At 68.5% G+C, this 54,673-nt stretch carries 59 protein-coding genes and 8 pseudogenes (1 of these 67 cut by a window edge); 39 read left to right on the top strand and 28 right to left on the bottom strand.

The window, feature by feature from the left end; all coding sequences use genetic code 11:
• Together AC5P1B_RS31715 and AC5P1B_RS31710 are read left to right on the top strand one after the other, a co-directional pair.
• Positions 1-285: the 3' portion of a VOC family protein gene (locus tag AC5P1B_RS31715; protein ID WP_493891440.1), read on the top strand. 57 nt of this gene lie to the left of the window's left edge; 285 of the gene's 342 nt are visible here — the last part of the coding sequence; its start codon lies off the left edge, out of view; its stop codon occupies positions 283-285.
• A 35-nt stretch (positions 286-320) separates the two neighbouring features.
• A complete protein-coding gene (locus tag AC5P1B_RS31710; RefSeq protein ID WP_493891439.1) occupies positions 321-863 on the top strand; it encodes an SRPBCC family protein in 543 nt (180 codons plus the stop codon).
• Between the two features lie 306 nt (positions 864-1,169).
• Here the strand turns inward: AC5P1B_RS31710 and AC5P1B_RS31705 are convergent, their stop codons facing one another.
• Positions 1,170-1,301, bottom strand: coding sequence for a hypothetical protein (locus AC5P1B_RS31705; protein ID WP_493891438.1), 132 nt, complete (start codon positions 1,299-1,301; stop codon positions 1,170-1,172).
• Between the two features lie 402 nt (positions 1,302-1,703).
• Positions 1,704-2,258 carry a CGNR zinc finger domain-containing protein gene (locus AC5P1B_RS31700; RefSeq protein ID WP_493891437.1) on the bottom strand — a complete coding sequence of 185 codons (555 nt, stop codon included), beginning with the start codon at positions 2,256-2,258 and terminating at the stop codon, positions 1,704-1,706.
• Between the two features lie 103 nt (positions 2,259-2,361).
• Between AC5P1B_RS31700 and AC5P1B_RS31695 the strand changes: the two genes are divergently transcribed.
• On the top strand, positions 2,362-3,534 hold the full coding sequence (locus AC5P1B_RS31695; protein WP_493891436.1) for an epoxide hydrolase family protein: 1,173 nt from the start codon (positions 2,362-2,364) through the stop codon (positions 3,532-3,534).
• 252 nt (positions 3,535-3,786) lie between these two features.
• On the opposite strand, the gene AC5P1B_RS31690 is transcribed toward AC5P1B_RS31695, so the two are convergent.
• A complete protein-coding gene (locus AC5P1B_RS31690; protein WP_493891454.1) occupies positions 3,787-4,218 on the bottom strand; it encodes a CBS domain-containing protein in 432 nt (143 codons plus the stop codon).
• A 214-nt stretch (positions 4,219-4,432) separates the two neighbouring features.
• Here AC5P1B_RS31690 and AC5P1B_RS31685 point away from each other — a divergent pair, with 214 nt between their 5' ends.
• The gene (locus AC5P1B_RS31685; RefSeq protein ID WP_493891435.1) at positions 4,433-4,609 is read left to right on the top strand and encodes a hypothetical protein; all 177 of its coding nucleotides are present in this window, start codon (positions 4,433-4,435) and stop codon (positions 4,607-4,609) included.
• 33 nt (positions 4,610-4,642) lie between these two features.
• On the opposite strand, the gene AC5P1B_RS31680 is transcribed toward AC5P1B_RS31685, so the two are convergent.
• Positions 4,643-5,053 carry a hypothetical protein gene (locus AC5P1B_RS31680; RefSeq protein WP_493891434.1) on the bottom strand — a complete coding sequence of 137 codons (411 nt, stop codon included), beginning with the start codon at positions 5,051-5,053 and terminating at the stop codon, positions 4,643-4,645.
• Positions 5,054-5,261: 208 nt separating this feature from the next.
• Between AC5P1B_RS31680 and AC5P1B_RS31675 the strand changes: the two genes are divergently transcribed.
• Both AC5P1B_RS31675 and AC5P1B_RS31670 read left to right on the top strand, forming a co-directional pair.
• On the top strand, positions 5,262-5,405 hold the full coding sequence (locus tag AC5P1B_RS31675; RefSeq protein WP_493891433.1) for a hypothetical protein: 144 nt from the start codon (positions 5,262-5,264) through the stop codon (positions 5,403-5,405).
• A gap of 105 nt (positions 5,406-5,510) precedes the next feature.
• On the top strand, positions 5,511-9,254 hold the full coding sequence (locus AC5P1B_RS31670) for an nSTAND1 domain-containing NTPase (protein ID WP_493891432.1): 3,744 nt from the start codon (positions 5,511-5,513) through the stop codon (positions 9,252-9,254).
• 524 nt (positions 9,255-9,778) lie between these two features.
• Here the strand turns inward: AC5P1B_RS31670 and AC5P1B_RS31665 are convergent.
• Positions 9,779-10,636, bottom strand: coding sequence for an MBL fold metallo-hydrolase (locus tag AC5P1B_RS31665; protein ID WP_493891431.1), 858 nt, complete (start codon positions 10,634-10,636; stop codon positions 9,779-9,781).
• Between the two features lie 136 nt (positions 10,637-10,772).
• Here AC5P1B_RS31665 and AC5P1B_RS31660 point away from each other — a divergent pair, with 136 nt between their 5' ends.
• Together AC5P1B_RS31660 and AC5P1B_RS31655 are read left to right on the top strand one after the other, a co-directional pair.
• Entirely contained in the window at positions 10,773-10,919 is a 147-nt protein-coding gene (locus AC5P1B_RS31660; protein ID WP_493891430.1) for a hypothetical protein, read from the top strand.
• Positions 10,871-11,035: pseudogene (locus AC5P1B_RS31655) on the top strand (hypothetical protein); the annotation flags it as partial. The gene AC5P1B_RS31660 and the pseudogene AC5P1B_RS31655, both read left to right, overlap by 49 nt.
• Positions 11,036-11,418: 383 nt before the next feature.
• Here the strand turns inward: AC5P1B_RS31655 and def are convergent.
• Positions 11,419-12,033: a peptide deformylase gene (def, locus tag AC5P1B_RS31650; RefSeq protein WP_493891453.1), complete on the bottom strand. Its 615-nt coding sequence runs from the start codon at positions 12,031-12,033 to the stop codon at positions 11,419-11,421.
• A 145-nt stretch (positions 12,034-12,178) separates the two neighbouring features.
• Here def and AC5P1B_RS31645 point away from each other — a divergent pair, with 145 nt between their 5' ends.
• Together AC5P1B_RS31645 and AC5P1B_RS31640 are read left to right on the top strand one after the other, a co-directional pair.
• On the top strand, positions 12,179-12,796 hold the full coding sequence (locus tag AC5P1B_RS31645; protein ID WP_493891429.1) for an ArsR/SmtB family transcription factor: 618 nt from the start codon (positions 12,179-12,181) through the stop codon (positions 12,794-12,796).
• A 159-nt stretch (positions 12,797-12,955) separates the two neighbouring features.
• The gene (locus AC5P1B_RS31640; protein WP_493891428.1) at positions 12,956-13,087 is read left to right on the top strand and encodes a hypothetical protein; all 132 of its coding nucleotides are present in this window, start codon (positions 12,956-12,958) and stop codon (positions 13,085-13,087) included.
• 21 nt (positions 13,088-13,108) lie between these two features.
• Here AC5P1B_RS31640 and AC5P1B_RS31635 read toward each other — a convergent pair whose 3' ends face one another.
• From AC5P1B_RS31635 to AC5P1B_RS31625, 3 genes are all read right to left on the bottom strand, one after another.
• On the bottom strand, positions 13,109-13,783 hold the full coding sequence (locus AC5P1B_RS31635) for a HalD/BesD family halogenase (protein WP_493891427.1): 675 nt from the start codon (positions 13,781-13,783) through the stop codon (positions 13,109-13,111).
• Positions 13,784-14,014: 231 nt separating this feature from the next.
• Positions 14,015-14,371 (bottom strand): hypothetical protein, encoded by a 357-nt coding sequence (locus tag AC5P1B_RS31630; protein WP_493891426.1) that lies wholly within the window; start codon positions 14,369-14,371, stop codon positions 14,015-14,017.
• A 700-nt stretch (positions 14,372-15,071) separates the two neighbouring features.
• Positions 15,072-15,887 (bottom strand): alpha/beta fold hydrolase, encoded by an 816-nt coding sequence (locus AC5P1B_RS31625; protein ID WP_493891425.1) that lies wholly within the window; start codon positions 15,885-15,887, stop codon positions 15,072-15,074.
• Positions 15,888-16,070: 183 nt separating this feature from the next.
• On the opposite strand from AC5P1B_RS31625, the gene AC5P1B_RS31620 reads away from it, so the two are divergent.
• From AC5P1B_RS31620 to AC5P1B_RS31605, 4 genes are all read left to right on the top strand, one after another.
• Entirely contained in the window at positions 16,071-16,670 is a 600-nt protein-coding gene (locus tag AC5P1B_RS31620) for an isochorismatase family protein (protein WP_493891424.1), read from the top strand.
• Between the two features lie 10 nt (positions 16,671-16,680).
• Positions 16,681-17,592, top strand: coding sequence for a GlxA family transcriptional regulator (locus AC5P1B_RS31615; protein WP_493891423.1), 912 nt, complete (start codon positions 16,681-16,683; stop codon positions 17,590-17,592).
• A 119-nt stretch (positions 17,593-17,711) separates the two neighbouring features.
• Positions 17,712-18,353, top strand: a complete 642-nt coding sequence (locus tag AC5P1B_RS31610; RefSeq protein ID WP_493891422.1) for a gamma carbonic anhydrase family protein — start codon at positions 17,712-17,714, stop codon at positions 18,351-18,353.
• Between the two features lie 196 nt (positions 18,354-18,549).
• Positions 18,550-18,978: a hypothetical protein gene (locus AC5P1B_RS31605; RefSeq protein WP_493891421.1), complete on the top strand. Its 429-nt coding sequence runs from the start codon at positions 18,550-18,552 to the stop codon at positions 18,976-18,978.
• Positions 18,979-19,142: 164 nt separating this feature from the next.
• On the opposite strand, the gene AC5P1B_RS31600 is transcribed toward AC5P1B_RS31605, so the two are convergent.
• A complete protein-coding gene (locus AC5P1B_RS31600; RefSeq protein ID WP_493891420.1) occupies positions 19,143-19,871 on the bottom strand; it encodes a dienelactone hydrolase family protein in 729 nt (242 codons plus the stop codon).
• A 338-nt stretch (positions 19,872-20,209) separates the two neighbouring features.
• Here AC5P1B_RS31600 and AC5P1B_RS31595 point away from each other — a divergent pair, with 338 nt between their 5' ends.
• Entirely contained in the window at positions 20,210-20,446 is a 237-nt protein-coding gene (locus tag AC5P1B_RS31595) for a hypothetical protein (protein WP_493891419.1), read from the top strand.
• Positions 20,447-20,741: 295 nt separating this feature from the next.
• Here the strand turns inward: AC5P1B_RS31595 and AC5P1B_RS31590 are convergent.
• The 3 genes and pseudogenes from AC5P1B_RS31590 to AC5P1B_RS31580 form a co-directional block, all read right to left on the bottom strand.
• Positions 20,742-20,903: pseudogene (locus AC5P1B_RS31590) on the bottom strand (transposase); the annotation flags it as partial.
• 540 nt (positions 20,904-21,443) lie between these two features.
• Positions 21,444-21,884, bottom strand: a complete 441-nt coding sequence (locus AC5P1B_RS31585) for a helix-turn-helix domain-containing protein (RefSeq protein ID WP_493891418.1) — start codon at positions 21,882-21,884, stop codon at positions 21,444-21,446.
• Positions 21,881-23,317 (bottom strand): MFS transporter, encoded by a 1,437-nt coding sequence (locus AC5P1B_RS31580; protein WP_493891417.1) that lies wholly within the window; start codon positions 23,315-23,317, stop codon positions 21,881-21,883. Before AC5P1B_RS31580 ends, AC5P1B_RS31585 begins: the two co-directional genes overlap by 4 nt.
• 110 nt (positions 23,318-23,427) lie before the next feature.
• Between AC5P1B_RS31580 and AC5P1B_RS31575 the strand changes: the two genes are divergently transcribed.
• Positions 23,428-24,429, top strand: coding sequence for an Lrp/AsnC family transcriptional regulator (locus AC5P1B_RS31575; protein ID WP_493891416.1), 1,002 nt, complete (start codon positions 23,428-23,430; stop codon positions 24,427-24,429).
• A 339-nt stretch (positions 24,430-24,768) separates the two neighbouring features.
• Entirely contained in the window at positions 24,769-25,413 is a 645-nt protein-coding gene (locus AC5P1B_RS31570; protein ID WP_493891415.1) for a LysE family translocator, read from the top strand.
• Between the two features lie 59 nt (positions 25,414-25,472).
• On the opposite strand, the pseudogene tpg reads toward AC5P1B_RS31570, so the two are convergent.
• The 3 genes and pseudogenes from tpg to AC5P1B_RS31555 form a co-directional block, all read right to left on the bottom strand.
• Positions 25,473-25,797: pseudogene (tpg, locus tag AC5P1B_RS31565) on the bottom strand (telomere-protecting terminal protein Tpg); the annotation flags it as partial.
• A gap of 91 nt (positions 25,798-25,888) precedes the next feature.
• Entirely contained in the window at positions 25,889-26,017 is a 129-nt protein-coding gene (locus AC5P1B_RS31560; protein ID WP_493891414.1) for a hypothetical protein, read from the bottom strand.
• Between the two features lie 4 nt (positions 26,018-26,021).
• A pseudogene (locus AC5P1B_RS31555) lies at positions 26,022-26,460 on the bottom strand (telomere-associated protein Tap); the annotation flags it as partial.
• A 198-nt stretch (positions 26,461-26,658) separates the two neighbouring features.
• Between AC5P1B_RS31555 and AC5P1B_RS31550 the strand changes: the two are divergent.
• Positions 26,659-27,336, top strand: a complete 678-nt coding sequence (locus AC5P1B_RS31550) for a tryptophan 2,3-dioxygenase family protein (protein ID WP_493891413.1) — start codon at positions 26,659-26,661, stop codon at positions 27,334-27,336.
• 9 nt (positions 27,337-27,345) lie between these two features.
• On the opposite strand, the gene AC5P1B_RS31545 is transcribed toward AC5P1B_RS31550, so the two are convergent.
• Together AC5P1B_RS31545 and AC5P1B_RS31540 are read right to left on the bottom strand one after the other, a co-directional pair.
• Entirely contained in the window at positions 27,346-28,557 is a 1,212-nt protein-coding gene (locus AC5P1B_RS31545; RefSeq protein WP_493891412.1) for an ABC transporter substrate-binding protein, read from the bottom strand.
• Between the two features lie 557 nt (positions 28,558-29,114).
• Entirely contained in the window at positions 29,115-29,237 is a 123-nt protein-coding gene (locus AC5P1B_RS31540) for a hypothetical protein (RefSeq protein WP_493891411.1), read from the bottom strand.
• Positions 29,238-29,610: 373 nt separating this feature from the next.
• Between AC5P1B_RS31540 and AC5P1B_RS31535 the strand changes: the two genes are divergently transcribed.
• Positions 29,611-29,748, top strand: a complete 138-nt coding sequence (locus tag AC5P1B_RS31535) for a hypothetical protein (protein ID WP_493891410.1) — start codon at positions 29,611-29,613, stop codon at positions 29,746-29,748.
• A gap of 143 nt (positions 29,749-29,891) precedes the next feature.
• Here AC5P1B_RS31535 and AC5P1B_RS31530 read toward each other — a convergent pair whose 3' ends face one another.
• Together AC5P1B_RS31530 and AC5P1B_RS31525 are read right to left on the bottom strand one after the other, a co-directional pair.
• On the bottom strand, positions 29,892-30,263 hold the full coding sequence (locus AC5P1B_RS31530; protein ID WP_493891409.1) for a toxin Doc: 372 nt from the start codon (positions 30,261-30,263) through the stop codon (positions 29,892-29,894).
• A 1-nt stretch (position 30,264) separates the two neighbouring features.
• Positions 30,265-30,522 (bottom strand): YlcI/YnfO family protein, encoded by a 258-nt coding sequence (locus tag AC5P1B_RS31525; RefSeq protein WP_493891408.1) that lies wholly within the window; start codon positions 30,520-30,522, stop codon positions 30,265-30,267.
• Positions 30,523-30,737: 215 nt separating this feature from the next.
• Here AC5P1B_RS31525 and AC5P1B_RS31520 point away from each other — a divergent pair.
• Positions 30,738-31,554, top strand: a pseudogene (locus AC5P1B_RS31520) (Tn3 family transposase); the annotation flags it as partial.
• 166 nt (positions 31,555-31,720) lie between these two features.
• Here AC5P1B_RS31520 and AC5P1B_RS31515 read toward each other — a convergent pair.
• The 4 genes from AC5P1B_RS31515 to AC5P1B_RS31500 all read right to left on the bottom strand — a co-directional run bounded on the left by AC5P1B_RS31515 (position 31,721) and on the right by AC5P1B_RS31500 (position 35,433).
• Positions 31,721-32,755 carry an NADP-dependent oxidoreductase gene (locus AC5P1B_RS31515; protein ID WP_493891407.1) on the bottom strand — a complete coding sequence of 345 codons (1,035 nt, stop codon included), beginning with the start codon at positions 32,753-32,755 and terminating at the stop codon, positions 31,721-31,723.
• Between the two features lie 52 nt (positions 32,756-32,807).
• Positions 32,808-32,966 (bottom strand): hypothetical protein, encoded by a 159-nt coding sequence (locus AC5P1B_RS31510; RefSeq protein ID WP_493891406.1) that lies wholly within the window; start codon positions 32,964-32,966, stop codon positions 32,808-32,810.
• A 280-nt stretch (positions 32,967-33,246) separates the two neighbouring features.
• Positions 33,247-34,143: an RNA polymerase sigma-70 factor gene (locus AC5P1B_RS31505; protein ID WP_493891405.1), complete on the bottom strand. Its 897-nt coding sequence runs from the start codon at positions 34,141-34,143 to the stop codon at positions 33,247-33,249.
• 81 nt (positions 34,144-34,224) lie between these two features.
• On the bottom strand, positions 34,225-35,433 hold the full coding sequence (locus tag AC5P1B_RS31500) for an NAD(P)/FAD-dependent oxidoreductase (protein ID WP_493891404.1): 1,209 nt from the start codon (positions 35,431-35,433) through the stop codon (positions 34,225-34,227).
• A gap of 499 nt (positions 35,434-35,932) precedes the next feature.
• Between AC5P1B_RS31500 and AC5P1B_RS31495 the strand changes: the two genes are divergently transcribed.
• The 14 genes and pseudogenes from AC5P1B_RS31495 to AC5P1B_RS31430 all read left to right on the top strand — a co-directional run bounded on the left by AC5P1B_RS31495 (position 35,933) and on the right by AC5P1B_RS31430 (position 46,205).
• Positions 35,933-36,475, top strand: coding sequence for a recombinase family protein (locus tag AC5P1B_RS31495; protein WP_493891452.1), 543 nt, complete (start codon positions 35,933-35,935; stop codon positions 36,473-36,475).
• A 583-nt stretch (positions 36,476-37,058) separates the two neighbouring features.
• Positions 37,059-37,820, top strand: coding sequence for a MerR family transcriptional regulator (locus tag AC5P1B_RS31490; protein WP_493891403.1), 762 nt, complete (start codon positions 37,059-37,061; stop codon positions 37,818-37,820).
• Positions 37,821-38,059: 239 nt separating this feature from the next.
• Positions 38,060-39,075: pseudogene (locus AC5P1B_RS31485) on the top strand (IS630 family transposase); the annotation flags it as partial.
• A 672-nt stretch (positions 39,076-39,747) separates the two neighbouring features.
• A pseudogene (locus AC5P1B_RS31480) lies at positions 39,748-40,059 on the top strand (tyrosine-type recombinase/integrase); the annotation flags it as partial.
• Positions 40,019-40,513 carry a site-specific integrase gene (locus AC5P1B_RS31475; RefSeq protein WP_493891402.1) on the top strand — a complete coding sequence of 165 codons (495 nt, stop codon included), beginning with the start codon at positions 40,019-40,021 and terminating at the stop codon, positions 40,511-40,513. The pseudogene AC5P1B_RS31480 and the gene AC5P1B_RS31475, both read left to right, overlap by 41 nt.
• Positions 40,514-40,599: 86 nt before the next feature.
• Complete coding sequence (locus AC5P1B_RS31470) at positions 40,600-41,124, top strand: tyrosine-type recombinase/integrase (protein ID WP_493891401.1); 525 nt, start codon at positions 40,600-40,602, stop codon at positions 41,122-41,124.
• The gene (locus AC5P1B_RS31465; RefSeq protein ID WP_493891400.1) at positions 41,121-41,948 is read left to right on the top strand and encodes a hypothetical protein; all 828 of its coding nucleotides are present in this window, start codon (positions 41,121-41,123) and stop codon (positions 41,946-41,948) included. The genes AC5P1B_RS31470 and AC5P1B_RS31465 overlap by 4 nt, the downstream gene beginning before the upstream one ends.
• Positions 41,902-42,666, top strand: coding sequence for a tyrosine-type recombinase/integrase (locus AC5P1B_RS31460; RefSeq protein WP_493891399.1), 765 nt, complete (start codon positions 41,902-41,904; stop codon positions 42,664-42,666). The genes AC5P1B_RS31465 and AC5P1B_RS31460 overlap by 47 nt, the downstream gene beginning before the upstream one ends.
• Positions 42,656-43,093: a DUF6262 family protein gene (locus AC5P1B_RS31455; protein WP_493891398.1), complete on the top strand. Its 438-nt coding sequence runs from the start codon at positions 42,656-42,658 to the stop codon at positions 43,091-43,093. Before AC5P1B_RS31460 ends, AC5P1B_RS31455 begins: the two co-directional genes overlap by 11 nt.
• A gap of 190 nt (positions 43,094-43,283) precedes the next feature.
• Positions 43,284-43,778, top strand: coding sequence for a hypothetical protein (locus AC5P1B_RS31450; protein ID WP_493891397.1), 495 nt, complete (start codon positions 43,284-43,286; stop codon positions 43,776-43,778).
• 341 nt (positions 43,779-44,119) lie between these two features.
• Positions 44,120-44,455: a helix-turn-helix domain-containing protein gene (locus AC5P1B_RS31445; RefSeq protein WP_493891396.1), complete on the top strand. Its 336-nt coding sequence runs from the start codon at positions 44,120-44,122 to the stop codon at positions 44,453-44,455.
• Positions 44,452-45,312 carry a hypothetical protein gene (locus tag AC5P1B_RS31440; protein WP_493891395.1) on the top strand — a complete coding sequence of 287 codons (861 nt, stop codon included), beginning with the start codon at positions 44,452-44,454 and terminating at the stop codon, positions 45,310-45,312. Before AC5P1B_RS31445 ends, AC5P1B_RS31440 begins: the two co-directional genes overlap by 4 nt.
• Positions 45,313-45,408: 96 nt before the next feature.
• Positions 45,409-45,993 (top strand): site-specific integrase, encoded by a 585-nt coding sequence (locus AC5P1B_RS31435; protein ID WP_493891394.1) that lies wholly within the window; start codon positions 45,409-45,411, stop codon positions 45,991-45,993.
• Positions 45,990-46,205 (top strand): hypothetical protein, encoded by a 216-nt coding sequence (locus tag AC5P1B_RS31430; protein ID WP_493891393.1) that lies wholly within the window; start codon positions 45,990-45,992, stop codon positions 46,203-46,205. Before AC5P1B_RS31435 ends, AC5P1B_RS31430 begins: the two co-directional genes overlap by 4 nt.
• 629 nt (positions 46,206-46,834) lie before the next feature.
• Here AC5P1B_RS31430 and AC5P1B_RS31425 read toward each other — a convergent pair.
• Positions 46,835-47,266: a hypothetical protein gene (locus AC5P1B_RS31425; RefSeq protein ID WP_493891392.1), complete on the bottom strand. Its 432-nt coding sequence runs from the start codon at positions 47,264-47,266 to the stop codon at positions 46,835-46,837.
• 469 nt (positions 47,267-47,735) lie between these two features.
• On the opposite strand from AC5P1B_RS31425, the gene AC5P1B_RS31420 reads away from it, so the two are divergent.
• A protein-coding gene (locus AC5P1B_RS31420) for an IS5 family transposase (RefSeq protein WP_493891391.1) occupies positions 47,736-48,582 on the top strand; the annotation gives its coding sequence in 2 pieces (ribosomal slippage) (positions 47,736-48,209 and positions 48,211-48,582; 846 coding nt in all).
• Positions 48,583-48,728: 146 nt separating this feature from the next.
• Here AC5P1B_RS31420 and AC5P1B_RS31415 read toward each other — a convergent pair.
• Positions 48,729-49,283, bottom strand: coding sequence for a hypothetical protein (locus AC5P1B_RS31415; RefSeq protein WP_493891390.1), 555 nt, complete (start codon positions 49,281-49,283; stop codon positions 48,729-48,731).
• 1,844 nt (positions 49,284-51,127) lie between these two features.
• Here AC5P1B_RS31415 and AC5P1B_RS31410 point away from each other — a divergent pair.
• From AC5P1B_RS31410 to AC5P1B_RS31400, 3 genes are all read left to right on the top strand, one after another.
• Positions 51,128-51,940 carry a helix-turn-helix domain-containing protein gene (locus tag AC5P1B_RS31410; RefSeq protein WP_493891389.1) on the top strand — a complete coding sequence of 271 codons (813 nt, stop codon included), beginning with the start codon at positions 51,128-51,130 and terminating at the stop codon, positions 51,938-51,940.
• A 37-nt stretch (positions 51,941-51,977) separates the two neighbouring features.
• Positions 51,978-52,598, top strand: coding sequence for a LysE family transporter (locus AC5P1B_RS31405; protein ID WP_493891388.1), 621 nt, complete (start codon positions 51,978-51,980; stop codon positions 52,596-52,598).
• A gap of 451 nt (positions 52,599-53,049) precedes the next feature.
• Entirely contained in the window at positions 53,050-53,466 is a 417-nt protein-coding gene (locus AC5P1B_RS31400; RefSeq protein ID WP_493891387.1) for an SRPBCC family protein, read from the top strand.
• A gap of 145 nt (positions 53,467-53,611) precedes the next feature.
• On the opposite strand, the pseudogene AC5P1B_RS31395 reads toward AC5P1B_RS31400, so the two are convergent.
• A pseudogene (locus tag AC5P1B_RS31395) lies at positions 53,612-53,825 on the bottom strand (hypothetical protein); the annotation flags it as partial.
• A gap of 104 nt (positions 53,826-53,929) precedes the next feature.
• Between AC5P1B_RS31395 and AC5P1B_RS31390 the strand changes: the two are divergent.
• Positions 53,930-54,292, top strand: coding sequence for a hypothetical protein (locus tag AC5P1B_RS31390; RefSeq protein ID WP_493891386.1), 363 nt, complete (start codon positions 53,930-53,932; stop codon positions 54,290-54,292).
• 165 nt (positions 54,293-54,457) lie between these two features.
• Here AC5P1B_RS31390 and AC5P1B_RS31385 read toward each other — a convergent pair.
• On the bottom strand, positions 54,458-54,673 hold a 216-nt coding region (locus AC5P1B_RS31385), incomplete at its 5' end, for a VOC family protein (protein WP_493891385.1).

The raw sequence follows: 54,673 nt of genomic DNA, 5'->3' as shown, positions 1-54,673 counted from the left end.
GCTTTCTGGCAGGCGGTGACCGGGTACGAGCTCGCAACGTCCGATGACGCCACCATCTACCTGCAGGACCCGGCCAAGAGCGCGGTGGGGCTGTCCCTGCAGCAGGTGTCCGAGCCGCGCGTGGGCAAGAACCGGCTGCATCTGGACCTGCCGACCGACGATCTTGCCGGCCAGGTCGACCGGATCAGCGAACTCGGCGCGACCGTGGTGCAGCGATTCGACGAGGACGGCTGGGTAGTGCTGGCCGACACCGACGGCAACCAGTTCTGCGTGGTCTCCGCATAACCGCCACACCGACGAGAAACAGGGAGAAATCAGCGATGGCCTCAGTGATCAGAGAAGTCTCCATCGAGGCTCCGGCGGAGCGCTGCTGGGAGTTGCTCGGCGATTTCGCCGCCGGTCCACAGCGCTTCGCGCCCGGTTACGTCACCGGCAGTCGCCTCACCGAGCCCGGCGAGCGACTTGTCACCTTCGCCACAGGCGACGTGGTACGAGAACGACTCATCGCTATCGACAACCAAGCCCGCCGAATCGTCTGGGCCTGGACCGGCGACGCCGTCCAGCCCCTCCACAACAACTCCTCCATGCAGGTCTTCGCGCACGGCCCCGACCGCAGCCGACTGGTATGGACACACGACGTGCTGCCGGACGAACTCGTCACCGGCCTCACCGCCGCGATGGACGGCGGCCTCCCGATCATCAAACAAACCCTGGAGGCTCACGCCAACCAGCCGCTCGGCCAGGTCGTGGCGGGACCAGCACCAGCCAGGCAGGAGCCGGCAGCCGCTCGGACACGGCTGGTGAAGCCGTCAGTGCCTGTGCCTTGGGAAGGCACGCCAAGGTCGACGTCAGCGACAGCCTGACGCCACCGACAAGGGACCGACAAGGGCGAGCGCCTGGCCCACCCCCGTCGACTACCTGTGGCGCGATGCACGAGCAGCGGACCGGGCCCCGTATCGGAGGGCGCCGCGGTCGCCCCCGACGCATTCGACGCGCTGGTGGGCAGGGCACCGCCCCCAGACCGCAACCCATGCAGTGAGCCCGAGACGGCGCAGAGGACCCCGGCGATCAAGCTGCCGTGGGTCCTTTGCTGTCCAACCTTCGTTCCGCAGGCCACTGGCGGATTACTTGCCGGTTGGTTCACCGCTGGTGAACAACACCTCTACCGGTCAGAGCTTGGTGGTCTGCACGAGGCCGAGCGAGCGCAGTCCTTCGGCCTGACACAGACGCGGGGCCCGGACGCCCCCGCGGCCGAACGTCCCCAGCAGGTCGTAGGACCGGACCGGGTTGCGTACCGGCACGAGGCGTCTCACACAACAGCAAGCAGTTCCGGGTCGCCGACGAGCCGAACTACCCCTCCCGGGGGCTCCACAACTGCTCGCGGCGCACGCTGCCGCGTCCCGCAGCACGTCGGCGGGCGTTCGGCGCCTCTCCGCTTCATGTCGGGGTCTTTCGGGTGGGCGGTGTAGGAAGAACTTCCATCCTGGAAGACCTCCACACCTACCTGACAACACCCCCGACTGCGAAGAGCCGATGAACGCCGCCGATCAGTGCACGTAGACGTACTGATTGAGGACGTTGATCGAAGGCGACGGATGGCTCTTAGTAGTGCCGTTGGTGTGGACCCAACGCGACAGATGCGTCGCAGGCGTGGGGCCCACTTGGAAGTACGGAGGTAACGATCACTCCGCCGGTCTGGGGTGTTAGCGCTGGTTGGCACGGAAGCGCGCCTTCTTCTGACGATTCCCGCACGTGTTCATGTCACACCATTTGCGGGTGCGACTTTGGCTGGTGTCGAAGAAGGCGGCTTGGCAGGTTGGTGATGCACACAAGGCCAATCTTCCGTCTCGTTCGCCTGCGATGATGCTGATCGCGTCGGCGGCGATCACGCTGAGGGCATCTTCCACACAGGAAGCCGAGCTGAGCCGCCATCGCCGCTTACCCTCGGGCGTCAGGACAGCCGCGGCCCGACCCTGAGCGCTGCAGTCATTGATGACCTGGACGGCAGACGCAGGGAGAGCGTCCTGGGTCGCGCCCGCTGTCGCGGCGGCGTGAATCGACTCCCTCAGTTCCCGAGCGTGGTCGAGCTGGGCAGTGGTGCAGGACGCCACGGCGAGCCCGTTCACTGCCAGCCAGTCGACGAGTCGGTGCGGCGTGGGAATGCGCTCCACAGCGTTGCCATGACGCTCCGACAGAGTCCCCGTGAAGCTGGTCGCCAGCACGTTACCGAGGCGGAAGTCAGGGAACCGAGCACGCATGGAACCACCTTAGCGGGTTGCAGCGCGGCGCAGAGAACTGCTAGAACCGCCTTAGCCGGTTCGCAATAGATCGTAGCCGGTTCCGCGATGGCCTGGAGGTCTCATGCCCCGTCCAACCAGCGACGTGCAAGCATTTGAAGCCCACGCAACTGACGCCGACCTCGACGATCTGCGCGCGCGACTGGCCGCGGCGCGGCTACCTGAGGCTGAGACGGTCCATCGCACCGCGCCCGACCCTCGCCGATGGGAACAGGGCGTTCCTCTCGCCGACCTCGTCGATGTCGTGAACTACTGGCGCACCGGGTACAACTGGCGGTCGTTCGAAGCGCGCCTTGACCGGATCGGCCAGTTCCGCACGACCATTGATGATCTGGGAATCCACTTCCTGCACCGCCGATCCGCGCGCGCAGATGCCACTCCTCTGATCGTGACGCACGGCTGGCCAGGCAGCATTGCCGAGTTCATCGATGTCGTAGACGAACTGGCAGATCCGGAAGATGCAGACGCGCCAGCGTTCCACGTCGTGGTCCCGTCGCTACCAGGCTTTGGTTACAGCGACAAGCCGGCCACCACCGGGTGGGGAACCGAAAAGATCGCGGCCGCATGGGTGGAACTGATGGGAAGGCTCGGCTACAGCGAGTTCGCAGCCCACGGCGGCGACTGGGGAGGGAATATCACCACGGTCCTCGGCGGCAGGTTCCCGGCGCACGTTCTCGGCATCCACACAACATTCGCGGAGGCGCCGCCCGGGTTGACAACGGACGGGCTGACGGCGGCCGAGCGCAAATGGACCGAGGAAACCCGCGATTTCTGGCGCCACCGCGCGGCGTACGCGAAGCAGCAGGCGACCCGACCGCAGACCATCGGCTACTCGCTCGTCGACTCACCGGTCGGGCTTCTTGCCTGGATTCTTGACAAGTTCGCCGAGTGGTCAGACACCGAAGACAGCCCGTTCGAGACGATTTCCATAGACAGAATTCTTGACGACGTCACCCTGTATTGGCTGACGCGGACCGGCGCATCGGCGGCCCGCATCTACTACGAAAGCCACAACTCGCTGGACCCCGAACTTCGGGTCGACGTCCCGTCAGCAATCAGTATGTATCCCCGCGATATCGAGAAGTGTCCGCGCCCCTGGGCACAGGAGCGGTACCGTCAGATCGTCCGATGGAGGTCTCCAGAAAACGGGGGACATTTCCCGTCGCTGGAGGTTCCCGAGTATTTCGTCAAAGATCTACAAGAGGGCCTCGCGGCAGTGCTGGCCGCTAACCGGTGAACGCGGCTGGGCGCCGGCACTCGATCACCGCCTGATCCGGCCCAAGGCGTTGCCGGACGGCTTCCAGACCGAGTCCATCGCGACGGCAGAAGGTGGTCAGCCAGGCCACTCGGCAGCATGGCCGGCCTTGACCGCCCCGCCCGGCGAACCATGCGGTCCGCCGGGCCTTTGCCGCGACCCTCGTCCACCTCACCGGCGAGCCCACCGCCCCGTAGGCACCCGTCACCGTGCCAACGCGGCGCCGGGTACCGGTCAGCCGCGCCTGGCGGGCAGGGCGTAGACGGTCTCCACAAATTCGGCGATCTGGTCGTCGGGCAGATGCTGGGCCAGGTCCGCTTCGCTGATCACGCCGACCAGCCGCTTGTTCTCGATCACGGGCAGACGCTTGATGTGGTGGCTCTCCATCTCGTGGAGCACCCCACTGACGTCGGCGCTGGCGTCGATCCAGCGCGGTGTGCCCTCACAGAGATCGGCGCACCGCGTCTGTGCCGGGTCGTGCCCCTGGGCGACACACTTCACCACGATGTCGCGGTCGGTGATGATGCCGCACAGCCGTTCGTTTTCGTCGGCGACCGGCAACGCACCGACGTCCAGCTCTCGCATCAGCTGGGCGGCGCGGTCCAGCGTCTCCTCACGAGAGATCCACTGGGCGCCGGGGTGCATGATGTCCTTGGCCGTCGTCATGGTCACCTCCTGGATGGGCGCGCGAACACCCGCCGGGTCACGGGCCCCCACCGGGGGCCCGTCGAGTAGTTCCATGGTCGCCCCCTCGCCGCATCGATGCCATTCGTGGCGGCTTCTTCGGGGAGGGACCGAACACGCTTCGTGATCTTCGTCCGGCCTCTGGGGTCACGCGGCGGGTTACCCGAGCCTGCTGCGGCAGCGCCCCGTCCTGGTCTTGCAGCTCGTGGTGCACTGCCACAGTTCCCTGGTCTTACTGGTGCCTCTCGTCTGCGTCTCTGGCCCCGTCCCCGACGACGACGTGCTCCGCGGTGCCGGGGCCGCGGCGGGAGACCAGGCGACGGGGTCGGCGAGCCGCGCCCAGCAGGGCCTCGCCAACGGGCCCGGCACCTAGGTGCCGGGCCCGCCCCCCATGGTTACCAGGCAGTCAGCAGCGGCCACTGGAGCGGCCGTTGGTGACCTTCACCAGACGGCCCGGCCATTCCCACTTCCCAGTCTTCGACGCGCCCGCACGCACCGTCTTGCACCGGTCCGGGCCCCGCGCGATTTCCAGATGGTAGGTGAAGCGGCTGTTGCACTTGTTGCGGAGCTTCACCTTGTACTCGTACTTCTTGCCGTGACGGGCGCACTTGGGGACTGCGTGGCGCCCTCGCTTCTTCCAGGGGATACTCCTGCGCACCTCGCCCTGGGCAGAGGCCTCCTGTCGGGCGGCAGGCGCCACAGTGGGTACTGCATCGGGCTCGGAGTGTCCTTGGCCCTGGGCGATGGCGGGCACGGTGCCAATACCCATCACCAAGGCCGCGGTACTCGCAACGGCGGCTCGGCGCATCGTCATCAAGATGTTCCCCTCTCCTTTTGCAGCCTGAGCCCCCGTACCGCAGGTGCGAACCCCCGTACCGCAGGTGCGAAACCGGGGCGCAGGCTCGAACGCATCCAATGGAAAGAACCTGCGAATACACCGGACCGTGCTCAGTCCGGCGCACTCGCGTCATGCCGGTGAGGTTTTTCACTGGCGGTAAGGCTGCACGGTCGCGAAGCTGGTCAATGTGAGCAAGCGTGCTGGGCGCATGTTGTTCTCCTTGCTGCTCGACGTCTGTGTCGGTGCGGCGGATTCCGCCCGGTTGCTGGGTGCGGGAGCCGCCGATGTCACCGAGTTCACCTGCCGAGAAGTTGATTCGCACCCCATGTGAGCTGTATTAATCAATCGGCCGAGACGCAGCGGTCGAGCCAGTGAGGCGTTGCTGCCCTGATGAGCTCGCCTCTAGGGTGTCGGTGATCGAAAAGGGGGCAGGGGCGTGGGACGTCCGGAGAATCCGATCGATCCGCAAGACGGTCCGTTACAGCGCTTCGCGTGCGAGTTACGCAAACTCCGTGACGAGGCCGGGGCACCGGCCTACCGGACCATGGCCCGGCTCGTGGAGTACTCGGCGGCGACGCTGTCGCAAGCGGCGGCGGGAGAACGCCTGCCGACGCTGCCGGTCGTCCTGGCCTACGTACGGGCCTGCGGCCAAGACCCACCGAAGCCGGAGTGGGAACAGCGCTGGCGCCAAGCCGCCGAAGAGGAGGCCGCCCAGCCGCGCGAGGATGACGCCGACGCCGCGCCGTACCGGGGACTGGCCCGGTACGAACCGGGCGATGAGGCATGGTTCTTCGGTCGCGACCACCTCACCGACGACCTGCTCCAACTGGCCCGCCGCCGCCGTGTCACCGCGGTCGTCGGAGCCTCGGGCAGCGGCAAGTCCTCCCTCCTGCGCGCCGGCCTCGTCCCCCGCCTGCGCCACACCGACGACCGCGCACCGCGGCCAGCGGCGCTGCGCATCATCACTCCCGGCGGCCACCCACTGCGCACCCACGACAAGCACCTGTCCCCGAGCAACCCCGCTGAGACGGGCGCGGATACCTGGCTGATCGTCGACCAGTTCGAAGAGCTCTATACCCTGTGCCGCGACCCTGCCGAGCGCACCGCCTTCATCGACCGGCTCCTGGCCGCCCAGGTCCCCGACAGCCAACTGCGTGTGGTGATCGCGATACGAGCGGACTTCTACGGCCGCTGCCTGGAACACCGGGGCCTGACCGAGGTACTGCGAGACGCCAGCCTGCCGGTCGGGCCGATGAGCTCCGCGGAACTCAGAGAGGTCATCGTCAAACCCGCCACGGCCCGCGGCCTGGTCGTCGAGCGGGAGCTGACAGCCCGCATCACCGAAGAGACCGACGGCCAACCCGGTGGTCTGCCGCTGATGTCCCACGCCCTGCTGGAGACCTGGCGCCGCCGCAAGGGCAAAGCACTGACCCTGACCGCCTACCACGCCGCCGGCGGCGTCCACGGCGCCATCACCCACACCGCCGAAGCCGCCTACATCCAACTCGACCCCGACCAGGCCGCCCTCGCCCGCCGTATCCTGCTCAGACTCATCACCCCAGGCGAAGGCGCCCAGGACACTCGCCGACCCATCGACTACGGCGAACTCAACACCGGCGACCCCGCCGACACCACCGCAGTGCTGGAACGCTTGACCCGCGCCCGACTGCTCACCCTGGACGGCGACACCCTCGATCTCGCCCACGAAGCACTGATCACCGCCTGGCCCAGGCTACGAGCGTGGATCGATGAAGACCGCGAACTCCTGCGCCTCCACCGCCAGCTCACCGAAGCCGCCCACGCCTGGAACGACCTGGAGCGCGACCCGGGGGCGCTCTACCGCGGCACCCGCCTGGCCACCGCCGAAGAAGCCTTCACCCCCGACACCTATGGCGACCTCACCACGCTCGAACGGGACTTCCTCACCGCCAGCACCACCGCCCGCGACCACGAACGGCATGCCGCCGAACGCACCACTCGGCGCCTGCGCCAGTTCACCGGCATGTTGTCCGTCCTCCTCGTCCTCGCCCTCACCGCGGGCGTGATCGCCTGGGACCAGTACCGGACCAGCGAGCAGCAGCGCCGCAAGGCGGTGACCGCCCAACAGCAGGCTCAGTCCCGCCAACTCGCCGCACAATCGGACACCTTGCTCAAGGACAGTCCCGACCTGGCCTCGCTACTGGCCGTCCACGCTTACCGGGCCAGTCCCACGAAAGAAGCCAGAGCCAGCCTCTACGCCGCCGCGGCCCTTCCCCTCCAGCACCGGCTCACCGGGCACACCGGCTATGTGGGGGCGGTGGCGTTCAGCCCCGACGGGCGCACACTGGCCAGCGGCAGCAACGATCGAACAGTGCGGCTGTGGGACACCACCACCGGCAAGAGCCGCACCGCCACCCAAGGCGCAGACGTGTGGTCGGTGGCGTTCAGCCCCGATGGGCGCACACTGGCCAGCGGCTTAGGCGAGGACGGCGGGAAGGTGCGGCTGCTGGATGTGACGACCGGTAAGACCCGCACCACACTCAACGCGTCCACGGCGGGTGTGACGTCGGTGGCGTTCAGCCGCGATGGGCGCCGGGTAGTCGGTGGCGGAGACGACGGGACGGTGCGGCTGTGGGACCTGACCACCGGAAAGACCCGCACCACCCGCCTCGGGGGCGATCACACCGTGTCGTCGGTGGCATTCCGTCCTGATGGACGAGTGCTGGCCAGCGGCACCGACATGAAGGGGACGATGCGGCTGTGGGATGTGACCCCCGGCAGGGCCCGTGCCACGTTCACCGGACTCACCGCCTTCGTGAGGTCGGCGGTGTTCAGTCCTGACGGGCGCGCCGTGGTCGGCAGCGGTGATCATGGCAGGGTGAGGCTGTGGGACACCACTACCGGCAAGACTCGCACCACTTTGACCGGCCTCACCGGCAACGTGGGGGCGGTGGCGTTCAGCCCAGACGGGCGCCGGGTGGCCGGCGCCGACGAGAACGGGACAGTACGGATCTGGGACGCCACCACTGGGAAGGGCCGCACCACTTTGACCGGCCTCACCGGCCCAGTGGCATCGGTGGCGTTCAGCCCCGATGGGCGCCAGCTCGCCGCTGGCGGCGGCCAGGACGATCCAACGGTGCGGGTCTGGGATACCACCAGCGGCAAGACCCGCACCGTCGTCAAGGGACACACCGACCGCTCAGCCGGGGTAACGCTCAGTCCCGACGCACGCATGGTGGCTATTCGTGACCCGAAGGATGAAGCGGTACGGCTATGGGATGTGACCACGGGCAAGATCCGCACCGCCCTGACCGGCCTCACCGGCAGCGTGGAATCGGTGGCGTTCAGCTCCAACGGGCGCACGGTGGCCATTGACATGGACGACGGGACAGTGCGGCTGTGGGATGTGACAACCGGCCAGTTCCGCACCATCCGAACCGGAGACCCCGTCTCTGCGGGCAGGGGGGTGACCATCGACCCTATGGGGATGGTGGCACTCAGCCCCCATGGGCGCACGGTGGCCGCCGGAGGGGACGGGACGGTGCGGTTGTGGGACGCCGCCACCGGCAAGACCCGCGCCACCCTCACCGGCCTCACCGGCTTCATCGGGGCTGTGGCGATCAGTCCTGACGAGCGCACCGTGGCCGGCGCCGGTGACGACGGGACCGTGCGGTTGTGGGATGTGACAACCGGGAGATCACGCGCCCTCACCGGACACAAAGGCACCGCGACATCAGTGGTTGTGGGATCGATGGCGTTCAGCCCTGATGGGAACATCTTGGCCAGCGGCGGCACCGCGGACGGGACGGTGCGGCTGTGGGACACCACTACCGGCAAGACCCGCGCCACCCTCACCGGACATAAGGGCGGCGTTGAATCAGTGGTTTTCAGCCACGATGGGCAAACGGTGGCCAGCGGCGACGCCGAAGGGACCGTGCGGCTGTGGGACGTGATGACCGTCCAGAACCGCGGCACTCTCACCGGACATACGAGCAGGGTGATATCCGTGGCCTTCGGCCCCGATGGACACACCGTGGCCAGCGGCGACGCCGACGGAACGGTGCGGCTGCGGAACGTACACCTCCCCGGCCCGGCCGCAGCGATCCGCAAAATATGCCGCGCCGTCAACCGGGACCTCACTCAGCAGGAACGCTCGGTGTACCTGCAAGGCGAGTCTCCCGCTCGCGTGTGTCGATGGTGAGACAAGGTCTCGATGGCAGCAGACAGAACAGTCTTGCGCTCTCTTCGCCCGACCGCCCGCTCAGACGGCGGAGTGAGCCGGCCAGCACGAGGGCCGAGGCGGGACCCGCGAGAACTCCGGAGCCGCGGCCGCACGGGCGGCACGACAAGCGGGCGACCATTGACTGCCGCGTCGCTCCGTCTGTCTCGACGCGGGAGCAGACGTCCAGACCGACAGGCGGAGCAGCCCTTCGTCTTCGCCAGTTCGGCGCTCAAAGCTGAGCTTCGCATCCTGCCCGGCCTCCCCCAGCCGTTCGGCGAGAGCTGGGGTCGGCGCAACGTCACCGACAAGGTCAAGGACGTCAAGAACTTCCGCAGTCGGGACATCGGCGTGCTGCGCCTGCACGCGGACGGGATGTGGCTCCAGTCCGGAGGCGGCTGCCGCCTCACGGTCTTCAGTCCCGTCGACGACGCGACCGCCGAGAAATCGGAGCGTCTGCACGCCCTCACGGTCCGACCCGCGCCGAACGGCTCGGACGGCCGCGATCACGCCGAGATGAACGGCTCCGTCAGATGCGGCGTCGCCAGGTGCAGGGTGGTGGCGGTTTCGCGACCGAGCATGCGCTCCCTTGAGTGCCTGGCCGCCTCAGGGTCGACCTCGTGCGAGTAGGCGAGCTCGGGGTGGAGCAGTTGGAGCGCGTGCACCAGGAGGTCGCCGGTGACGAGCGCCAGCTCGCGCCCGTCGGCGACCAGCACGCTCTGGTGCCCGGGCGTGTGACCGGGCGTGGCGACCACGCGCCCGGCGCGCAGCGGTGTGTCCCCGTCGAGCAGCCGGAGCCGACCGGCCGCCTCAAGCGGGTCGGTGAGGGACTCGCGAAGCTGCGGGTTGAGCGCGTCGAGGGCGTCGAACTCGGCCCGCTGAAGCAGGTATTCGGCGTTCGGGAAATAGGGGCGGTACCCACTGGTCGCAGCGTTGCCGTCCACCACGCCGCCCGCTGAGGGGACGGCCGCCTCGGTGACGACCGCCCACCCGACGTGGTCGGTGTGCAGATGCGTGAGCACCACGGTGTCGACCTCGGCCGGGTCGATGCCCGCGGCGGCGAGCGACTCGGGGAGCACACCGGGCACGGGCGCCCACGAGGCGGCCGGGCCGTCCGCCGGACCGATCCCGGCGTCCACGACGGTGAGGCCCTTGTCGCCGCGGATCGCGTACGCGCGGAACTGGAGCCGCCAGCGGCCCTCGGCGTCGACCGCGCCCGGGTCGTAGCGATCGGCCTCGGCCCACTGAGCGGCCGTGGCCTCGGGGAAGGCCTCGGCGCGTGGGGAGAAGAACGGGCCCTCGCCGTCGGCGAGGGCGATGAGTTCGGTTGAGCCGACCCGGAGGCGGGGAACGCTAAGGGACATGGCCGCGATCTTGCCATGCCTGGCACGCGGGACTGGTGGGAGTATCCGAACGGACATCAGCGGTAGCGGGGCGATCTTGATTCCGATTCATTGACGCGCCCGTTTTGCCTGGTCAACGAGCGGTACGTTCCTCGACATGCCTGTCGAGTACCTGTCTGCTGAGCAAGTCTCCGGCGCTGACTCCGGCATGGAGGGCTTCACCACCAGCCTGTGTGCCGTCCTGCTGACGGAGGCATGCGACGTCGGTCAGACGCCCGTCACCAAGCCGGATGTTCCGGGCTGACCCGGGGTTGCCCTGTCCAAGTCGATCAGGGTTTCGTCCGTGCCGAGAACATCTCGGCGGCGAACGGCCTGTTCATTGAGGCCCCGGCGAAGATCGATGCCGTACGGGCCTGGGGTGGTGGCCTGCTCGCCTCCGCCGACGGTGTGCGCTTCAGGGTCCCCGTGCAGAGCCTGTACGGGGGGGGCGGACCCCCGGCACTTCGGTCTACGGCGCAAAGGGGCTACTTGGCTGAACGTGGTCAACGACCAGGTCAGGGGGGCGGCGGAGTCGTCGTGCCAGGCCACGCTGTGCGACTCACTGTTCATCCCTCGACGCCGTCCGCGCCCGCGACGGCGGCCCGGAGCCCGAGACCGTCATCACGGACACCGCGTCATACTCCGACATCACCAGGAAGACGGGGACGACGATGCGCAGCCACTGACAAGCGGCTGGCCGGAGCCGACGGCTCCAGCCGAGAAATCCTCTGGCGGAGCCGTCGGCACGTCTGGATGAACAGCAGTCACTTCCCGAGCCGCTTGGCCGCGGCGGCACGCCGGGCGAGCACCTTGTCCTGGGAGTCCTGCATCTCCCGGAGAGCAGCTTTCCGTTCTCTTTGTGCGAGCCGATCCAGATACAGGTGGCCGTGCAGGTGATCGGTTTCGTGCTGCAGACACCGGGCGAAGTACCCCCTGCCCTCGATCAACAGAGGGTTGCCGTCCTTGTCGAGGCCTCGAACGACAGCGGAGTCGAGGCGGGGCACCACGCGGTAGGGACCGGGAACGGACAGGCACCCTTCGGGTTCCTCTACGAGGCGGCGGTCGTCGGCGGGTACCTCTTCGAGCACCGGGTTGGCGATGTGCCCGACATGACGCACACCCCACTCGTCGGTGATGTCCCAGACGAACAACTGCAGATCCACATTCACCTGGTTGGCAGCGAGCCCAGCGCCCTCCGCCACCTGGTTGGTGGCGAACATGTCGTCGATCAGCCTCGCCAGCTCCGCCGTGCCGAACTCGGTCACCTCTCTGCACCGGCGGCGCAGGATCTCCTCCCCGACCACGGTGATCCTGCGCACCGCACCCCGTTCTACTTCCGGCGCGAGCCGCGGATAGGACTCGACGGGCTTGCCCTGCACACGCACCCGGCTATCCCGCACCGTGTCACCGAACCCAACAGCCACGAACCATCACCTCTTCTACGCAGCGCTCAGCCGCCGGGCCCCAGATGCCTAGGGACCCGGCGGCTTGCCAAGGGATTTGCAAAGTAGCAGACTTTGCAAAATGAGTGATGGAAACCATCGAGCCGAAGCCACGGAGGCTCTGCAGGATCGGGCCCGCCGACTCCTGCCCGACCACCCCGTGCGTGTTGCCTTGCTCGACCTGCTCGCCGAAGTCGGCACCCTCACCTCCACCGAAGCCGCCGCCCGCCTCGGGCACAGTTCCGGTCTGTGCTCCTTCCATCTGCGCCAGCTCGCCCGGTACGGCCTGATCGAAGAAGCGCCTCACCAAGGAGGCCGGTCCCGGCCGTGGCGGCTGCGATGGGACACTCCCCACCACGTCGGCGTGGAAGAGCCGGACGAATTCACCGCCCTCGCCCGCGGACTGGAGGACGAGAGTTACCAACACTGGTTGGCTCACCGGGACCAGGCGTCGGCGGAGTGGCAGCAGGACGAGTCCTTCAGCACCGTGCTCCACCTCACCCCGGCCGAGACGGCCGAACTCGCCGCTTCCATCCGCCGTCTGTTCGCCGGCTACCGCAACCGGGAGGACCACCCCGCCGCACGCCCACCGAATGCCGTGGCCGTAGCCGCACTCACCCGACTATTCCCGCTCCTCGCCGAACATCAGGTGCCGCCGCAGTCCACGCCAGGCGGCATTGAAGAATCGACCGATTCCTGAACAAGATCGGAAAGCGGCGGCGCGAGACTCGATCGGTGCCGGATCATGCGCGAGAAACGGTGTCAACCAGTTGGTGTGCTCAATAACTTGACATAACTTGTCCCCCACCGTCTTCTGTACGGTCTCGCGGCTGCAGACGCCTTCGGACGGCGACAGCGCATGCCGATGCAGACGCACGCCGTGGCGTCCTGCAGCGTGGAGAAGAGCACAGGCATGCAGTCCTCGCTGAACGCCGCGCCCACCCCCGTACCGGCGACGACCGTCTCCGTCACCGGTATCAGGTCGAACTGATGACAGTCCGGGCTGTGCCTGTCAGGTGTACAGGCGCTTGGCGGATTCGGTGGCAGGTGCCTGATGGGCTGCGGTGGTGTAGGCGAAGTTCAGGACGGCGCGGCGGATACCGGGGCGGTTGAGGGGCGTGACGCGGTGGGCGGTGAGGTCACTGCGCAGCACGTAGGCGTCTCCTGCCCGGTGGTGGATCTGCCGTGTCCCGGCTTCCTCCAGCGCGGTCAGGTCCAGGCGGCCGGGGTTGAACTCAAGCAGTCCGCCGTCGCCAGGCTCTGCTGGTGCCTCAAGGAACAACACCAGGGCCAGGGGGTAGTCGTCGGTGTGGGCGCCGTGGGTGTCGCCAGGGTGGTGGAGGATGTTCAGCACGTGTCGCTCCACCGCCTCTTGCACGGGGAGCACGTCCGTGCCGTGCAGGGCCGTGAGCAGCGCCAGCAGCCCGGTGTCGCGGTACAAGGTGCTGATGAGCGCGGATTCCTGGGCGATGTGATGGCCGCCCAGGGTGGTCATGTGGCGGGGGCTGCCGGCCATGCACGCCATGCGGAAGTCGCGGCGGGTCGCCCCGGCCTCCAGCCGACCGGTCTCCTCACGCAACGTCTGGAGCCCCTGGCCGGTCAGCAGGCCGGGGAGTGGCAGGTATCCGGCCTCGGCGAAGCCGACATTGAGCTCTGCGGGTCGTGAGGGCAGTATCAGCACGAGCACAGCCCTACCCCCTTCACCAGCAACAGGGAACGGCGAAGCCGACCGCGGAGTCGCAGAAGCCCCCGACGACACCGTCCGGGGCACTCGACCAGCCAACGGGCGCCTGACGATGATGACCATTGGGGCGGGCCTACCGCAGACACCTGATGAGACGAGGGGCCTGTGCAGGGATGGCGGCGGCCACTCCGGGGAGTCCTGGTCGTCCGGGGAGACGCTCGCTCGCCGACCACCTCACCGCCCACGGCCTGGTCCCGGAGATGCTCGCCGGACCTGCTGCATGCCGTGCTGCGGCGCCGGGCGGTCGATCGAACCGTGGTTGGCGTTGAGATTGATCACGGTTCCTGGATGGAGGCCTCCGCGTCGGCCGCCGCGGCCGAGGCGCTTCATCTCGTTGACCCGGCAGTGCGGGGCGTGGGCCTTGATCTCGCGGGTGGCGGCGAGCACGGCCTCGAACTGGGGGCGGACCCGGGTGCGGGTGCTGATCTGCTCGCTGAAGAACTCCTCCCGCTCGATGCCGTGGCCCGCGAGAGCGTCGAGCTGGGAACGAAACTGGAGTATCACCCCCGCGCAGACCTCGATGTCTCGCATCAGCAGACCCGTCACGGCCAAGGTGCCGTGAGATCACGGACGCTAGTTCGGTGTTCGACCCTGGCGATGAGTTCCGGCGCGCGATGAGCTGTTCAACGCCTGGAGGGCTGCCCGCGTCGTCCCCTGACGGGGCCAGGCGGAGCGCGGTGTGAGCACCAGTACGTTCTGTCGCCGAAGCCCCGCACCGCACCGTCCAGGAGCGGCGCCGCGGTCGAATGCGTACTGCGTAACCCGAGGAGGAGGCAGTAGCGGCGATCAGATGGTTTGGGGTGCGCGCGGTGCAGGCGGCCTCGCCTCGGGTCGCCTATCCGGGCAGCCCGAGCCACCTGGGCCGACCGCGTCCGAGACCTCCTCCCCCGCCCTCAGGCTCCTCGGACGCGGCTGCGCCGGACTCGCCGCCGTCCTCGTCGCCGCGATCATTGTGATCGTCAGACTCGTCTGGGTGCCGACGGACTGACGCCCCGCCGCGCCAGGGCCGTGTCCGTTCAGCTACCGCGTGGGCGAGGGGCTGGCGGGAACGGCTTGCTGGTGGAGGTGGAACGGAGTCCGGCCGGGACGCGGACCACGCGCGTAGGAGCTCGCCGAGCACGTCGGCGGATGCGTCGAGCATGCGAGACGTCGCCGTCTCCGCCGATCAGGTCAGTTCCCGCCACGGTCCAGGATGCCGCTGACTACTCGCCGATGGTTGCGCCACCCGTCCCTAGCGTGCGCGTTCCGTGAGATGGGCGAGCAGCAGCCGGGTGAGGGTTCGGGGGACGCGCAGCGGCAGGTAGTGGTCGGCGTCCGGCACGGTGATGGAGGCCGCCCCGGGGATGGCGGCGGTGATTCGACGGCCGATGGCGGCGATCTCGGGGTGGTCCTGGTCACCGGCGACGATCAGTACAGGTGCCGCGATCCTGCCGAGCTGTGAAGCGGCGTCCACACCGGGCTGACTGATGAAGTGCTCGCCGATGACTCTGCGTTCCGCGTTCTCCGCCACCATCGCGGCGATCAGCCGTCCGCCGGTCGCGGTGACCCCCATCGACGCCCAGATGGCCAGCTCCAGTTCCGCCAGACGCACGGCGTCGCGGTTCCGGCGGGCAGCTGCGTACGCGTCCAGCTCCGGGGTCACCGGCCAGACATGCCCGCTGAGCGAGCTGCCGACCAGCGCCAGGGCGCCGACGCGGGAGGGGTGGACCAGGGGGAAGTCCAGCGCCGTCTCGCCGCCCATACTCAGTCCGACCAGGGCGGCGCACTCCACCCCGAAGTGGTCCAGGACGGCCCGCAGGTCGTCGACATCGTTGAACGGTTTCCTGGGCATCGCCGAACGGCCGAGCCCCCGGGCGTCGTAGCGGATGACGGTGTGGTGGCGGGCCAGCGCCGGGAACACCGTGTCCCACAGGCGGCTGTCCATGCCCGCACCGTGCAGCAGCACGACCGGGTTCCCGCTCTCGCTCCCGGCGCACTCCGCCCAGAGGTCACCGTCGGGGGTCGGGACGGCGACCTGGACGGCCGGTATGCGTGGCGTGTGCAGCATGCGCCGCAGCCTGGCATGCCCGGGGGCTCACCTTCCTCCGGGTTTCGCCGGGGACCGATGTGCTGCTGGCCATGAACGAGCGGGTCACTCCGCCGCCCGCCGCTCATCCTGCTGACCAGATCGGTCCGCCCCTGGACCTGATGCGGACTCCCGTCACAGGCGCCCGACGCTCAAGCTTGAGGCATGAACCGAGCACTGATCGTCATCGATGTCCAGGAGTCCTTCCGCGTCGGAGGGCTGTGGGAGACCCTTTCCGACCCGAAGATCACCGACCGGGTGGACCGGCTGGTCCGTCTCGCGCGCCGGGCCGGCGACCTCGTGGTGTGGGTGCTGCATTCCGAGCCGGGCAGCGGGAACGTCTTCGACCCGGCTCTCGGCCACGTCAGGGTGATGGACGAACTGCGGCGCGAGGAGGGCGAGCCCTTGATCCACAAGACCGCGCACAACGCCTTCACCACCACCAACCTGCAGCAGCTCCTCACCGAGCGCGGCATCCGCGAGCTCACCGTCTGCGGCATCCGTACCGAGCAGTGCGTGGAGACCACCACCCGTGTGGCCAGTGATCTCGGCTACGGGGTCACCTTCGTCGTCGACGCCACCGCGACGAACCCGATCCCGCACCGCGACGCCCCGGCCGGGCTGAGCGCCGCCGAGCTGCTCGCCGACCCTCGCACGCTGAGCGCGCAGGAGATCATCCGACGCACCGAGTACGCCCTCGCCGGACGGTTCGCCACCCTCGCCACCGTGGCCGAGCTTGAAGCCGCGGCCGGGGCTGGGGCATGATGACCGGATCGTGAGCCGCATCGTCTTCTTCCTGGTGCCCGGGGTCCATCTGCTGGACCTGGCGGGACCCGCGCAGGTGTTCTCCACCGCAGCCGACTTCGGGCATCCCTACACGCTCACCTACGTCGCCGAGCGGGAGCAGGTCCTCAGCGCACAGGGCCTGCCGCTGGCAGCCCGGCAGGACTGGCCGCCGCTCGGCTCCGACGACCTGATCGTGGTACCCGGCTGGCGGGTGGGCGGACCCGCCGACCGCCCTGCCATCGGGGCGGCGGCCCTCAGCGCCTTGCGGGAGCACCACGAACGGGGCGGGACCGTGGCCAGTGTCTGTGCCGGTGCCGAGGCCCTCGGCCGGGCGGGGCTGCTCGACGGGCGTCGCTGCACCACGCACCACGCCGTCCAGGACGAGCTTGCCCGCCGTCATCCGCGGGCGGTCGTGATGCGTGACGTCCTGTACACCACGGACGACCGCGTGGTCACCTCGGTCGGCATCGCCAGCGGGATCGATCTGGCCCTGCATCTGCTGGCCTCCCGGCACGGCCCCGCGCTCGCCGCCCAGGTGGCCCGCGACATGGTCGTCTACGCGCGGCGCAACGGCCACGAGCCGCAGGCCAGCGCGATGCTCCGGTACCGCTCGCACCTCGACGACACGGTGCACCGCGCTCAGGACCTGCTGGACGCCCGCTTCGACGAGCCACTGCCGCTGTCGGACCTGGCTGCGGCCACGGGCGTGAGCGAACGCACCCTCACCCGGCTGTTCGCCCGCGCCACCGATGGCCTTACGCCGCTGCGCTACCAGCAGACGCTGCGCCTTGAGCGCGCTGAGCACCTCATCGGCCACGGGACCACGGTCGAGGCCGCGGCCCGCGCGGTCGGCTTCGAGGACGCCCGGATGCTGCGCCGACTGCGGACACGGGCCACCTAGTGCCGTATCAGCCGACGTTCGCCCTGTAGTGCCTCAGATCGCGGATGACACACGTCTCGGCGAACGTGACGTCTGAAATCCGCCAGCATGCTCGCGGTCGGTCGGGCGAGAATCCGCTCATGATCGCTGAAGCGCAGGGAATCCGCATCCGGCACCGCGGGTATGAACCGCAGGTCCATCCCACCGCCTACGTTGCCCCGACGGCCACGCTCGTTGGTGATGTCCGCGTGGGGCCGAGAGCGCGGGTGATGTACGGTGCGGTGCTCGATGCCGAGGGGTCTCGGATCGAGGTCGGGGAGGCGGCGGTGATCTGCGAGAACGCAGTGTTGCGCGGGTCTGCGGTCGCCGGCGATCAGCCGGTGCTTGTCGACGATCACGTCTTCGTGGGGCCGCATGCCACGCTGCTGGGCTGCGAGGTCGGCAGGTGCGTCTATGTGGCGACCGCGGCGACGGTCCTGCAGTGCGCACGGTTGGGGGCCGGCTCCGTTGTCGCTGTCGGCGCGCTCGTCCATGCGCGCACCGTTTTGCCGGACGAGTACTTCGTGCCGCCGCACACCGTGGCGCTTGACGCGCCGGTGCGGCTGCTGGCGCCTGGCGATCCGGGCCTGGCCGAGGCCGTCAGGCGGGTGGGCTTCGCGCAGGCGGCGTTCGGCGTCGACGCGGAGTGGACCGACCGGATCAGCCGGTACGAGCACATCGCGGAGGTGCGCGTCGCCGAGTTCGGCACGCACGCGGACGATGAGGTTCTGAATCTCGGCTAGCGCCGCATCAGCGGCCCTCGTGCTGTGGTGAGGTGACGCGCCGTCCGGATTCCACTTCGGCGGCGCGCGTCCGGCAAGCTGTGCCGGTGCGGCAGAGCGCGTGCGGGTCCGTGAGATCGCTGATGTCGTCTTCGCCTCGGACCCCCGTCGCGGCCTCGTGGCGCGGAGCGGATGGGAACAGGTAGAGGCACGAACCGTGCTCGGCGACCTTGGTTGGGAGTGGGAGGAGAAGCTGCACGCGCTGGTTCCACCGGACGACATTGCGGAGGCCGACGCCGGCGTGCGGGCCGTTGGAGAACTGCACCTTCATGGCTATCGCACCGGATATGCAGTGGGACCGTACGGTGCGGTGCGGCTCAATCTGGGGCGGGCGGAGCAAATCTTCGCGCACTTCGAGGCACGGCCCAGGTTGGCTCCGCTGGTCGAGCGTGCCACCGTCCTCGAAGCTTACGCAGCTCGTACGCGAACCGCTGCACCGGACCCGCATCCGGATCGACCGGCTTCGCACAACGCCCACCGCGGATTCTCCCCCTTGGCCATGCTCCCGGCACTCACAATGATCGCCGCCTATCTGGCGTCCTTCCTGGTCGCCGTCAACTGTGCACACGGTGACTCCCACAAATGACCATCTGTGACAGCTCTGAGAGAGACCCCGGAGTGATCACGTTTCTGCGGTCGCCATGCAGGGGCCCACGGTGTAGAGAGCTGCGGAGGGCCGGGACCTGTCTTCGATGAGCGGCATGCCGGCCGACATCAGCTACCGTCTGCTGCCGGCCTGACGGCCGGGCCTCACTTCAGATGTCGGGTGAAGAACTGGGCCGCCGCGTCCCCCGCGAACTGCGGGACGCCGGTGTGCCCGCCGAGATGGGCGTGCAGGGACTTCTCCTTGGAGCTGAAGGCGTCGAACAGGTCCAGGGCCGCCTGTCGGTCGTTCCCTTCGTCGTCCCACTGCAGCAGGACGTGCAGTGGAATGGTGACCTGCCGGGCCTCCTCGAACATGGCGCGAGGCACGAAACTCCCGGCGAACAGAACGGCGGCCGAGATGCGAGGCTCGACCACCGCCAGCCGGATGCCGATGGAGATCACTCCCCCCGAGTACCCGACCGGGCCGCCGATCTCGGGCAGCGAAAGGAGGGCGTCCAGGGCGGCCTTCCATTCCGGGACCGCCTTGTCGACCAGCGGGAGGATGAGGGCGTCGACGATCTCGTCGCTGACCGGCTCGTCGGCCTCCATCGCCCGGCGCAGGTCGGCGCGGGCCTGCTCGGCGGCGGGCCAACGGGGCCGGTCACCGCTTCCGGGGAGCTCGATGGTGGCCGTGGCGAAGCCCTCCGCCGCGGAGTGCAGGGCCCGGGCCACCAGTCGGGGGTACATCTTGCGCAGCCCGAGGGGAGGGTGGCCGAGCAGGACCAGCGGCGCCGGTGCGGATGCGGGTGTCCACAGGATGCCGGGGATCTCACCGAGGGTGAATTCGCGTTCGAGGACGCCGTTGTCGAGGCGCTGCTCGGAAGTGAAATGCATGGTCGTGCCTTTCGGGAGTGCACTGGAACGGCGCTCCCGGACGACCTGCCTATCGCCCGACCGTGACCCCGGAGGGGAGCACCCATGTCGATACTGCGTTCACGGGTACCACCTCCTCGATCTCTCGCACGGCCTCCGGAAAAGTAGCGGTAGTCGCCCTCGTCAGCCAAACGGGTTTTTGCGGAGCCTCCGTGGCCGGATGCCACGGAGGCACTGCACAGAGCTACTTGGAGTGTCGTCGCCCTGGCCCACCAGTTCAAGGAAGCCGCGTCCGAGACGCCCGTCATCCTGACGGTGCACGAGCTCAAGCGTGTCTGGCCAGGAGTGCGGCCGAGCTGATGACGCTGTCCGCCGAGCTCCAGGCCGGCGGCATCCACCTCGAACTCCTCACCGGACCGCTCACCGGGATCTACGACCTCAACGGCATGGGCGCCTGCGCCATCATGGACAAGACGGGCGCGGTCGTCGCTCATCTGCGGATCAGGGCGAATACCGAGAGCGTGAACGAGGTCCTGAACAGGCCGCGCAACTCCATCCCCCGCTCACACCGCTGCGCACTGCGAGCCTGTTCCTGAATCCCATATCAGCAAGGGATATCAGCCCGAATTGGATCTTTGTGCAGCGATCGCTGATCGGGGCTCCCCACGGAGCGAGCGGAAGCGGCCATACCGACGCGATCCCCACGTACGCGCCGACCCGCTGGCGGGGACATTGTCGTGTTCATCGAGCGGCAGCGAAGGCGCGGGGAAAACGCGGGAGGCCATGCCCATCGGTGCGCCCCCGCGAGACACCGAGATAGGGAGTAAGCGCGTGACTACTTCGGACGAAGCCCCACCTTCAGTTCTAGCGGTCGTTGCAACACTGCCTGGCTCAGGTGGTGAGTAGATCACGTAGACGCTCGGCTGGTGTATCCCAACCGAGCGTCTTGCGTGGGCGGCTGTTGAGTTCCTGCGCGACGTGTTCGAGGTCTTCGTGACTGTGCAGGCTCAGATCGGTGCTCTTGGGGAAGTACTGACGCAACAGGCCGTTGGTGACGCCGGCCTTGAGGCAAGACACTGGAGGGCGACCACCCGCGGTGCCGTGGGGGCGGTGGTAGTTGTCGTGGATGTTCCCTGGGCTGATCGCGGCTGTGCGTTCGTCCTCGCTGGTGAACTCACGTGCGTAGAGAACCGCTTCGGCCAGGAGATCCGCTGATAGCGCTCCACCTTTCCGTTATGGCGCGGGGTGTGGGGCCTGGTCCGTTTGTGGCGGGACCGGTTGCCGACGACGCGGGCGAAGTCACCGGAGCGATAGCAGGCTCTGTTGTCGGTGACGACGCGGTGGACGTGAGTGATGCCGTGGGCGGCGAACCAGACCTTGGCGCGGGTCAGGAACGCGGCTGCGCTTCTGCCCTTCTCATCGTTGTGCGGTTCGGTATAGGCGAGTCGGGAGAAGCCGTCGGCGATCGAGTGCAGGTAGATGTAGCCGCGCTTTGCGCCGGCGGTCTTGGCACGGTCGACGGTCTTCGCTTGGTCGGAGTCGCGGCCGTGGGCGCGCCAGCCGCCGCCATCGGGGAGATCCGTCCGACCTTCTTCACATCCAGGTGCACCATAGGCCTGGCCAGCGGGCGGTGATCTTGCGTGTTTCCCGGTTGGACTCGCCAGACGGGTCGAGGTTCCGGCGGTGGCTCAGCCCGAGTCGTGCAAGGTGCCGGGTCACGGTGCGGCGGTTGATGCCGACCCCGGCCGCAGCCAATTCGTGGGTGATCCGCTGGGCGGACCACTCGTGCTCGCGGCGCCAGGTCTCGATCTGAGCGATGATCTCGGGCGGGGTAGCGTTCGGGCTGGTGTGCGGGGTCGACGGCTGGTCCAGCAGGCCGAGTTCGCCGTGCCGCCGCCACCGGTTGTCCCACTTCGACGCACACGCGCGAGAGATTCCCATCTCGGCTGCGACGTGTGCGATCGGGCGGGTTTGGCAGCGCTCCACCAGGCGTCGCCTGCCCTGGACTGTCAGCGGGGCATTGCGGTGTGTCATCGCGCGGTCCGCGTGGGCTGGGGCCGCAGCATGCCCGTTGCGGTGAGGGCGAGGAGGAGCACCAGCGCGAGGCAGCTGGCGAATGCGAGGGTGAGCGCATGCCCCGGGCTGCTGGTGTGGTTCAGGTAGGTCGCGCCGAGAAGGGCCACGCCGAGGGTTCCGCCCAGTTGCTGGACGCTGTTGAGCAGGCCGGCGGCTGAGCCGGTCTCGTGCGGTTCGACCCGGGAGAGCGCCGTTGTGAAGAACGGCACGGTCAGGAGTCCGCCGCCGAGCCCGGCCACGGCCAGTGAAGCCGGTATCCAGAGGGAGGCCGCCACGGGCGCGGCAGCGACGCTGGAGGCGACAGCTCCGCCAAGGCAACCGAGTGCCAGGATGCCGATACCGGGAAGCATGAGCGTGGGCCCCAGCCTGGGCAGCAGTTTCTGGCCCGCGATCAGTGAGGAGACGGCGAGGCCGCCAGAGAACGGCAGTACGGTCAGGCTGGCCGTCAGTACCGAGCCGTGCAGGCCGCTTTGCACGTAGAGGACCACCGTGAACACCAATCCGGTGGAGACGGCGAAGTACACGGTGCTCGTCGCGAGTGCCGAGGGGAACCCTCGATCGTGGAAGAGGCTGGGTGCGACGATGGGGTCTCGCCCCTTTCTGCCGAGCCGTCGAACATGGGCGATCAGCGCGACGGCTCCGACGAGTGCCGCGACAGCAAAGAGCGTCCTCAGCCGCAGTGACATCGCCTCGTTGATCACGGGCACGGTGATCGCGGCAGCGACGGCCGCACTCAACAAGACTCCGACGATGTCGAGACCGGGCCTACGTGCCGCTCGGTCCTCGACCAAGTAGCGCGCGCCGGCGAGGACGAGGACTCCGAGTGGCACGTTGACCAGGAAGACGCCACGCCATGAAAGGCCGGCGAGGTCGGCGCGGGTCAGCACGCCACCGAGCACTGGCCCGGCCACCGCTGTCAGGCCCATCACCGGGCCCATCAGGCCCAGAGCCTTGCCGAGTGCCGGGCCACGGAACGCCGCTTTGATGAGGCCGATGGTCTGGGGAATGACGAGCCCGGCGAACACGCCCTGGAGGACACGTGCCACCAGCAGCACGGACATGCCCGGCGCGGCGGCGCACGTGAGAGACGAGACGAGGAAGCCGAGCACGGCGGCCACGAACACCCGGCGGCGGCCGAGGATGTCGCCCAGGCGGCCACCGGGGATCAGCGCGATGGCGAAGGGGAGGGTGTAGGCCGCAGCGACCCATTGAATACTCGAAGGCGGTCCGCCGAGGTCAGCGCGGATCACCGGCGCAGCGACGGTCGTGATACTCGCATCCAGCAGATTCATCGCCTCGGCGAGCAGAAGCCCGCCCAAGGCGGCCTGCCGTCTGAAGGCACGGTGTTCGGCATGAGCCGGAATGTCACCGGCAACCCTGTCAGTCATCATGCGCCCAGGATCAGCAGGATCTGAGCGGCATGGATCGCTGCTCGACCTGATTCGAGCGGAACTAGCATCAATGGGACGGTGTCAAGCAGTAATGTTCAAGGAGGCTTTCTGTGGACCGGCTCGACCACCAGATCCTGCACGCACTTGGAGTAAACGGGCGGGTCCCGTTCCGCCAGCTGGCCGCCGTCCTGGAGGCCAGCGAACACACCGTCGCGCGGCGCTATCGCGCTTTGGTCGAACGCGGCGTCGTCCGCGTGGTGGCCATGCCGCCACCACGCGATGACGACAACGGCCAGCTGCTCAGACTGCACGTTCACCCCGGATCAGGCACCCGCCTCGCCGACGCCCTTGCGCGCCACGACGACGTTGCCTGGATCAGGACCGCAGGAGCCGGCGGAGAAATCCTCTGCGGCGTACGCGCCGCCTCCACACCGGCCCGCGACCACCTGCTACTCGAACAGCTCCCCAAGACGGGACGAGTCACCGCCGTCACGGTGTACGAGGTGCTCCACCACTTCCGCACACCTGGCCATGCCGACTGGGAAGGCTTCCCCGACCAGCTCGATGACGAGCAGCGCAACCGGATCCGTACCGACGAGCCGCACGATGACGAACCGTGCCAGAGCGCCCCCCAGCTGAAGGCCCAGGACCATAGCCTGCTCGATGCGCTCAGCCAGGACGCGCGGCAGTCCGCCGCCCGCGTTGCCGCCGCGACAGGGCAGGCCGAAGCGACGGTACGACGACGCCTCGAAACCCTGCTGGCCTCCGGGGCGATCCGCCTCGACCGAGACCTCGATCCACTCCAGCTGGGCTACCCCATCGGCGCGACGCTGTATCTGGACGTCAGTCCCGGACGCCTCCACGACGCCGGAGACGCACTCGCCCGGCACCTACCAACCACGTTCGTCGCTGCCGTCACCGGGCCGACCAACCTTTACGCGGCAGTCGCCACCAGGACGATCCACGAGTTGTACACCTACGTGCGCTCCACGCTGGCCTACGTCGAAGGCGTACTGCATATCGAAACCAGCCTCACCAGCCCCTACGTCAAGCACGCCCGCACCATCCGTACCCCCGACGGCGTCAACAAGGTCCTGCCCCGCAACACCTAGCAGTGCCCGAAACACCGCACCGCTCGGACCACACCACGGCCGATACTTCTTCGGTGCCCACTCACTCGAATGGGAACTGGCTCCTGCGGCGTTGTGCTCCGTTCGGCCGCCTCAGGCAGCGTTGTCGGCACCCAGGTTGCCGGCGTCGTTGCAGTTACGGGCTCGGCACTTGATGTCGTCGACGGGCCAGGAACGGGTCGGGGGCGCGTGGAGATGCCGAGCGGCAAGGCCGTATCCTGCAGCGGGCGAGGCAGGCGCTGCTCATGCGTCGTGCCCGTCCTTGCAGCCGGGTGACCCCTTCCGTATCAGGTGCCCGACGAACGACCTGGAGGTTGACCGGTGATCACTCTGACCGCAGTCGGAGGAGTGGCCCTGGTCGAACTGGGCATGGCGCTGACTCCGGGACCGAACATGATCCACCTCGCCTCCCGCGCGATCACCCAAGGACGCAGGGCGGGCCTGGTCAGTCTCAGTGGGACCGCCGTGGGATTCGTGTGCTATCTGCTGGCCGCGGCTGCGGGCCTGTCTGCGTTGTTCGCCGCCGTGCCGATGGCATTCACGGTGATCAAGCTTGCCGGGGCCGCCTACCTGGCTTACCTCGCCTGGGGCATGCTCAAGCCCGGCGGCCGCTCGCCCTTCGCCCCGGCCCAAGACCTGCCTCCGGTCTCCGACGCCCGTCTGTTCTCGATGGGGCTGCTGACCAACCTGCTCAACCCCAAGATCGCTCTGATGTATGCCGCCCTACTGCCCCAGTTCTTGGACCCGCAGGCAGGTCCGGCCTGGGGCCAACTGCTGCAGCTCGGTGGTGTGCAGATCGTCGTGGGGATCTCCGTAAACGCTCTGATCATGCTGGGCGCAGCGCGGGTGTCAGGGTTTCTGGCCGCCCGGCCCCGCGCCATGACCGCCCAGCGGTTCACGGCAGGCGGCCTGCTCGGCGCCTTCGCGCTGCGCACCGCTCTGTCCCGCAGTGCTGTCCCCACCTGAGCCAGGCCCACGTCACTGTGACGCCAGTCCTGCTGTGAGTGCCGTTACGGGGACGCAGATGGCACCCGGTAGCCGAACCGGGCCCTGGTCTCCACCGTGATGCCGGTCGCGGCGGTCTGCTTGCGTCGGCGTTTGCGGACCTGGGGCTGCTGGCGGGACCGTACGGCGTCGTCGATCTTCGCGGCGATGTCCTTGGGCGGGTTCTTTCGCGCGCCGCGCCGGTAGTGGTTGACGGAGTCGGCGGTGACGCCGAGCTCCGCGGTGACGGCCTTCGCGTCTTCATCTGCTTGAGCAGGTAGTCGATGCGGCCCTGGAGGGTCTTGGGCGGCTCCCGGGTGAACGTCTCTCGTCGGCCCGCTCGATGGCGTCGTCGATCTCTCGCACGGTGTCAGCTCCCTTCGGGGGTGGCGACCTGACCGTCGGGGGCAACGAGCCGGAACCAGGTCTCGCACGGGCCGTGCATCCAGAGCGCGGACTACGGCGAGATGCGGTGGGTGCGCATGGAGAATTGCAGGGCGTCCACCTGAAGGCGGTCCAGCGTCCGGTCCAGTTCCGCACCGGCCTCCAGCCGGGGCGGCCTCGTGCCGGTGTGGACGTCGGGCACGGCCCTACTCGCCTTCGTCCAGGACGGCGTGGCCGCCCTGGATGTGGCGGGCCGGGTTGAGGCCCTTCTCATCAGGTCGATCGCCCAGAGCATCTCCTGGACTCCCTCCAGCTTCGCGACTTGCCCTGCGGGCGCTCGCGCAGCTTGCCCACGCCGCCCTTGACGGTCGCTTTGATGGCGGCGAGGACGGCCGCCAGGCCTGGGTCGACCTGCTTATGCCGCTCCATCGCCGTGATGAACTCGGGGTCGTCCAGGTCCTTGGTGACGCGCAGGTCGGCGAGGGTGCCGACGTAGGTGGTTCTGAGCCGATCGTGCCACGGGTCCAGGCACGCGCCGGTCTCGCGGCGCGGGTACGCCTCGGTGGGCTGGACGTTGCAGCCGAACTCCTGGGCGTAGGCGACGGTGTGCGTCTGGTACCAGGCCGGTCCCTGGGGGCGCTGCCCGGCCTGTGCGGGACGGTAGATCCGCGCGCCCACGGCCCGAACCCACGCTGCGTCAGCGGGGAATCCGTGTCCCGGGCGCCGTGGTGATCGTTGCGTAGGCATGAGTTCGCCAACCGCTGCCCGAACGGCCGTCGTCAGCCACGTTCTGCTGGGAGCCGTTCAGGCGGCTCCGGAAGTCGGCTTGTCATGACGTCAGGAATGGCCTCCGCGGAAACTCCCTACGCGTGCTACCTGCGCCTGCCGGACCTTCTGGCCCTGCAGCGCCCCCGGACCGCCGAAAGGCAGCCGGCGCAGTGGGCAGACGAGCACTTCTTCATCGCCGTGCACCAGTCCGCCGAGGTCCTGGCCAGCCAGGCGTTGGTCGACTTGGAGATGGCCCGGCAACCGGCCCAAGACCCCGATCCGGATACCGACCGGGAGTGCCGCACCCTTGCACACGTACGCCGGGCGACGGCGATCGTGGACCTGCTGGAGCAGCACCTCGCGGTACTCGAACACCTCTCACCGGAGAGGTTCGCCGCCTTCCGGCCGCTGCTGGACAACGCAAGCGGTGCCCAGTCCAGCCAGTTCGCCACGCTGTTCGCCCTCATCGACGAGACGGGCTCGCACTCGCCGTCCCAGCGGCCGGGCACCGAGACGGGTACGTCGGGTGCGCCGGGCGGTCCTGGCGGCGACGAGGCGGTGAAGGCGTGGTGGACGTTGCGCTCGGCGGTCACGCGGTGGCGGACCCGCCATCTGCTGCTGGTGGAGCGGATGATCGGCGACCAGCCCGGTACCGGTGGCACTTCAGGGCTGGCTTATCTGCGATCGCGTATCGCCCTGCCTCCGTACGACACCGGCGCCACGGAGCCCGTTCCCGGCCCTGGCCCCGGCTGAGCGCGCTGCTCAGCGGGCGGCGATGAGCTGCGCGGTGACCGGGACGCCGGGGGTGCGGGAAGTGCTGATCATCTGCAAGCGGGGTCCATCGGGGCCGGGCTGCCACTGGCCTCCGGCCAAGGGCACCGTGGCGACGTTGAGGGTGGGCCCGGCGGTCCAGTCCAGAGGGCCGACGATGGTGTCGAGCCGGGTACGGGCCAAGGTCGCGGCGATGGCCGCCCGGTCGGTGGGATCAGCAGTGGTCGCCAGCGCGTGGTGGGCGACTTCGAGCAGGGCGTGAGCCAGACCGAGGGGCTGCAGCCACGGCCTTCCGGTCGTCTCCTCGTAGGTGTCGGCGAGTTCCTCGCAGCTGCTGTTGTCGAGGCTGGAGCGGTACGGGTGCCCGGGCGACCAGTACACCAGTGTGCCCACCCGCATGTCGGCCAGCTCGTCGCGCACCTGCGGCGAGTGAGCGACCGCGGCGTGCGGGTAGGTCAGCCAGCGCGAGCACGTCACCAGCCGCGGCCGCACACCGCTCTCGCGTGCCTGGCGCAGGAACAACGCCAGGTCGCCGGCGGTGGCGGCACTAGTGACGACATCCACACCCGCACCACGCATCCGCTCCACGTGCCTGGTGAAATCGGTGGCCGGCTCCTGGTAGCCGCCCGGGTCGACGAGCCGGTGCCCGCGACGGGCGGCTGCGGCCGTGAAGCCGAACTGCTGGTCCCGCGACAACCTGCCCTGCAGGCCGTCGTTCCACAGGCAGCCGACGACTGCCTCGCCCTCAAGTTTCTCCCACAGGTCTGCGAAAGCGTTGGCGATGTCGTCCAGCCCCCACGCGAAGTGGTAAGTCCAGTCGAAGACAGCCATCGGGTCCCCGCCCCGCGCGGCGCCGAAGGCATGCCAGGGAAAGGTGGTCGACACGCACGGCACACCAAGCTCCTCGCAGGCCGAGGTCACCGCGGGCAGCACCTGCGTACCGGCCATGGTCAGTACCAAAGACGCCCGTTCCTCCTCGGCCAGCTCCCGCACGGCCTGCCGGGCCGCGTCCGGCTCGGAGCGGTTGTCGCGCACGGCGACCCGCAGGCGACGGCCGCCGTAGGTCATGCCGTCCAGCCGCGGTGCCAGGGCCCGCAGCACGAACGACAGCGGCTCACCCAGCGGGGCCAGCCGCCCAGTAAGCGGCGCGACCACACCGATACAGGCCGTCGCTGCCGTACCCGCCTGTCTTCCTGAGCCCATCGTGTTCCTCCACTCATGGCCTCCCTCGGGCCGCTGCCACACCGGCGCCCTGGCTCCCCTCACCGCCCAGGTGGCCACAGACCCAGCACAAGCCACCACCGCGCCCGTACCCAACCCGCAGCAGAGAAGTTCTCCGAGCACTGCGAGGGCTGCGAGGCCCGCCAGCACCACGATCCGACAGACAGGACGACGCCGCATGTCGTAGTGAGGGTAAGAACCGTGTCAGTGCGCCACGAGGTGCTGTTGTTTCGGACGGAGGTGGGAGACCACCGTCGCCTCGCCGTCGTAGCGTCGAGGTGAAGCTGGAGGCAGCCTGAACCGGGGATCGCCGGGAAGGGCGAGAGCAGCCTCGACAAGGTCGGGTCGGCCCAGCACTGCCGGATGGGTCAGGCCCGGTGAGCGAGACGGGAAGGTATACGCGAGGAACCGGCGTTGTTACGCCTCTTGAGTTCTTGCCAGCTCCAATCCGGTGGATATGTGGGGTGTACTCAAGGAAGCTGTCACCAGGGGCAAGGTAGCTCTCGGTAACATTCTGGTGCGCGATATCGGCTGACCGGTCAGTTCGAGGGGGCAGCTGGGCCGGGCAGCGAAGTGGCAGGTTCGGCCTCGGCGAGGGCGAGGCGACCGCCCTTCAGCTCGGGAACGTAGTTGTAGATGGTGTTGCGGGAGACTCCGAGCACCTTCGCGATCGGTGCCGCGCCCGCTCATGATGCCGCTGGTGCGCGGCGAGCTGGTCGGGCTGATCTGGGGTCCGCCCGCTCATGGTCGGCCAGGACGCGCTCGCCGGCATCGCGGAGCTCGCGAACATCGCCGCCGCAGCCGACGCGGACGAGGTCGTCCTCGCCCGGGAGACCCACGACGTCGCCAATGCCCGCGAGCTGCCCTTCGTCGGCCCGGCACCGTGCCTGAACAAGGTGCTCGCCCCCCAGAGCGGGCACGTGCTGCATCAGTTCCCCCCACACCGAGCAGCTCCTGGCACGCAGCCCCGAGGGCTGGGCATCGGTCACCCCCGACTGGAGGGCAGCCCCCGCGCCGCAGCCCGGCGGCGCGCTGGTGCCGCCCATCCAGGCCGCGGTGAACTTCGCCTTCACCCCCATCGAGCTGAACCACCCCGACCCGTTCGGCGTCACCGTCGTGGTGATGGAAGAGGACGGCTACAGCGTGCGCCTGACCGAAGCCTTCGCCCGCTGACCCGACAGGAAGAGGAGAGGAGGAGTTCGTGCCCCGCAGTCTCGATGACGGTCACCGTGGTTGACGGTCGCCACCACCGCAGGTTGTCGGCGCGGCACGAGCAGCAGGCGGCCCTGCGCCCTTTCCCGGTGCCGGGCCGGTGGTCAGATCCGCCAGGAGCGGATGCGGCCGGCTGCGTCGTACCCGTCGGCGCGGCCGGTGTCGATGTCGCGTGCGAGGTCGATCAGCGCGCCGTATGGCGGGTCGATGGCTTCGCCCGCGACGTCCATGTACGACGCGACGATCGCAGCACCGTACAGGGCGTTGCGTGCCGGGAGCGGGCGCAGCCGGATGACGGCGTGCATGAGGGCTGCTGCGCGCCAGGCGTTGTCGACCGTGACACCGACTTGCGGGGTGTTGACGCGGTGGCGGGCGATGGCGGCCACGAGGTTGGAGAAGTCGTGGACTTCGGGGTGCTTGGGCAGCACCTCCGCCTGGCGCTCCAGCAGCCAGCGGATGTCGATGTGGAGCTCCACGTCAGGCAGCCCGCCCCTGGTGCCCGGCAGCGTCGATGCGGGCGGGGGCGTCGTCGGGAAACGCCGCGTCGAACGCGTCCGCGTTGTCCGTGACGAACTGGCGGAAGACCTCCGCGGCGCCTTCGAGACGGGGGTCACGGACCGCGTTGAGCGCGGCCTCGGTGATGAGCGCGGTGACCGTGGTGCCCTCGGCCTCAGCACGCTCCTGCAGCTGGGCGTGGAGGTCCTCGGGGACCCGGATCGTCACTGATTTCGACATGCCCCGAACGTACAGCAGGCCGTACAGCGCGGGTACGGATTTCAGCAGAATCGCCACGAAAGAGGCTTGCCCCAGGCAGACGGGGACCCAGGAACTCAGCCGCCCGGCCGAACCGCGTCGACCAGGGAGAACACCGGACCCGGGACCCAGCCGGCCCCTGTGCCGGGTCCGGCTGGCGGCCCTGACACAGATCGGCTGATCAGCGACACAGAAGGGTCTCGCAGAGCTGCAACATCGGTCTGACCCCGGTCATCGACCCGGAGAACAAGGCCCTGACGCGCTCGCGGCTGTCGCACGTCGACCAGAACTACGTACGTGCCGACACCCTCGCCGCGGCGAACGCCGCGCTGATCGCTGCCCAGTCCCGTATCGAGCTGGCCCAGATGTGGGGCGGCGGGCTGCTCGCCTCCGTCGACGGCCTGCGCTTCGTCGTCCCCGTCAAGAGCATCAACACCAAGCCCTCGCCCACGTACTACAGCTACAAACGCGGCGTGACCTGGCTCAACGCCGTCAACGACCAGGTCCGCGCCTACGACCTGCTGCGGATGTTCGGCCGCGAGGGACACCCCAGCCCGCTGGGCGCCGCGTTCGCGGAGTACGGACGGATCGACAAGACCATGCACCTGCTCGCCCTGGTCGACCCGATGGACGACACCTACCGCCGTCTGGTGAACCGGCAGCTCACCGTGCAGGAGTCCCGCCACCGCCTGGCCCGCGCGATCTGCCACGGCGGCCGGGGCCCGATCCGCCAGGCGTACCGCGAGGGCCAGGAAGATCAGCTCGCCGCCCTCGGCCTGGTCCTCAACGCGGTCGTGCTGCGGAAGACCCGCTACCTGGACGCCGCCGTCGCCCAGCTCCGCGCCGCGGGCCCGACGCCAAGGACGAGGACGTCGCCCGGCTCTCCCCGCAAGGACCGGCACATCAACTTCCCGGGGCCGCTACCTCTTCAATATCAAGGCCAGCGGCCCCGGCCAGGGTCTGCGCTTCTTCCGCGACCCGGACGCCTTCGAGGACGGCGAGGACGGGGACTGACGGCCGGCGCCGATGCCCTGGCCGTCGGGCATCTGGCCAAGGGTGCGGTCGAGCGGGTTTGGTCCCAGCGCTGTGCCCCCCCGTCCACGGCCGGAGCTTGTCGGGGTTGCAGGCCGCCCGGGAACGCCAGGTCACATTCACCGGGCCGGTGCCGGCGTCGCTCGGGTCAGGGGGTCAGGACGGTCTTGCCGGCCAGCTCTCCGGCGGCAGCCGGGGCGCGGACCGCGGCCTGGTTGGCACGCAGCCGCTCGGCCAGCTCTCCGCCCTCGACCCGGGCAGTCAGCTCGGCGATCCGGGCGAACCGGCCGGCAGCGCGGGCGTGGACCGTGGCCAGGTCGGCCAGTGGCAGCCGCTGGGCCACCTCGATCGCCAGATCTCCAGCGTCGACGCGGGCGACCAGCTCGGCGAGCTGGGTGACGTCGCCGCGCACGAACACGTACACCGTGCGCACCCCGCGCCCGGCATCCTGCGGGCCGGGAGTGGTGACGCTGACGAAGGTTCCGCCGTCGGCGACCAGGTCCACCAGCTGCGCGTTCTCCTCAGGGCTGCCGGGAGCCAGCTGCAGCACCACGTCGAAGTGCTGCCCGGCCAGCGCCCGCACAACGGGAGTCACGGCGTAGTCGACGATCCGGTCCGCGCCGTAGGAGCGGACACGGTCGCGGCTGCGCGCACCGGCGGTCGCGGTCACGGTGGCACCGGCCTGCGCGGCAAGCTGGACGGCATACCCGCCCACTGCGCTGCCTGCGCCGTTGATCAGGATGTTCTGCCCGGGCTTGAGGTCGGCGTGTTCGAACAGGGCCTGCCATGCCGTCAGCCCGACGAGGGGCAGGGCCGCGGCGTCGGCCAGCTCGACGGTGCGGGGAGCGGTGGCCAGCGCCTCGGCGGATGCGGCGACGTATTCGGCGGCCGCGCCGGGCGCGGCCGCCGGCAGAAGCGCGACCACCGCGTCCCCCACGCTCCAGTGGGGCACGCCCTCGCCGACCTCGGTGATGACTCCGGCCAGGTCGAGGCCGGGAATGTGCGGGAAGGCCAGTGGGAGCAGGTCCTGTCGCAATCCCGCGCGGAGGCCGGAGTCCGCGTCGTTGTACGAGGTGCCGGCCACCTGCACCACTACTTGGCCCACACCTGGCACCGGCCGGTCTGCCTCCTCGTAGACGAGGACGTCACTGCCGCCGTAGGAGTGGTAACGCACTGCCTTCATGGTTTCTCCCCTTCGCTCGCTTGCATGGCTCATCGGTTATCTCCCTGGCGGGTCAGCTGGTGAAGGACACGCGGCCGAAGCGGCCCCACGCCACGAAGGCGGCCAGGGCGAGGTAGGCCAGGTCCACCCCGATCGCCGCTTCGTGACGGCGCAGGCGTGTGATGACCGCGCCGGCCATCAGCAGCACCCCGCCGGTGGCGGCCAGTGGCACCAGAACCGTCGCGATTTCGAGTACGGCAAGACGGGATCAAACCCATCGCGGTCAGGACCCCGACGGCTCCGATGGCCTTGACGGCCCCAGCGCTGACGTCTTCGACCCATCCCCCAGCAGGGAGGACGGCTAGCTTCTCCTTGGGCGCGAACAGCTTGCTGGCGCTTGCGGTCAGGAAGGCGACCGCCAGCAGTCCGGCCACGGATCGCACGAAGCAAGGTTCATCAGGGTCCCTTGGTCTTGGCAGGATTGACGTCCGCGCGTCGGGGGCCGTTGGTGTTCAGCGCAGGGTGAGCGGGGTCGCAGATGTGACGTGGGACAGTTTCTCCGGGTTGCGGACGTAGTAGAGGCCGGTGATGCGGGCGTCCTGGACACGGATCGACATAACGCCGTCGATCTCGCCGTCCAGGCGGACGAGGAGTGCCGGGTTGCCGTTGACCACGGTCGGTTCGGCGGTGAGCGTGTCCTCGAACTTGCCGATGCCGCCGGCGAACATACGGGCCACCTGCGCAGCGCCCGTGACCGGCCGCAGCGCGGCGTGTTTGATGCCGCCGCCGTCGCTCATCAGGACGACCTCGGGGGCGAGCACCTCAAGGAGGGCCTGCGGGTCACCGGTTTCGACCGCGCGGTGGAACGACTCCAGGACCGCCTGGCCCTCGTGCGAGGAGACCACCCGGCGGGGGCGGCGGGCGTCGACGTGCTGGCGGGCGCGGTGGGCGATCTGGCGGACGGCTGCGGGGCTCTTGCCGACGGCCTCGGCGATCGCGTCGTAGCCGATATCGAAGGCTTCGCGCAGTACGAAGACGGCGCGTTCGGTCGGTGACAGCGTCTCAAGGACGAGCATGAGCGCCATCGACACGCTCTCGGCGAGCTCGATGTCCTGGGCCACATCCGGCGTGGTGAGCAGCGGCTCGGGCAGCCAGGAGCCGACGTACGCCTCCCTGCGGCGCTTCACGGTGCGCAGCCGGTTGAGCGCCTGCCGGGTGGTGATCTGCACCAGGTAGGCGCGCTGGTCGTTCACCTGCCCCTGGTCGGCCTTGACCCAGCGCAGCCAGGTTTCCTGGAGGACGTCTTCGGCGTCAGCGGCCGATCCGAGCATCTCGTAGGCGACGGTGAAGAGCAGGTTGCGGTGGGCGATGAACGTCTCGGTCGCCGGATCGGTGGCGTCGTCGCTCATCTCTCGTCCCCTCTCCTCGTCCTTCGCGGTCGGCCCTGGCGGCCGACCGCGTTCGCATGCGTCCACAGCAGCAGGCACCGGTCAGGCTGCCCGGTCGGCGGCGGCCGGTGCCTCGGCGCGGTGGGCGCGCAGCAGCTGCTGGCGCTTGGCGACACCTCCCGGCATGCGGTGCAGCCTGAATGAACCGGGCTTGTGCGCCTCTCCGGCCAGGTGCTTGGGGATGCCCTCGCAGACCGCTTCCTTGATCCTGGCGCCCGGGCCGTCGTCAATGTGCAGCCACACAGCGACGTCGGACCTGTTGGCGAACTGGTAGATGCCCGCGCTTCGGCCCAGGCTGATGCACTGGGCGTACATCGACTGATGGAGGTTCTCCGGCTGCTCACCCGCGAGTCGGCTGAGCACGGTATCGGCGGCCCGTGCGCCCAGCGGCACCGCGTTCAGGCAGCTCATCCGCAACGGCAGGTCCGATGGTGCCGCCGAGTCCCCGGCCGCGAGGACGCGCGCGTCGTCCACGCTGGTCAGCGTCTCGTCCGTGAGCAGGCGCCCCACCGCGTCGGTGCTCAGCCCGCTGCGGACGGCCAGATCCGGAACGCCGAAGCCGACGGTCCAGACGGTGACCTCGCTCGGCAGCTCACGGCCGTCGGCGAGCCGCACAACGTCGCGGGTCACCGCCGTCACCATCGCGTCAGAGCCGTCGATGACCGTCACACCGAGCCTGGCCAGCCGCTTCGCAACCGAGCGCCGGCCCCGGGTGTGCAGGTACGGGCCGAGCACACCTCCGCAGACCAGGGTCACCCGGCGGCCGACATCCGCCAACTCGGCGGCGGTCTCGATGCCGGCGGGACCGGCGCCGACCACTGTCACGGGAGCCGTCGCGGGCGCGGCGTCGAGGGCCGGGCGCAGCCGCTGTGCCTCCTCCAGGGTGGCGATCGGGTAGGCGAACTCGGCCGCCCCTGGCACGCTCGGTTCGGCGCTGCCGCTGCCCACCGCGTAGATCAGGTAGTCGTATCCGAGCGTGCCGTCGGCCGTCAGTGTCACGCTGCGCTCGGCCACGTCGATCCTGGTGACGGTGTCGACCACCACCCGGACGCCCTCGGCCAGGACGTCCTGGTAGGCGACGACCGCGCCGTCGGACCCGCCCACCAGCTGGTGCAGCCGGACCCGGTGGACCAGATCCGGGCGCGGGTTGATCAGCGTCACTGTCACGTCGTCCCGCAGCATCAGCCGGTTCGCGGCCATCACGCCCGCGTATCCACCACCGATCACGACCACATGCGTGTTCCCAGTCATCGTGCCTCCTCCGATTCCAGGTATTCGGCCTCAAGACACCGCGCCGTCGGTCGCTGTGACAGGACGTGAGTCAGATCACTTCATGGGGCTCGGCTGGTGCTGGGACCGCATTGGCGCCGGGTTGGGCCAGGCTGCGGTTTTCAGTGGGCGTTACGTCCGATCTTCCTCGGTTGGTGATCGCTCGATCGCACAGGCCGCCTACCAGGCATGTCCATGTCGCGATGGGCGGCTGAAGAGGGAGCCGTACGCCAACTCCCTCTCCAAAACGGGGGGGCTTTGCCCGAGTGAGATCAAACAGGTCCGCGCGGAACCTGCGAAGCACTTCTGGTTCGGTTCGCAAAACTCGTTCTCACTCAAAGGTGGGTTCGGGGTACTTCTGAGAATCGTTGGTGACGGCATTCACGGTCATGACGGCCCGTCAAGAGCCTTCTGCGAGCGATGATGCTGCCGACGTCGAGCATCCCCCCTCGCCCTCGCGCCGGACACCCCGACCGCCGACATCCGCATCGGGTACGCCCGCTGCTCGACGCTCACCCAGGAACTCCAGTCGCAGCTCGACGCGCTCGCCAAGCACGGTATCCCGCGCGACAAGGTGCTCTCCGAGAGAATCAGCACCAGGGTCCGCGTGCGGTCCCAGTTCGAGGCCGCCCTCGCGCTGGCCCGCCAGATCAAGGCCCACGCCCCGCACTGCCGGGTCGTCTTCACCGTGTACGAGATGAAGCGCCTCGGCCGCGACACCGCCGAACTCACCGCGCTCGCCGACCATCTCACCGCCCACGGCCTGGTCCTGGAGATGCTCGCCGGACCCCTGCCCGGGATGTACGACCCGAGCGAGCCTGGCCGCCTGCTGTTCGCGTTCTTCGCGGCGATGGCGGAGACCGAGCGGGAGAACATCCGGGAGTCGACCCCGAAGGACTCGACGCGGCGGCCCGCAGGGGCAAGCACGGCGGACGGCCGCCCGTCATCATCGAGGACATGCCGCACACCGTGCTCCGGCGCCGGGCGAACGGCGAGCCCGTCGAGCAGATCCAGCCTGACCTGATCATCCCCACCGGCAGGCGCAAGGGCCGGGCCCCAGTGTCGCCAGCATCTACCGCGCGCTCGCCGAGCACGAGAAGAACGAGGCGTACCCCGACGCCGTCGAGGCGGCCCACGCCGACTTCGCCGCTCGCCAGGGCACCGACGACATCCCCCGCCCCCGTCCGGCCCGCGTCCTCACGCCGAGTCGTAACAAACTGCAAGATCATCCCGTGGCGGGTTTCTGGCGTAGCTGGGTCATGCCCCACGATCGTGCGCTGACGTGCTGGGGATCATTAATGGTGGAGGTTCTCGGCTGGGTGACGACTGGCGGTGGGTCCGCTGGCTCTGTTCACGAGAAAAGGTCAGCACTTCGTCACTGGTTCGGGAGGCACGAGCTCGTCGGGAACGCGCGAAGATGCTTGCGCGTTTCGGCAGCGCTGGGTTTCGCAAGCAGGCCAATCGTGATCATCGTCCGGGCGGCCGCCGATCGGCGCGCGACCTGGAAGCCTGAGAGCTGGGCTTGAAGCTGCCGCAGCGGAAGCCTCTACCGTCCTGAGCAGGGCCGGAATTTCCGGCCCGGTGAAGCACGTGTGAGGGAGGCGGCGATGGCCTGGCCGATCGCGGAGGTCGCCCGGATGTCGGGTGTGACGGCCCGGACACTACGGCACTACGACGATATCGACCTGCTGCCGCCGGCCTGGATCGGGGCCAACGGCCACCGTTACTACGAGGAGCGCCAACTGCTGCGGCTGCAGCAGGTTCTCGTGCTGCGCGCGCTGGGCCTGGGACTGCCTGAGATCGGCCGGGTCCTGGCCACGCAGGTCGACGAGCTGGAGGCCCTGCGGGGCCACCACCGTCGGCTGCTCGCCGAGCGCGACCGGCTGGATGCCCTGGCTGGCACCGTCGCCCGCACGATCACCGAACTGGAACAGTCCAGGAAGGATGGCACAGACATGATCAGCATCAGCCGACCGGAGAACCTCTTCGAGGGCATCCGGCCTGCCCAGTGCATGAAGGTCCTGCGCGGTTTCCCGGAGCTGGTCGAGGCCGTCGAGCGGCGTACCGCGGCGTTGAGCAAGGCCGAGATCGAGGCCGACGAGCGCGAGCGCACGGCGCAGATGATCCGGTTGGCGGAGCTGTTGGCCACCGGCCTGCCCGCTGACGCCGACGCGGTGCAGGTCGAGATCGACACCCAGTGCGGGACGTTGGCCCAGAGCCGGGCAGCCACCGCCGAGGAGTACCGCGCGATCGGGCGTTGCTGCGTGGAGAACGAGCACTGGCGCGCGGTGTACGAGTCGATCGCGCCGGGCCTGGCCGCGTACCAGCAGGCCGCCATCGAGGCGTACGCCGCAACTCGGCTGCGCTGAGCCGGGACCGGGCCGCCGCCGCGGGGGTGCGGCGGCCCTGCCGGGTCGGGCCACTTGCCAGTTCCGCCGACAGAGGGCCCGCAGCTGTCGAGAAACGCACTTCTGCCCTGCGACGGTGCCGCCGGCTGGGTGCTGTCGGCCCTCGTGAACATCAGCCTCGACTCCGAGAGAGTGCCTCCTGGAGAGCTGAATATCCGCTGCCGGGGCTCGTGAAAAAACAGGGTCGCTATGCCTGAGGTATGAGGTATCCCGATGGCGGTGGGCTGACCGCTCAGGAGCGGGCCCGGCGTGAGCAGGTGCGGTTTGTCGCGGCTGAGCTGATCGAGGACGGGGTCAGTGACCAGGAGGTGGCCCGGCGGTTCCGGGTGACGCGGATGTCGGTGAATCGTTGGCGTCGGTCTTGGTCACGGGCGGGCGGCAGGCCCTGGTCTCGAAAGGGGCCGGCGGTGCCCGCTGCAAGCCGAGTTCCGCGCAACTGCGGAAGCTGGGCGCTGAGTTGGCTTGCGGTCCGGCCGCGCATGGCTGGGATGAGGACCAGTCCTGGACGCTGGCGAGAATTGCCGAGGTGATCCACCGCCGGTTCGGGGTCCGGTACATGTTGCCCGGCGTGGATCTGCTGTTGCACCGGATCGGCTGGAGCGTGCAGGTGCCCGCCTGCTGGGCCACCGAACGGGACGAGGCGGAGATCGCCGAGTGGAAGGGCGAGCGGTGGCCCGTCATAAAAGGACGGCGGCAGACCTGGGTGCCTGGGTCTGCTTCGAGGGCGGGGCCGGTCAGGGTCTGAAGCCGCCCAAGGGCCGCAGTCGGGGCCGGCGCGGGCAGACGCGCGTCGTGAAGGTCACCGCCGCAGGCACCAAACGCGTCTCCATGGCCGCGCTGATTTGCACGAAACCGGGCCGTCGGCCCCGGCTGATCTGCAGCGTCCACGTCGACCGCGGCCCTGGCCCCGGCAGGCGCAAGGGCTTCAAGACCGACTACGCCTGCCTACTGGACGCGGCCCACCAGCAGCTCGGAGACTCGATGGTGATCGTCTGGGACGACCTCAACACCCACGTCAGCGCCAGGATGAAGCAACTCGTCGCGGCCCGCGCCTGGCTGACTGACTTCCAACTCCCGCCCTACGCACCCGAACTCACCCCGGTCGAGGGCGCGTGGTCCCCACCTGAAGAGATCCTTGGCGAACCTGGCCAAACGAGGTATCGACCAGCCGACCGCCCTGATCAAGACCCGGCTCAAGAAGATGCAGTACCGGCCGCCCTCGTCTAAACACATTGATGATCCAGGACGCCCTGGCCGAACCGGAGTGGGCCGACGCCCTCACCTCCCAGGACCGTCGCGGCCTCAACCCGCTGTTCAGCACCCACATGACGCCGTACGGCAAGGTGAAGCTGAACGTGTCCCACCGCCGCACCGTCTCAGCCTCTCCGACACCACCGCGCCCGAGCAGCCCAGGAATCCCGAAGCCGACGAGGACCGTGGGGGCAACAGGGAGTAGACCCGGTGCAGGCCCATGCGGCGCAGCCCGGTCGGCAGCCGGGTCGGTCGTTTCCCCCCCAGGCATGCGCTGGTCTTCTTGCGCGTTGCGCCGCCGAGGGAGGCGCAAGGTCACTGCGGCGTCGGCGAGGAGACGGTGCACGCCGTCCCTGCCGGGCCGTCAGGAGGAGACCGGATAGGGGTGTCCTTCCTGGTCCGGGCCGACTAAACCAGGATTCAGCGAATGCCCCTCCCCCCTTCACAAGGGCACGACGTTCAACGCGTTCACGCTTGAACCGGCCATGAAGGGGTTCCGCTAGAACCTGTCTCTGGCTGACTGGTGGGGTGCATGAAGCGGGCTACTGGCCTGGTCTCGGCGTAAGGAGAGTGGTTCACCGAAGTCCGGCCCCAGTTCGGGACCGACGGCAATCCGGCCGCCTGGCCGTCCGAACGGGGCCTGCGGATCGGCTGCCAGCGGATCAACTCCCGTTTCAAGGCATACCGCGAGGCCCTCGGTTTGGACGACGGCCTGGACTTCCACTCGCTGCGAAGGTCCTACGTCACCCGCCTGATCGAAGACGGCTGGGACCCCCGCTTCGTCCAGGTTCTCTTGAGCCCTCTGGATTGTGTCCTTGACGTGCAGCACGGGCCTGGGGTGGGCGGAGATCTGTGTGGTGGAGGCGGTTATCTACCGCCGTCCATCACGCAGTTCCCCAGGAGGTCTGATGCTGGTGCAACGGGTGCTGATGCCCGCCTCGTCGCTTGAGTCGTGGACCGTGCTCGGCGACGAGGGCGGCATAGTCGAGCCGATCGAGCGGTACCTCTCCTATCTGTCCGACATCGAGCGGTCGCCGAACACGGTCAAGGCATACGCCCATGATCTGAAGGACTGGTTCGTCTTCCTCGGCCGACGGGGCTTGGACTGGCGCGAGGTCCGGCTGGAGGACCTGGGCGAGTTCGTCGCCTGGCTCCGCCTGCCGCCCGCGGGCCGCGACGGCCGCGTCACGATGCTGCCGTCGGCGGAGCATCACTGCGGGGTGACCACGGTCAACCGGAAGCTGTCCGCGGTCAGTGGTCTGTACGTCTTCCACGCACGCCACGGTGTGGACCTCGGCGATCTCGTCACTGAGCTGCAGCCGGTCCGCGCCCGGCGCACGGGCTGGAAGCCGTTCTTGTATCACCCGCCCGGCGGCCAGCCCGAGCGGCGTCGCACAAGCTGAAGGCGCCGCGCACGCATCCGACGATCCTGACCGCTGCCCAGGTCCAGGCGATCCTGGACGCCTGCACCCGCCTGCGGGACCGGTTCTTGTTCGCGCTGCTGTGGGAGACGGGGATCCGGATCGGTGAGGCGCTCGGGCTCCGGCACGAGGATCTGGCCGCTGCGGAGGGCGAGTTGACGGTCATGCAGCGGGATAACGACAACCGGGCTCGGGCCAAGCCCGCTTCGCCTCGCACGGTCCGGGTCGGCCCCGAGGTGATCCGGCTCTACGCGGACTATCTGCACGGCGAATACAGCGACCTGGACAGCGACTACATCTTCGTCAACCTCTGGGGCGGCTCCTACGGACGTCCGCTGACCTACGCGGCCGTCTACGACCTGGTGCTGCGGCTCCGCCGCGACACCGGGACCGACTTCGACCCCCACTGGTTCCGGCATACCCGGGCGACCTTGCTTCTGCGCCGCAAGGTGCCCATCGAGGTGGTCAGCGCCATCCTTGGCCACTCCTCGATCGCCACCACGATCGACATTTACGGTCATCTGTCCGCCGAAGACGCCCGCCGCGCTCTGGAGGCCGCCGGATTCCTGACCGGACAGGAGGTTCGGGCGTGAGCGAGATGACATCTGCCGTCCCGGCTCCCGGTTCGGGGCTGTTGGGCAAGCTTATGGCCGCCGTCCGGCCGGAGTTCCGCGTCGATGTGTTCATCCCCGCCCCCGGAGAGCTGATCTTCGGCCTGGGAGCCTGCCGGGTTCCCGGATGCCCGCGCCAGCCCCGCACCCGCCAGCTCTGCCGTGGCCACTACTACCGCTGGCAGCGGCGCGGGGGCCCGGACATGGAGGCGTTCATCACCGATCCTGGCTCCGGCCCGGTCGGACGGACCGAACTGACGGCCTGCGCTGTCACCGGGTGCTGCTACGGTGCGGCCCGCCAGGGACTCTGCGTGAGCCATCACGGTTTCTGGGAGCGGGCGGGCATGCCCGGCAGGAAGAAGTGGACGGTGGGCCTGCCCATGGTCGAAGACGATGGCCATCGGGTCTGCCGACTGTCGTTCTGCACCCTGTGGGCCCAGGGGAAGTCGCCGTTCTGCCACAACCACAAGTCCCGCTGGTATGCCGTCGGAAGCCCCGAGACCGAGGAGTTCGTACGCCGCTGCGAGGCCGCGGGAGACGACCGCTTCGACTTCCGGCCGCTGGAGGCGAAGCGCCAGCTGAGGCTGGAGCTGCAGTACGCGCTGCAGTGCCGCCACGACGAGCGGCAGGTCAACACCCACAGCTCGGCTGCCGGCCCGGTGATCCGGCTGGCCGCCGCCAGCGGCACCGCGTCGTTGCTGGAATGGCCGATCGAGCGGTGCGGACGGCGCTGCCTACCTGCGCTACCTCAACCGGAAAATGAAACGCGAGGCACTGGTCCCCATCGACGAGGAGGTCGAAGGTGAGATCACAGCCCAGCAGCAGCGCATCCTGGAACGCTGGCCCGGCGGCAGCCGGTGGCTGTTCCCGGCCCCGCGCATGAACCCCGACGGCACCCGGTCACTGACCACGCACTCCTACCGCGGACAGCTCGACCGCTGGCTGGAGCGGTGTGACGTCCGCGATGAACACGGACGTCCGGTGCACCTGACGCCCCATCAATGGCGCCACACTCTCGGAACCAGGCTGATCAACCGGGATGTCCCGCAGGAAGTCGTACGCGTGATCCTTGATCACTCCTCCGGCGAGATGACCGCTCACTATGCGCGGCTGCATGACACCACAGTCCGCCGGCACTGGGAGAAGGCCCGCAAGGTCAACTCCAAGGGCGAGAGCGTCACCGTCGATCCCGACGGTCCGCTCGCCGAAGCCAACTGGGCCAAGCAGCGGCTCGGCCGCGTGACCCAGGCCCTGCCCAATGGATACTGCGGGCTGCCAGTTCAGAAGGTCTGTCCGCATGCCAACGCTTGCCTAACATGCCCGATGTTCGTGACCACCCCCGAGTTCCTCCCGCAGCACCGCGAACAGCGCCAGCTGCTGCTGCAGATCGTCTCCGTCGCCAAGGCCCGCGGCCAGTCACGCGTGGTCGAGATGAACCGCCAGGTCCTGGGCAACCTGGAGAAGGTCATCACCAGCCTGGAATCCGAGCCCAATGATCCGGAGGCGACTGCTGATGCGAGCTGACAACAGCCAGCACATCGTCGATGCCGCCCGCCGGCGCAGCGAGTACACCCGCTCCAAGACCATCCAGGCGCTCCGCGCTCTCGATGCTGCGGGAGAGCGCGTCACCTTCGAGGCCGTGGCGGAACGAGCAGACGTCTCCCGGTCCTGGCTCTACGCTCAGGCGGACTTGCGAGCGGAGATCGAGCAACTTCGTGCAGCACACCACCGAGCACCCGCGTCCCCGGTGCCTGCACGTCAGCGCACCTCCGACGCCTCTCTCCTGCGGCGACTCGAAACCGCCAACGCTCGCGTCCGCCGTCTCACCGAGGAGAACCAGCAACTTCGCGAGCAACTCGCCCGTGCGCTCGGCGAACAACGCGCCGCAACGACTCGCAGAAGCCCACCACGGGCAGGCGCGAACAATCCCAGGAGGGCTGTTCACGAGTGAGCTTGGCCTGCCACGTCGGCGAACGTACGCAAACCATCGGTGAGTCCGCCACAATCTCTGCGTGGATCAGGAGATAGCAGCGATAGTCACTGGCGCTTTCGGTTTGGTGGGAGCCGCCATCGGGGGTGCTGCGGCGGCCTGGGGCGCACGAACGGGGGCAGAGCGAACTGCACGGGCCACGCACCAGCAGGTGCGCGACCAGGCCGATGCCGAGCATGCTCATTGGCTACGGCAACAACGTTTCGAAGCCTACGAAGGCTTCATGCGCGCTTACGACGGCTTCGCGCGTGTGGCCACCGAGAGCCTCCGAGCCGCTGAAGAGCGGCGGTCACGAAGTGATCAGTTCGGTCGTGAGGCCCACCTCTTCGAGAGTCTGCCCTCAGCGAGCGAGGTGGACGCGATGGGTGCCCAGGTGCGCGCGATGGAAGAGCACGCTGCGCGCATCTCGGTCGTCGGCCCCTCATCTATGGATGAGTGCGCGGCACAGCTGGCGAGAGCCGCGGGACTCGAACACCAGCGGTATGCCGCCCTACGGGAGCGCCCCTCGGATGAGCCCCATCAGCAGGACGTGGCCTTGGACGAGATACGAGCACAAACAGAACACCGCAAACGATTCCTGGCCGCTGCCCGACTGGCCCTTGGTGCCCCGCCAGACCTCGGGTCACGGAACCAGCAGCATGGCTGACCTGCGCTGCAACTGGACCTGGGCAATCAATCTGTCCTGCGCGGGCTCAGTCCTCTCCGCTTCTGCGTTGGCAGACAGATCGGTAACGATCGGCCCGTGCTGAAAGGACCACCCTTGCCGTCATCCGCTACGTCACGAACAACCACCGTGACGCAAACACACAGGTCAACAGCCTGCCGAGCCAGCGAACTCAAGATAATCCAGGAACAGGTCGGTCACGAGCACGCCAGCGCCACCTCCATCCACACCTGCGTGTCCTCGGATTTCCGCCCCCGCACCCTGCGCCGGCACCTGGATGACACCATCGCCGCGGCCCTCCAGACCCAGACCGGAGGGCAAGCATGAAACGCAAAGTCGGCTACACCTGGCAGCTGCGTGAGGTCATGGCCAAGCACCGGATCTTCACCGCAACCGAACTGGTGCCGCTGCTGCGCGAGCGCGGCATCGACCTGTCCGCCTCCCAGGTCCACCGTCTCGTCTCCGGCACCCCGGAACGTCTGTCGTTGCAGGTCATGGCCGCCCTCTGCGACATCCTCTCCTGCACCCCGGCCGACCTGGTGGCCACCACCGCCGAGAACGCCGGTGTCCGCAAGACCGCCACCGGCGACCTGCCCGCCCCGCCCGCGAACGTCGCGAAACTGCGACCGCGCGCGGCCCGCATCCTGCCCGACGCATGAGCCGCTCCTACGCCACCGACGAGCAGTACGAACGCTGGTACATGGCCGAGTGCTGCCGCTGCGGTCGGCGCAAGCACAAGGCCGGCACCTGGCCCGACGGATACGTCTGCCGGAACTGCTCGGACCGCGCGGTCCGCATACGGGGCACCTGCCCGGAATGCGACCAGGACCGTGCCCTTCTCGGACTTCGTCCTGGCGACGGCACCCCTATCTGCACCACTTGCGCTGGCTTCTCCCAGTCCTTCGACTGCTCACGCTGCGGCTTCGAGGGAAAGCTTCTGGGCGGACGGCTCTGCGAGCGCTGCACGCTCTCGGACCGGCTCACCGCTCTCCTGGACGATGGCACCGGCCGGGTCCGTCCCGAGTTGACGCCCCTGTTCGATCTGCTGGTGGCGATGGACAAGCCCAGCAGCGGAGTGGCCGGGCTGGCCCTGCGCCACGATCAGCCAGGGAACCCCTCGCAGAGGCTGCGGCAGCTCGGCCTCGGCCAGATCCCGCTGACCCACGACGCCTTCCACGAACTCCGGCCCTGGCGGTCAGCAGCCCACCTGGAAGAACTCCTCATGGCCAGCGGAGTCCTGCCCCCGATCGACAAGTACATTTGCTCCTTCCAGCGCTGGCTCCTTGGCCATCTGACCGGCATCAAGGACCCCGAGCACGTCAAAACGATCCGGCTCTTCGCGACCTGGCGCGTCCTGCCCCGGCTGCGGGCACGAGCCGAACAGAGCCACATCACACCGAGCATCCGCCGCTTCGCCGCCGACCAAGGCAAACACGCGACCGCCTTCCTCCAGTGGCTCGGCGAGCGGAACACCACCCTCGTCTCCTGTTCCCAGATCGACATCGACGCCTGGTGAGCCGAGAACAGCGAGCACGGCCGCACCTGTTTGAGGGCTTTCCCCAACTGGGCCGTGCAGAGCCGCCATTGCCGACGCTCCCTCTCCATCCCCGCGATGAAGGCCACCCGACGAGCCGCGCTGAGTGAGGACGAGCGCCTGGACGCCCTGGGCCGGCTGCTGGCCGATTCCGAGATACCGATGCACCTTCGTGTCGCCGGGATCGTCGTGCTCCTCTCCGCGCAGCCCTTGACCCGGATCGTTCGGCTCACCGTCGGCGACGTGATCCGCGACGGCGAGGCTGTACTTCTGCGGCTCGGGGAACCGGCCTCGCCCGTCCCCGCACCGGTCGCCTCGCTGCTGCCGGAGCACATCGCGAACCGCGACAACATGGACACCACCACCAACCCGGCATCCCAGTGGCTCTTCCCCGGCCGCCGCGCAGGCCAGCCGTTCCGCCCCGACCACCTGTCCGCGCTCCTCAACAAGGTCGGTGTCCCGGCCGCAGCCGCCCGCGACGCCACCATCCGACAGCAACTCCTGGAGACGCCCGCCCCCGTCATCGCAGACACCCTCGGCTACCACGACAAGACCACCACCCGGCTCCGCAATGAGACCGGCGGGGCATGGAGCCGATACGCCCCTGGGGATCACGCACGGTCACCAGCAGGCTGGGCTCCACGAGAAACTGGCGACAGTTGATTAGGAGAGCCCACCAGTACCCAACCCCGGAGGCGTACCCCGAAGCCGTCGCCCAGGCGCACGCCGACTTCGCCGACCTCCTGGACACCGGCGACATCCCCCGTCCCCGCCGAGTCCGTCTCCGACGCCCGGACGATCCGCTCACTCCGGAGGAAACCGATCTGCGGCAGCGTCTCCAGGGCCAGGCTCTCCAGCCCACGGAGGCCGAGTAGCCAGAAAGATCAATCTCACCGGGATTTCCTGCACCTCAACCACTCACACCCGGAATCTGAGGTTACGTCACCAGCTCGAAGAACAGCCCAAGGAGACAGAACACCCCTGACCACCGGGACGAGGCTTCGGCGGGGTTCAGGGGAACTCGCGGGATGTCGCCCACACTGGAATCTTCGTGCGGCTCGTCAGCACCGCCCGGCCTGCGGGTAGATGCGTGCTGAAAGCTGCGGCGGACACACAGCGGCTCGTTGTCATTCTGCAGCTATGAGAGAGGCGGGGCCTCCCCTCACGCAAAGAGCCGGTACCGCGTTGGCGGTACCGGCTCTGGGCGGTGTCGCGTTGCAGCATAAGGCCGACTCCCGGGCGCGAAGGGCCTCGTGGCCCTTCGCGCCCGGGAGTCGGCGGGGATGCTGCGGTTCAGTGCGTGGAATTCGGGAGATCCCGTAACCCCAGGAATCACCGTGGGCTTTGAAATCTGACGGCTGGCGAGGACGCCAGGCCCTCGCCTTGGCCAAATACTACGCGGACCTCTAAGACCGGCATGCGCTGTCGAGATTCGGGAACCGGGTCGAGTGTATGCGGCGCCAACTCGCCTCGGATTCCCGGAATTCAGTTCCAGCAGGAGGCATCAGGTGTTGAGACACGGAGTCTTGACGAGCTGTGACTTGTTCACATCCGCAGGGTCGGGGTAGATCATTTGCACAACGGCCCGGTAGCACTGAGTGCCGGCCTTGTCCGTGGTGGTCGTCTCGAAGCCCCCGAAACCCTTACCCTTGCTAATGATCTTCACACCGGCACTCTTCCTCGCTACGCCGTGGGTCCGGTCGCGGTCAAAGCTGATGGAGGGAGTGAAAAGGAGGTCACCCTTGGAACAGCTAAAGTGGGCCTGCCCGCGGATCTTGCCGGGGAACTGGTGGTCGTCCACATACACCGTGACGGTGCAGTTCGGGTTGTACATCATCTTGACTGGGCCAGAACTCTTGGACGTCGCCGAGGCGGTCGGCGCACTGAGCGCAAGGACTCCGAGAGCGGCGACACCGACGATGGCAAGCTTCTTCATTTTGAGAAGCATAAGAAATCCCCTTATTCAGGCCTACTGGTCGATCGTGATCCTGACAGCCTGCCATGCCCGCCACAAGTGTACAGTGGATAATTTGAGTTGCATTTGAGCTTGACTTTCCTGCGCGTCGAAATTCACATGGCTAATCCGGCATCAGTGGTCGCACTATGGCCTGGCTGGTCGGCTGCCGACGTCTCCACCGCTGTTACGAGTGTAAAATGGACTACTTCCAGGCCTTCACAAGCATCCCCTGATTCTCATCTGCTGCCGCAGACTCACCAATCGAGATGGCTTCTACGGGGCGTTTGAACGTGCCGTCGTGTGCGAAGCCCGGCTGGGCTTCCCCAGCCGGGCTTCGGTGTGTCGCCTCGCTGGCAAAAGGCGGCCGAGCCTTGCGAGATCGCCGCCCCCGGGGTCTGGGAGCGCGACCAGGGTGTTTCGTTCCGATCATCGGATCGTTGGTTCGGGTATGCCGTTGACTGACGCGCAGTGGGCACGGATCGAGCCGTTACGTCCAGACCGGACGCCGAAGCGGGGTGGTCGCTGGCGGGACCACCGTGAAGTGATCGACGCGATCGCTTACAAGTTCCAGACCGGAACGCAGTGGGTGCACCTGCCGGAGAAGTACGGCAACTGGCGAGGTGTCTACAACCGGCTGCGGATGTGGGCCATCGACGGCACCTGGGAGCGGGTGCTCACCGCGCTGATGGCCCAGGCCGACACCGATGAGGACCTGACCTGGGCCATCTCGGTGGATTCCACGATCGTGCGGGCACACCAGCATGCGGCCGGAGCCCGCAAAAAGGGGGCCCCGGCCGGCGAACCGGACGACCATGCCATCGGCCGGTCCCGCGGCGGACTGACGACGAAGATCCACCTTGCTGCCGATGACCGCTGTCGGCCGATGGCTTTCCATCTCACCGCCGGCCAGGCAGGCGACGCGCCCTGCTTTCACGGAGGTGATGGACCGCCTGCGCGTGCCCCGACCGCGCGGCCGGCCTCGCACCAGGCCAAACATGGTTCTGGCCGACAAGGCGTACTCTTCCCGCGCGATCCGAAACCACCTGCGCAAGCGCGGCCTCCGTACTGTGCTCCCAGTCCCGGCGGACCAGCAACACCACTGGCTGCGACGGGGAAGCCGGGTCGGCAGGCCACCGGCCCTCGACCACGAGACCTATAAGCAGCGCGACACCGTCGAGCGCTGCATCAACCGGCTCAAGCAGTGGCGCGGCATCGCCACCCGCTATGAGAAGAGCGCAACCATCTACCTGGCCGGACTCCACATCGCGGGCATCTTCCTCTGGTCGGCACGCTGATCCAAACCAAACGGCCTACGTCAGAACCTGGTCCGGCTGGGCCTACGTCGCCTCCGTCCTGGACGTGTTCTCCCGCATGATCGTCGGACATGACGCCGTTCTTGTGGGTGAGGCAGTCGGCGCGCCTGCCAATTGCCACTACCGACTCATTGCGTTCTCAGCTTGCGGCTTCCGGCTCGGTTCTTCGCGATGTTTCGGATCTTCTTCCTGTTGCCTGACTCGGCGAGCAGGGCGAGTACCGCCAGCGACGTCGACTCCTCGGCGAGGACGCGCTGCATCCAGTCCGTGACCTTCGCCAACTCGACCGGTGTCGGCACGTGACCGTCCTCGATGGACAGGTAGAACAGCCAGTCGTGGATGCGGCGGCGGGTGAACTCGCGGTACGCCTCCGTCTTGAGCTGGTCAATCTCTGGCAGTAGTTCGGCCGACCATTGTCGGAACTCGGCAGGACCGGTCACCTTCATCGCCATCCTGTCCACGAGGGCGACCACCGCCCCCTTGGAAACAATCTCGATGGGGTCGCGCAGGATCGTGGCCACGATCGCGCGGTCTCGGTCGCGGCTCCGCGAGGAAGCGGTCACCGAGACGACGCGTCGGTACGCGGACGATCGCACGTGCTCGTCCGCGACGGCATCGTCGACGTCCACGTCGAGGATGCCGACCCCCGCTAGCAACGCGGCCACATCGGAATGCAATGTCATCGCTTCATCCCTTCTCGCAAGGCCGGACTCCACATCGCGAGCATCTTCCTCTGGTCCGCACGCTGATCCAAACGAAACGGCCTAGGTGCACGGCATGAGGCCAGCCCACGATGATCTCGGCTCTTCCTCCTCTGTCCCACAGGTGGGCCCCTGAACCGCCGTGGTCAGGCGGCTTTCGGCGTGACCGAAGGGGCGTCGGCGCGTTGGACAGAGCGACACGTGCAACAGCCCGTCCCTGTCGGGGTCGTGTGACTGCCTTGATTCCCGCCCGGCGCCAGGGCAGTCGTCGTGCCTCCAGCGCCGCCCCTGGCTGACTGGGGTGCTGACGAGCGGCGAACCATGTCTTCGGGCGAAGCTCTACGGGGTGCCGTCGCGGCCGGAGTCAGAGATGTGGACGGTGCCGACTCGGTGCCGGTAGCGGCCCTGGGCGGCTGTTCGGACTCCACGCCGAGTGCGGCGGCGATCTGCCGGAATGTCAGCAGCGGGGGCCCAGCGGAGGACGGCGGCGCGACCCAGGCTCCATTCGTCGCAGAACTGCGAGAGGAAGTCTTCCTGGCCGCGCTCGCGTCGGCGTGTTCGCTGTGGTGAGGCAGCAGCGGAAGCAGGCGCCCTCGTGGGTCGGCGCGAACCACACCAGATACGGGCGCCATCCGGGCCGGGGTGCCTACGTCTCGGTGTCCGGGGCGCCCGGGGTGGCCTCGTTCACCCACAACTCGGCCTTCGTCCTGGGCGGGCGCAGCGGGCTCCGATGACGGAACCGGGTTCACGTACCGGATCTCGATACGGTCCGGCTCACGGATGTAGCCGATGGCCAGGGCGGGGCAGTCCTCGAACAGGTCGCCCTCGACCGTCACGGTGAGGATGCCGGGAAGACCCGAGGGCCGACCCATGTCCGGATCGTCGGCCAGCTGACCGGCCAGGACCTTCAGGGCCCAGGACCTTCAGGGCATAGGGCACGCCGGCCCCGAGGTGGGTCGCGGTGCCGCGTACGCGCGGGGAAACCTCGACGTTCACGGCCTGGTGCTCCTTGCCGAACGGATGCAGGACGGTACCCCTCACACAGTAGGGCCGCCCGCGCCACCAATGTCCGTTTCCCAGACCTCGCATTCAACCACCTCGGACGCCTGCGCTGAGGCGACACTTCCGAGACATGATCGGCGCCAAGACTCCCCACGGCCATGCCGTCTTCACTTTCGGGGTTGGTGCGGGACCCCCGAAATGGGGCTGTTCCCGTCAGGTGTACAGGCGCTTGGCGGATTCGGTGGCAGGTGCCTGATGGGCTTCGGTGGTGTAGGCGAAGTGCAGGACGGCGCGACGGATACCGGGGCGGTTGAGGGGCGTGACGCGGTGAGCGGTGAGTCGCTGCGCCGCAGGTAGACGTCTCCTGCCCGGTGGTGGACCTGCCGTGTCCCGGCGTCCTCCAACGCGGTCAGGTCCAGGCGGGCGGGATTCGTTCGGCCGGGGCAGGGACGTGTGAGCTTGATGGCGGCTAGACGCACACTGCCAGTCTTGGAATCGCGCCTGGCTTGCGACCGTTTGTCCTGATAGTCATTCCCGGGTGAACTCAGGCAGGCCGGGAGGCCGAAGCCGCTGCCCGCAGCCACCGATGAACACCCTCCGGCGACAGCGGCTGTTCACGGGTCAGGGGGACAGCTCGGTTCACGGTCGGACGTCGTTCACGAGCTTCGACAGCACTGCGGTGCGGGTAGGTTGATGCGAGCCCTGGAGCGCACGTACAGGGTGACATATCGGACGGTGCGGAAGGCGGCGTGCTCCGCCTGGCCGAAGGCCACCACGGACCATCCCCGTCCGGCCGTGTCCGCGCCCTGCCGTAGTTTTGGCGCATGCGGGACACGGAATGGGCCGGAGGCCAGCTGGCGGTGGTGCGGCCTGCGTCAGGCGGCTTCCCGCGGCACAGCCACGATGAGTACGTGATCAGCGTCAACCTCTGTGGCCTGGAGCGGGTCCGGCTGGATCGCACCGCATTCGACGTGGGCCTGGACGAGGTCACCGTCTACAACCCCGGCCAGGTCCAGTCGTGCACCACGCAGGTCCCGCCCGGCACCACCTTCGCGGCCGTGAGCTGGTACGTCCCGCCAGCGGTGGTGGAATCGCTGACTGGCCAGGACCTGGTCGACTTCGAACGCCCCCTCGTCCGCTCTCCCTGCCTTCGCGGCGAGCTCCTCGCCGCGGCCAAAGCCTTCCGCAAGCTCACCGCTGACGGACACCCCGCGTCGGCTGAGCCCGCGGTATTGCTCCAGGAGCGTCTGGCATTGGTCCTGTCGCGGCTGCTCGACCTGGCAGCGGGACGGCGCTCCCGTGCTCCCGAGCCCGCCGACACCCGGATAGCCGCGATCATCGACCGCCTGCGTGACCTGTCCCACGCGCCTAAATTGGCCGAGCTGGCCGCTGAGGCGGGGATGTCCCGGGAGCATCTGATCCGGACGTTCGCCCGCGCCACCGGCAGCCCGCCCTACGCCTGGCACCTGTCGGCCCGGTTGGCCGAGGCGCGGCGCCGACTGCGCAAGGGCGAGCCGGTCGCCGATGTCGCGCATCTGCTGGGCTTCGCCGACCAGGCGCATTTCCACCGCCACTTCACCGCGGCCTACGCCATCACGCCGGGCCGCTACCGTCGGCTGTCCCAGATCAACATCTGACAAGACCGCACGGCGGACCCCCGGCACAGTGGCCGCCATGATCGAGATCTTCATGGTGGCTCTGTGGTTGGGGCTGGTGTTCAACGCGGCACCGGGTGCGGTGTTCAGCGAGTCGCTACGGCGCGGGATACGGGGCGGATTCGGCCCGGCCTTCGCGGTCCAGCTCGGATCGCTGGTAGGCGACGCCGTATGGGCGGTCCTCGGCCTGGCGGGGGTGGGGGCGCTGTTCGCGGTGCCGGCCTTGCGCGTGCCACTCACGGTGGCCGGGTGCTTGCTGCTGGCCTGGCTGGGGATGGCAGGCCTACGCGACGCCTACGCGCGAAAGGAGCCCGACCGGGTGACGGAACCGCACAGAGAGCAGGACCGCAAGGCCATGGCTGTGGGGGCGGGCATGTCGTTGGCGAACCCGTGGAACATCGTCTACTGGTCGGGCGCGGCCGGCGGGGTGGGCGCCGTACTGGGACCGGGCGGAGCACCGGAGCTAGGCGTCTTCTTCGCCGGGTTCATGACCTCCTCAGTGCTGTGGTGTCTGATCTCGGCGGGGCTCATAGTGGTGCTGCGCAGGGCACTGCCACCACTGGCCGTACGCGTGCTCGAGGCATGCTGCGGCATCGCACTCCTGGCCTTCGCCATCCTCCAGCTGGGCCGGCTCATGTGACATGCCTGGCACGTGTGTCTGACGGAGCGGCTGGCCCGCTGGCGAGACACCCGGCGCGGCCGGGGCCTGCGGGGCGCGCTACGCGGTCCGGGCTCGTCAAAACGGCAACGAGTGCGGTCGCCTCGCATGTCATGTCGGCACGCACTCAGACGACGACTTCATCCGCCCATTCACAGACGACGCCCCTCTTCTCGCCTGAAAAGGAGCAACGATGCTTACCCCCTGACGCAGCCGTAACCGCCTGCCCCCAGGCCTCCGAAGAGTTCGCCGCTTGCACATCTGAAGCAATGCACCGGTCGGGAAGGGCCAACCGGAGGGTCTGATACCGCTTGCCCACCAGGTATCGCGGACCGAGGCTGGGCGAACGGGTGGTTGTACGTCTTCGGGCGCCGTCTTCGGGCACAGGGTTACTGAGGGTCCACGGAAGGATTTGACCGAGGATGGGTATGGCATGAGCGAATACGAGCGTTCCCGTACGATGCCCGCGCTGCCTGAGCATGTATTCGACCAGGCAGGCAACATCGACCAGCTCGACAGCTGGCTGCCGCGGGACCTGCACGTCCGGGCGGAGGAGCTGCCCGCCGTGACCGTGCACGAGGACCGTACGGGCGAGGACGCGCCCGCCCTGTTCCGCGCCCAGCGGGACCAGATGCGGCTGGAGTGGGGAACAAGGGACAGCGGCAGCTACGCCGGCTGGCTCCAGGTCTCCGGCATCGGCAGCGGCACCAGCGAGGTGACGGTCCACCTGTCCTTCTTCGACGAGGAGCACGACCCCGGCAAGGACACGGTGGACACCGAGCTGGACCGCAGTCTGGCGCGACTGGAGGAGCAGGTGGCGCTGCGGGTCGACGACGGAGGCGCCGGCTGACCCACGGACGAGCAGGACACCGCGCCCACGGGCAGACGCGGTGCCGTACGGACAACCGCGGTCAGCAGGACCGGCCGCGCAACCTTCGCACGGCTGCCGCCGCTCAGCGCTTCAGCTGGAAGGTCTCGCCCTGGTGCGCGCCGACGGAGTACCACCTGCCCGGCGTCGCGGCGTAGGAGGAGAGTCGGTCACCACGTTGCTGCCGTCGCGCTTGATGACGGTCTCGCGGGTGTCGCAGGCGCCGCTGATGGTGATCCAGTGCGGGAAGAGAGATCGCGGCTGTCGCCGGTGCGGGAGTGCTCGGCGGTGACGGTCATGGACGCCAGGGAGGAGCGGGCGGCGGCCGTGCTGACCACGGTGGTGTTACCGACCGCAGATTTCGCGCCGGAGAGTTCCCATGCCTTGGCGGGGCGACCGTCTCCTGGTTGGGAGAGGTCCGGACGACAGCAGTGTTGGTCGCGGCGTGGATGACATGCTGGAGCGCCCGTCCGCGCCCCAGAGAGACGCCGCCGTGTCCAGTGCGTTCCGCCTCACGCGCTGCCTGTGCCGCCGCAACATCCCTCTTGCCTGGGACGTCTTTGAGCTGGACGCGCAGTGGTGGCGGCGCTTTCCCACGATGGTGGGGAGCCTCGCCTCGCCTGTGAGTGGTGCGCCGTCGGCGCACCACTGGAATGGCGGCCTGCTCCGCCAGCGAGGTTCGCTACTCCTGCCGAGTGGGTGGGGGCTGCTGGGTTCCGGTGGGTACGAAGATCGCCAGGTATTCCGCGAAGCCGTCGCGGGCGCCGTATTCACCGCGGGCTATGGCGGCGTCACACCGTTCGAGTGAGTCCTCGCGGCCCTTGGCGTAGATGCATGGCATGTCCGGGCGCTCTCCCGAGGGTGCGGAACCCATCGCCGAACGGTGCGGGAGGCGCTGCGGCGCCCTGACGGATCGGGGGGCGGTTCTTCGTCCTGGCCCATGAGGACAGGACGAAGACACGTGCGCGGACCCTCAGTCGAGACAGAACTCGTTGCCCTCGATGTCCTGCATCACGAGGCACGACTCATTGTCGTCATCGGCAAGCAGTAGTCGCACGCGTACCGCACCGAGCGGGACCAGTCGTGCGCACTCGGCTTCGAGTGCGGCCAGACGCTCTTCACCCACGAGTCCGGTGCCGACCCGCACGTCAAGGTGCAGCCGGTTCTTGGCGACCTTCCCTTCGGGAAC

This window comes from Streptomyces sp. A01 (assembly GCF_059026195.1).
This window is presented reverse-complemented; position numbering and strand designations above follow the sequence as displayed.

Coding starts and splice junctions, on each gene's coding strand:
- AC5P1B_RS31710 (WP_493891439.1), top strand. CDS start 321: ATGGCCTCAGTGATCAGAGAAGTCTCCATCGAGGCTCCGGCGGAGCGC.
- AC5P1B_RS31700 (WP_493891437.1), bottom strand. CDS start 2,258: ATGCGTGCTCGGTTCCCTGACTTCCGCCTCGGTAACGTGCTGGCGACC.
- AC5P1B_RS31695 (WP_493891436.1), top strand. CDS start 2,362: ATGCCCCGTCCAACCAGCGACGTGCAAGCATTTGAAGCCCACGCAACT.
- AC5P1B_RS31690 (WP_493891454.1), bottom strand. CDS start 4,218: ATGACGACGGCCAAGGACATCATGCACCCCGGCGCCCAGTGGATCTCT.
- AC5P1B_RS31665 (WP_493891431.1), bottom strand. CDS start 10,636: ATGTCCCTTAGCGTTCCCCGCCTCCGGGTCGGCTCAACCGAACTCATC.
- AC5P1B_RS31660 (WP_493891430.1), top strand. CDS start 10,773: ATGCCTGTCGAGTACCTGTCTGCTGAGCAAGTCTCCGGCGCTGACTCC.
- AC5P1B_RS31645 (WP_493891429.1), top strand. CDS start 12,179: ATGAGTGATGGAAACCATCGAGCCGAAGCCACGGAGGCTCTGCAGGAT.
- AC5P1B_RS31640 (WP_493891428.1), top strand. CDS start 12,956: ATGCCGATGCAGACGCACGCCGTGGCGTCCTGCAGCGTGGAGAAGAGC.
- AC5P1B_RS31630 (WP_493891426.1), bottom strand. CDS start 14,371: ATGCGAGACATCGAGGTCTGCGCGGGGGTGATACTCCAGTTTCGTTCC.
- AC5P1B_RS31625 (WP_493891425.1), bottom strand. CDS start 15,887: ATGCTGCACACGCCACGCATACCGGCCGTCCAGGTCGCCGTCCCGACC.
- AC5P1B_RS31620 (WP_493891424.1), top strand. CDS start 16,071: ATGAACCGAGCACTGATCGTCATCGATGTCCAGGAGTCCTTCCGCGTC.
- AC5P1B_RS31610 (WP_493891422.1), top strand. CDS start 17,712: ATGATCGCTGAAGCGCAGGGAATCCGCATCCGGCACCGCGGGTATGAA.
- AC5P1B_RS31600 (WP_493891420.1), bottom strand. CDS start 19,871: ATGCATTTCACTTCCGAGCAGCGCCTCGACAACGGCGTCCTCGAACGC.
- AC5P1B_RS31595 (WP_493891419.1), top strand. CDS start 20,210: ATGACGCTGTCCGCCGAGCTCCAGGCCGGCGGCATCCACCTCGAACTC.
- AC5P1B_RS31585 (WP_493891418.1), bottom strand. CDS start 21,884: ATGACACACCGCAATGCCCCGCTGACAGTCCAGGGCAGGCGACGCCTG.
- AC5P1B_RS31580 (WP_493891417.1), bottom strand. CDS start 23,317: ATGATGACTGACAGGGTTGCCGGTGACATTCCGGCTCATGCCGAACAC.
- AC5P1B_RS31550 (WP_493891413.1), top strand. CDS start 26,659: ATGGCCTCCGCGGAAACTCCCTACGCGTGCTACCTGCGCCTGCCGGAC.
- AC5P1B_RS31545 (WP_493891412.1), bottom strand. CDS start 28,557: ATGGGCTCAGGAAGACAGGCGGGTACGGCAGCGACGGCCTGTATCGGT.
- AC5P1B_RS31525 (WP_493891408.1), bottom strand. CDS start 30,522: ATGTCGAAATCAGTGACGATCCGGGTCCCCGAGGACCTCCACGCCCAG.
- AC5P1B_RS31515 (WP_493891407.1), bottom strand. CDS start 32,755: ATGAAGGCAGTGCGTTACCACTCCTACGGCGGCAGTGACGTCCTCGTC.
- AC5P1B_RS31505 (WP_493891405.1), bottom strand. CDS start 34,143: ATGAGCGACGACGCCACCGATCCGGCGACCGAGACGTTCATCGCCCAC.
- AC5P1B_RS31500 (WP_493891404.1), bottom strand. CDS start 35,433: ATGACTGGGAACACGCATGTGGTCGTGATCGGTGGTGGATACGCGGGC.
- AC5P1B_RS31490 (WP_493891403.1), top strand. CDS start 37,059: ATGGCCTGGCCGATCGCGGAGGTCGCCCGGATGTCGGGTGTGACGGCC.
- AC5P1B_RS31475 (WP_493891402.1), top strand. CDS start 40,019: ATGCTGGTGCAACGGGTGCTGATGCCCGCCTCGTCGCTTGAGTCGTGG.
- AC5P1B_RS31460 (WP_493891399.1), top strand. CDS start 41,902: ATGAAACGCGAGGCACTGGTCCCCATCGACGAGGAGGTCGAAGGTGAG.
- AC5P1B_RS31455 (WP_493891398.1), top strand. CDS start 42,656: ATGCGAGCTGACAACAGCCAGCACATCGTCGATGCCGCCCGCCGGCGC.
- AC5P1B_RS31445 (WP_493891396.1), top strand. CDS start 44,120: ATGAAACGCAAAGTCGGCTACACCTGGCAGCTGCGTGAGGTCATGGCC.
- AC5P1B_RS31440 (WP_493891395.1), top strand. CDS start 44,452: ATGAGCCGCTCCTACGCCACCGACGAGCAGTACGAACGCTGGTACATG.
- AC5P1B_RS31435 (WP_493891394.1), top strand. CDS start 45,409: ATGAAGGCCACCCGACGAGCCGCGCTGAGTGAGGACGAGCGCCTGGAC.
- AC5P1B_RS31425 (WP_493891392.1), bottom strand. CDS start 47,266: ATGAAGAAGCTTGCCATCGTCGGTGTCGCCGCTCTCGGAGTCCTTGCG.
- AC5P1B_RS31415 (WP_493891390.1), bottom strand. CDS start 49,283: ATGACATTGCATTCCGATGTGGCCGCGTTGCTAGCGGGGGTCGGCATC.
- AC5P1B_RS31410 (WP_493891389.1), top strand. CDS start 51,128: ATGCGGGACACGGAATGGGCCGGAGGCCAGCTGGCGGTGGTGCGGCCT.
- AC5P1B_RS31405 (WP_493891388.1), top strand. CDS start 51,978: ATGATCGAGATCTTCATGGTGGCTCTGTGGTTGGGGCTGGTGTTCAAC.
- AC5P1B_RS31400 (WP_493891387.1), top strand. CDS start 53,050: ATGAGCGAATACGAGCGTTCCCGTACGATGCCCGCGCTGCCTGAGCAT.